The organism is Sulfitobacter undariae, assembly GCF_014196805.1.
Lineage (GTDB): Bacteria > Pseudomonadota > Alphaproteobacteria > Rhodobacterales > Rhodobacteraceae > Sulfitobacter > Sulfitobacter undariae.
This window is the reverse complement of sequence record NZ_JACIEI010000009.1, coordinates 1-57315: the sequence shown is the minus strand read 5'-3', so window position 1 is coordinate 57315 and position 57315 is coordinate 1. Positions and strand designations below refer to the sequence as shown.

At 53.9% G+C, this 57315-nt stretch carries 55 protein-coding genes (1 of these 55 only partly in view); 23 read left to right on the top strand and 32 right to left on the bottom strand.

All coding sequences use genetic code 11. The features are described from left to right. From GGR95_RS12655 to GGR95_RS12630, 6 genes are all read right to left on the bottom strand, one after another. Window positions 1–881: the 5' portion of an NAD(P)H-dependent flavin oxidoreductase gene (locus tag GGR95_RS12655; protein WP_184566388.1), read on the bottom strand. The gene continues 112 nt to the left of window position 1, outside the view; only the first 881 of its 993 coding nucleotides appear in the window; it begins with the start codon at window positions 879–881; its stop codon lies beyond the left edge, outside the window. A 73-nt stretch (window positions 882–954) separates the two neighbouring features. Next, window positions 955–2151 carry an acetyl-CoA C-acyltransferase gene (locus GGR95_RS12650; protein WP_184566387.1) on the bottom strand — a complete coding sequence of 399 codons (1197 nt, stop codon included), beginning with the start codon at window positions 2149–2151 and terminating at the stop codon, window positions 955–957. Window positions 2152–2165: 14 nt separating this feature from the next. Beyond that, window positions 2166–3095: an SDR family NAD(P)-dependent oxidoreductase gene (locus GGR95_RS12645; RefSeq protein WP_184566386.1), complete on the bottom strand. Its 930-nt coding sequence runs from the start codon at window positions 3093–3095 to the stop codon at window positions 2166–2168. Then, a complete protein-coding gene (locus GGR95_RS12640) occupies window positions 3095–3916 on the bottom strand; it encodes an SDR family NAD(P)-dependent oxidoreductase (protein WP_184566385.1) in 822 nt (273 codons plus the stop codon). Before GGR95_RS12640 ends, GGR95_RS12645 begins: the two co-directional genes overlap by 1 nt. 2 nt (window positions 3917–3918) lie before the next feature. Further along, window positions 3919–5034 (bottom strand): acyl-CoA dehydrogenase family protein, encoded by a 1116-nt coding sequence (locus GGR95_RS12635; protein ID WP_184566383.1) that lies wholly within the window; start codon window positions 5032–5034, stop codon window positions 3919–3921. Next, a complete protein-coding gene (locus GGR95_RS12630; protein ID WP_184566381.1) occupies window positions 5031–6200 on the bottom strand; it encodes an acyl-CoA dehydrogenase family protein in 1170 nt (389 codons plus the stop codon). The genes GGR95_RS12635 and GGR95_RS12630 overlap by 4 nt, the downstream gene beginning before the upstream one ends. Before the next feature lie 138 nt (window positions 6201–6338). Between GGR95_RS12630 and GGR95_RS12625 the strand changes: the two genes are divergently transcribed. After that, window positions 6339–7337: an NADPH:quinone oxidoreductase family protein gene (locus tag GGR95_RS12625; protein ID WP_184566379.1), complete on the top strand. Its 999-nt coding sequence runs from the start codon at window positions 6339–6341 to the stop codon at window positions 7335–7337. Between the two features lie 44 nt (window positions 7338–7381). Here the strand turns inward: GGR95_RS12625 and GGR95_RS12620 are convergent, their stop codons facing one another. Then, entirely contained in the window at window positions 7382–8035 is a 654-nt protein-coding gene (locus GGR95_RS12620; RefSeq protein WP_184566377.1) for a histidine phosphatase family protein, read from the bottom strand. Between the two features lie 43 nt (window positions 8036–8078). On the opposite strand from GGR95_RS12620, the gene GGR95_RS12615 reads away from it, so the two are divergent. Next, entirely contained in the window at window positions 8079–9083 is a 1005-nt protein-coding gene (locus GGR95_RS12615) for an NADP-dependent oxidoreductase (protein WP_184566375.1), read from the top strand. Window positions 9084–9094: 11 nt separating this feature from the next. Beyond that, window positions 9095–9565: a MaoC family dehydratase gene (locus GGR95_RS12610; RefSeq protein ID WP_184566373.1), complete on the top strand. Its 471-nt coding sequence runs from the start codon at window positions 9095–9097 to the stop codon at window positions 9563–9565. A gap of 47 nt (window positions 9566–9612) precedes the next feature. On the opposite strand, the gene GGR95_RS12605 is transcribed toward GGR95_RS12610, so the two are convergent. Both GGR95_RS12605 and GGR95_RS12600 read right to left on the bottom strand, forming a co-directional pair. Continuing rightward, entirely contained in the window at window positions 9613–10500 is an 888-nt protein-coding gene (locus GGR95_RS12605) for a CobW family GTP-binding protein (protein WP_184566370.1), read from the bottom strand. Beyond that, complete coding sequence (locus GGR95_RS12600) at window positions 10497–12134, bottom strand: amidohydrolase (RefSeq protein WP_184566368.1); 1638 nt, start codon at window positions 12132–12134, stop codon at window positions 10497–10499. Before GGR95_RS12600 ends, GGR95_RS12605 begins: the two co-directional genes overlap by 4 nt. Before the next feature lie 102 nt (window positions 12135–12236). On the opposite strand from GGR95_RS12600, the gene GGR95_RS12595 reads away from it, so the two are divergent. From GGR95_RS12595 to GGR95_RS12570, 6 genes are all read left to right on the top strand, one after another. Further along, window positions 12237–13166: a LysR family transcriptional regulator gene (locus GGR95_RS12595; RefSeq protein ID WP_184566366.1), complete on the top strand. Its 930-nt coding sequence runs from the start codon at window positions 12237–12239 to the stop codon at window positions 13164–13166. A 139-nt stretch (window positions 13167–13305) separates the two neighbouring features. Beyond that, window positions 13306–14883 carry an ABC transporter substrate-binding protein gene (locus GGR95_RS12590; RefSeq protein WP_343042258.1) on the top strand — a complete coding sequence of 526 codons (1578 nt, stop codon included), beginning with the start codon at window positions 13306–13308 and terminating at the stop codon, window positions 14881–14883. A gap of 71 nt (window positions 14884–14954) precedes the next feature. Next, on the top strand, window positions 14955–15920 hold the full coding sequence (locus GGR95_RS12585; RefSeq protein WP_246423370.1) for an ABC transporter permease: 966 nt from the start codon (window positions 14955–14957) through the stop codon (window positions 15918–15920). A gap of 20 nt (window positions 15921–15940) precedes the next feature. Then, on the top strand, window positions 15941–16813 hold the full coding sequence (locus tag GGR95_RS12580) for an ABC transporter permease (protein WP_184566362.1): 873 nt from the start codon (window positions 15941–15943) through the stop codon (window positions 16811–16813). Continuing rightward, window positions 16810–17796: an ABC transporter ATP-binding protein gene (locus tag GGR95_RS12575; RefSeq protein WP_184566360.1), complete on the top strand. Its 987-nt coding sequence runs from the start codon at window positions 16810–16812 to the stop codon at window positions 17794–17796. Before GGR95_RS12580 ends, GGR95_RS12575 begins: the two co-directional genes overlap by 4 nt. Further along, complete coding sequence (locus GGR95_RS12570; RefSeq protein ID WP_184566358.1) at window positions 17793–18749, top strand: ABC transporter ATP-binding protein; 957 nt, start codon at window positions 17793–17795, stop codon at window positions 18747–18749. The genes GGR95_RS12575 and GGR95_RS12570 overlap by 4 nt, the downstream gene beginning before the upstream one ends. A 69-nt stretch (window positions 18750–18818) precedes the next feature. Here the strand turns inward: GGR95_RS12570 and GGR95_RS19040 are convergent, their stop codons facing one another. The 8 genes from GGR95_RS19040 to GGR95_RS12535 form a co-directional block, all read right to left on the bottom strand. Further along, on the bottom strand, window positions 18819–18950 hold the full coding sequence (locus GGR95_RS19040) for a hypothetical protein (RefSeq protein WP_281395947.1): 132 nt from the start codon (window positions 18948–18950) through the stop codon (window positions 18819–18821). Window position 18951: 1 nt separating this feature from the next. Further along, window positions 18952–20139, bottom strand: a complete 1188-nt coding sequence (locus GGR95_RS12565; protein ID WP_184566356.1) for a formate dehydrogenase subunit gamma — start codon at window positions 20137–20139, stop codon at window positions 18952–18954. Between the two features lie 91 nt (window positions 20140–20230). Further along, window positions 20231–20824 (bottom strand): formate dehydrogenase FDH3 subunit beta, encoded by a 594-nt coding sequence (fdh3B, locus tag GGR95_RS12560; protein WP_184566354.1) that lies wholly within the window; start codon window positions 20822–20824, stop codon window positions 20231–20233. 13 nt (window positions 20825–20837) lie between these two features. Then, the gene (locus tag GGR95_RS12555) at window positions 20838–23840 is read right to left on the bottom strand and encodes a formate dehydrogenase subunit alpha (RefSeq protein ID WP_184566352.1); all 3003 of its coding nucleotides are present in this window, start codon (window positions 23838–23840) and stop codon (window positions 20838–20840) included. 85 nt (window positions 23841–23925) lie between these two features. Then, window positions 23926–24117, bottom strand: coding sequence for a twin-arginine translocation pathway signal protein (locus GGR95_RS12550; protein WP_184566350.1), 192 nt, complete (start codon window positions 24115–24117; stop codon window positions 23926–23928). A 68-nt stretch (window positions 24118–24185) separates the two neighbouring features. Next, entirely contained in the window at window positions 24186–24794 is a 609-nt protein-coding gene (locus GGR95_RS12545) for a TorD/DmsD family molecular chaperone (RefSeq protein ID WP_184566348.1), read from the bottom strand. After that, on the bottom strand, window positions 24791–25387 hold the full coding sequence (locus GGR95_RS12540) for a DUF3306 domain-containing protein (protein ID WP_184566346.1): 597 nt from the start codon (window positions 25385–25387) through the stop codon (window positions 24791–24793). Before GGR95_RS12540 ends, GGR95_RS12545 begins: the two co-directional genes overlap by 4 nt. After that, window positions 25384–25953: a DUF3305 domain-containing protein gene (locus GGR95_RS12535; RefSeq protein WP_221384896.1), complete on the bottom strand. Its 570-nt coding sequence runs from the start codon at window positions 25951–25953 to the stop codon at window positions 25384–25386. Before GGR95_RS12535 ends, GGR95_RS12540 begins: the two co-directional genes overlap by 4 nt. Before the next feature lie 198 nt (window positions 25954–26151). On the opposite strand from GGR95_RS12535, the gene GGR95_RS12530 reads away from it, so the two are divergent. From GGR95_RS12530 to GGR95_RS12495, 8 genes are all read left to right on the top strand, one after another. Further along, window positions 26152–28107, top strand: coding sequence for a 4Fe-4S binding protein (locus GGR95_RS12530; protein WP_184566344.1), 1956 nt, complete (start codon window positions 26152–26154; stop codon window positions 28105–28107). Window positions 28108–28132: 25 nt separating this feature from the next. Beyond that, the gene (locus GGR95_RS12525; RefSeq protein WP_184566342.1) at window positions 28133–28321 is read left to right on the top strand and encodes a DUF6494 family protein; all 189 of its coding nucleotides are present in this window, start codon (window positions 28133–28135) and stop codon (window positions 28319–28321) included. 7 nt (window positions 28322–28328) lie between these two features. Next, window positions 28329–29396 carry an Mrp/NBP35 family ATP-binding protein gene (locus GGR95_RS12520; protein WP_184566340.1) on the top strand — a complete coding sequence of 356 codons (1068 nt, stop codon included), beginning with the start codon at window positions 28329–28331 and terminating at the stop codon, window positions 29394–29396. After that, window positions 29393–30097: a biotin/lipoate--protein ligase family protein gene (locus GGR95_RS12515; RefSeq protein WP_184566338.1), complete on the top strand. Its 705-nt coding sequence runs from the start codon at window positions 29393–29395 to the stop codon at window positions 30095–30097. Before GGR95_RS12520 ends, GGR95_RS12515 begins: the two co-directional genes overlap by 4 nt. Then, a complete protein-coding gene (locus GGR95_RS12510; RefSeq protein WP_184566336.1) occupies window positions 30094–30585 on the top strand; it encodes a DUF6505 family protein in 492 nt (163 codons plus the stop codon). Before GGR95_RS12515 ends, GGR95_RS12510 begins: the two co-directional genes overlap by 4 nt. Window positions 30586–30840: 255 nt before the next feature. Further along, window positions 30841–31548 (top strand): ABC transporter permease, encoded by a 708-nt coding sequence (locus GGR95_RS12505; protein ID WP_184566334.1) that lies wholly within the window; start codon window positions 30841–30843, stop codon window positions 31546–31548. Then, the gene (locus GGR95_RS12500) at window positions 31541–32326 is read left to right on the top strand and encodes an ATP-binding cassette domain-containing protein (RefSeq protein WP_184566332.1); all 786 of its coding nucleotides are present in this window, start codon (window positions 31541–31543) and stop codon (window positions 32324–32326) included. The genes GGR95_RS12505 and GGR95_RS12500 overlap by 8 nt, the downstream gene beginning before the upstream one ends. A 13-nt stretch (window positions 32327–32339) precedes the next feature. Next, complete coding sequence (locus tag GGR95_RS12495; protein ID WP_184566330.1) at window positions 32340–33164, top strand: ABC transporter substrate-binding protein; 825 nt, start codon at window positions 32340–32342, stop codon at window positions 33162–33164. 59 nt (window positions 33165–33223) lie between these two features. Here GGR95_RS12495 and GGR95_RS12490 read toward each other — a convergent pair whose 3' ends face one another. Both GGR95_RS12490 and hemC read right to left on the bottom strand, forming a co-directional pair. Continuing rightward, window positions 33224–34102, bottom strand: a complete 879-nt coding sequence (locus tag GGR95_RS12490) for a helix-turn-helix transcriptional regulator (protein WP_184566328.1) — start codon at window positions 34100–34102, stop codon at window positions 33224–33226. A 103-nt stretch (window positions 34103–34205) separates the two neighbouring features. Beyond that, a complete protein-coding gene (gene hemC, locus GGR95_RS12485) occupies window positions 34206–35150 on the bottom strand; it encodes a hydroxymethylbilane synthase (protein WP_184566326.1) in 945 nt (314 codons plus the stop codon). Between the two features lie 101 nt (window positions 35151–35251). Between hemC and hemE the strand changes: the two genes are divergently transcribed. Beyond that, window positions 35252–36286, top strand: coding sequence for a uroporphyrinogen decarboxylase (hemE, locus tag GGR95_RS12480; protein ID WP_184566324.1), 1035 nt, complete (start codon window positions 35252–35254; stop codon window positions 36284–36286). Window positions 36287–36334: 48 nt separating this feature from the next. Here hemE and idi read toward each other — a convergent pair whose 3' ends face one another. After that, window positions 36335–36862, bottom strand: a complete 528-nt coding sequence (idi, locus tag GGR95_RS12475) for an isopentenyl-diphosphate Delta-isomerase (RefSeq protein WP_184566322.1) — start codon at window positions 36860–36862, stop codon at window positions 36335–36337. 245 nt (window positions 36863–37107) lie between these two features. On the opposite strand from idi, the gene GGR95_RS12470 reads away from it, so the two are divergent. Beyond that, on the top strand, window positions 37108–37545 hold the full coding sequence (locus GGR95_RS12470) for a c-type cytochrome (protein WP_184566320.1): 438 nt from the start codon (window positions 37108–37110) through the stop codon (window positions 37543–37545). Window positions 37546–37725: 180 nt separating this feature from the next. Here GGR95_RS12470 and GGR95_RS12465 read toward each other — a convergent pair whose 3' ends face one another. Together GGR95_RS12465 and GGR95_RS12460 are read right to left on the bottom strand one after the other, a co-directional pair. Continuing rightward, the gene (locus GGR95_RS12465; RefSeq protein WP_184566318.1) at window positions 37726–38280 is read right to left on the bottom strand and encodes a helix-turn-helix transcriptional regulator; all 555 of its coding nucleotides are present in this window, start codon (window positions 38278–38280) and stop codon (window positions 37726–37728) included. Window positions 38281–38400: 120 nt separating this feature from the next. Next, window positions 38401–38676: a tryptophan synthase subunit beta gene (locus GGR95_RS12460; RefSeq protein WP_184566316.1), complete on the bottom strand. Its 276-nt coding sequence runs from the start codon at window positions 38674–38676 to the stop codon at window positions 38401–38403. Window positions 38677–38988: 312 nt separating this feature from the next. Between GGR95_RS12460 and GGR95_RS12455 the strand changes: the two genes are divergently transcribed. Continuing rightward, window positions 38989–41268 carry a glycosyl hydrolase family 28-related protein gene (locus tag GGR95_RS12455; RefSeq protein ID WP_184566314.1) on the top strand — a complete coding sequence of 760 codons (2280 nt, stop codon included), beginning with the start codon at window positions 38989–38991 and terminating at the stop codon, window positions 41266–41268. 39 nt (window positions 41269–41307) lie between these two features. On the opposite strand, the gene GGR95_RS12450 is transcribed toward GGR95_RS12455, so the two are convergent. Continuing rightward, window positions 41308–41976, bottom strand: coding sequence for a hypothetical protein (locus GGR95_RS12450; RefSeq protein ID WP_184566312.1), 669 nt, complete (start codon window positions 41974–41976; stop codon window positions 41308–41310). Window positions 41977–42083: 107 nt separating this feature from the next. Continuing rightward, window positions 42084–42269 (bottom strand): PLD nuclease N-terminal domain-containing protein, encoded by a 186-nt coding sequence (locus GGR95_RS12445; protein ID WP_184566310.1) that lies wholly within the window; start codon window positions 42267–42269, stop codon window positions 42084–42086. A gap of 93 nt (window positions 42270–42362) precedes the next feature. Here GGR95_RS12445 and GGR95_RS12440 point away from each other — a divergent pair, with 93 nt between their 5' ends. Then, window positions 42363–42761: an NYN domain-containing protein gene (locus GGR95_RS12440; protein WP_246423374.1), complete on the top strand. Its 399-nt coding sequence runs from the start codon at window positions 42363–42365 to the stop codon at window positions 42759–42761. Window positions 42762–42764: 3 nt separating this feature from the next. Here the strand turns inward: GGR95_RS12440 and uvrB are convergent, their stop codons facing one another. Next, window positions 42765–44966 (bottom strand): excinuclease ABC subunit UvrB, encoded by a 2202-nt coding sequence (gene uvrB / locus GGR95_RS12435; RefSeq protein ID WP_184566486.1) that lies wholly within the window; start codon window positions 44964–44966, stop codon window positions 42765–42767. Window positions 44967–45153: 187 nt separating this feature from the next. Here uvrB and GGR95_RS12430 point away from each other — a divergent pair, with 187 nt between their 5' ends. Further along, entirely contained in the window at window positions 45154–45465 is a 312-nt protein-coding gene (locus GGR95_RS12430) for an ETC complex I subunit (RefSeq protein ID WP_184566306.1), read from the top strand. Between the two features lie 241 nt (window positions 45466–45706). Here GGR95_RS12430 and GGR95_RS12425 read toward each other — a convergent pair whose 3' ends face one another. The 5 genes from GGR95_RS12425 to GGR95_RS12405 form a co-directional block, all read right to left on the bottom strand. Next, the gene (locus GGR95_RS12425) at window positions 45707–46435 is read right to left on the bottom strand and encodes a M48 family metallopeptidase (protein ID WP_221384894.1); all 729 of its coding nucleotides are present in this window, start codon (window positions 46433–46435) and stop codon (window positions 45707–45709) included. Continuing rightward, complete coding sequence (locus GGR95_RS12420; protein WP_184566302.1) at window positions 46422–49520, bottom strand: type I restriction endonuclease subunit R; 3099 nt, start codon at window positions 49518–49520, stop codon at window positions 46422–46424. Before GGR95_RS12420 ends, GGR95_RS12425 begins: the two co-directional genes overlap by 14 nt. A 9-nt stretch (window positions 49521–49529) precedes the next feature. After that, window positions 49530–50747, bottom strand: coding sequence for a restriction endonuclease subunit S (locus GGR95_RS12415; RefSeq protein WP_184566300.1), 1218 nt, complete (start codon window positions 50745–50747; stop codon window positions 49530–49532). After that, on the bottom strand, window positions 50741–53197 hold the full coding sequence (locus tag GGR95_RS12410) for a type I restriction-modification system subunit M (protein ID WP_184566298.1): 2457 nt from the start codon (window positions 53195–53197) through the stop codon (window positions 50741–50743). The genes GGR95_RS12415 and GGR95_RS12410 overlap by 7 nt, the downstream gene beginning before the upstream one ends. Window positions 53198–53517: 320 nt before the next feature. Beyond that, window positions 53518–53757 (bottom strand): hypothetical protein, encoded by a 240-nt coding sequence (locus GGR95_RS12405; RefSeq protein ID WP_184566296.1) that lies wholly within the window; start codon window positions 53755–53757, stop codon window positions 53518–53520. A 260-nt stretch (window positions 53758–54017) separates the two neighbouring features. Here GGR95_RS12405 and GGR95_RS12400 point away from each other — a divergent pair, with 260 nt between their 5' ends. After that, the gene (locus tag GGR95_RS12400) at window positions 54018–54512 is read left to right on the top strand and encodes a transposase (protein WP_184566294.1); all 495 of its coding nucleotides are present in this window, start codon (window positions 54018–54020) and stop codon (window positions 54510–54512) included. A 276-nt stretch (window positions 54513–54788) separates the two neighbouring features. Here the strand turns inward: GGR95_RS12400 and GGR95_RS12395 are convergent, their stop codons facing one another. Next, window positions 54789–55706 carry an HNH endonuclease family protein gene (locus GGR95_RS12395; RefSeq protein WP_184566292.1) on the bottom strand — a complete coding sequence of 306 codons (918 nt, stop codon included), beginning with the start codon at window positions 55704–55706 and terminating at the stop codon, window positions 54789–54791. Beyond that, window positions 55703–57100 carry an AAA family ATPase gene (locus GGR95_RS12390; protein WP_184566290.1) on the bottom strand — a complete coding sequence of 466 codons (1398 nt, stop codon included), beginning with the start codon at window positions 57098–57100 and terminating at the stop codon, window positions 55703–55705. The genes GGR95_RS12395 and GGR95_RS12390 overlap by 4 nt, the downstream gene beginning before the upstream one ends. Window positions 57101–57315: the final 215 nt, after the last annotated feature.

Genomic DNA, 57315 nt, shown 5'->3' with positions numbered 1-57315 from the left:
GATCCCCAGATGGTTTTCCATGCTTTGGGCTTTTCACGATCGCTGCCAAAGTTCATTGAAGACGCGTCAGCCGTGGGCAGATTGTCGGGGTCCATACCCGCATTTTTGACCGACCCTTTCAGGTAGTTTCCCCAAACGCCTGTGAACAAAGACGAATAGACAATGTCTTCGGCGCTGCTGTCTACGATCATGTCCTTATAGGCTTGATCGGCATTCGCCTCATCTGTGGCAATAAACGGCGATCCAGCATAGCCAAAATCAGCGCCCATTGCGCGGGCACCCAGCAGGCTTTCACCTGTGGCGATCGAACCCGACAAAGCGACAGGGCCATCATACCATTCGCGGATTTCACGTACCAAGGCAAAAGGCGATTGCTGGCCCGCATGCCCACCCGCACCAGCGGCGACAGCGACAAGCCCATCAGCGCCTTTTTCAACGGCTTTCTTGGCAAATTTGTTGTTAATAACGTCATGCAAAACAACACCGCCACAGCTATGGGCGGCCTCGTTTACTTCTACACGGGCACCCAGCGATGTGATCCAAACCGGGACCTCGTGTTTCACACAAATCTCCAAATCACGGTCCAACCGTGTGTTTGAACGGTGCACAATCTGGTTCACCGCATAGGGTGCTGCAGGATTGTCGGGATTAGCTTGGTTATGGCGATCCAGCTCTTCTTTGATCTGCGTGAGCCAAGTGTCGAGCAATGGATGCTCTCCTTCGGCTTCGCGGGCGTTCAACGCAGGGAAAGAACCGATGATACCAGCCTTACATTGGGCGATCACCAATGCAGGGACAGAAATGATGAACAAAGGTGAGGCAATCAGCGGGATGCGCAAACCGCGCAAGGCCTGTGGCAAGTGGGAGTCGTCGCGGGGCATAATGCCTCCTGTATTCATATTGACAGTGAGGGGGCGACCAAAGCCGCCCCGCTTGTTTGCAAATTACAAAGGCTTACAGAACTTCGAACAAGCCCGCAGCGCCCATGCCGCCGCCAACACACATGGTGCAGACAACATATTTCGCACCACGGCGTTTGCCTTCGATCAGGGCGTGGCCAACCATACGCGCGCCAGACATACCATAGGGGTGACCGATGGAGATCGCGCCGCCGTTTACGTTCAGCAATTCGTCAGGGATGCCCAGCACGTCACGTGATTGGATAACCTGTACGGCGAAGGCTTCGTTCAGTTCCCACAGGCCGATGTCGTCCATTGTCAGACCGTGGGCTTTGAGCAGTGGCGGCACGGCATAGATTGGGCCGATACCCATCTCATCTGGCTCACAACCCGCTGCCATAACGCCCATGTAGCGACCCAGTGGCGCAAGGCCCATCTGTTCGGCTTTTTTGGCTTCCATAATCACTGTTGCAGAGGCACCATCGGACAGTTGCGAGGCGTTACCCGCAGTGATGAACTTGCCTTCTTTGATGGTCAGACCATCTTTGAAAACAGGGTTCAGGCCGGACAGCATTTCGGCGGATGTACCAGGGCGGTTGCCCTCATCCTTGCTCAAGGTCACCTCATGTTCGGTGATCTCTTTGGTCTCTTTGTTCTGCACCATCATTTTGGTGGTCATTGCGACGATCTCATCGTCGAATTTGCCTGCTTCTTGCGCAACATGTGTGTTGTGCTGGCTGCGTGCGGCATATTCGTCCTGACGCTCACGCGATACGTTGTAACGTGCGGCTACTGTCTCGGCTGTTTCCAGCATGGACATATAGATGTCGGGCTTGTGCTCTTTCAACCAAGCATCGGCCTTTACGCGCATTTCTGGTGTTTGCACCATGGAAATGCTCTCGACACCACCACCGATAACCACATCCATACCGTCTGTGATGACCTGCTTGGCTGCGGTGGCAATCGCCATCATGCCAGAGGCGCACTGACGGTCCAGCGACATGCCAGCGACAGTCACAGGAAGGCCCGCGCGAATTGCGGCCTGACGTGCGATGTTGCCACCGGAGTGGCCCTGCTGCAGGGCGGAACCCATGATGCAGTCTTGGATTTGGGCGGGGTCAACACCTGCGCGTTTTACCGCGTTTTCGATGGCATGGGCTGCCAGCGCCTGAGGTGTCGTGTTGTTGAATGCACCGCGATAGGCTTTGCCGATCGGGGTACGGGCCGTTGATACGATTACTGCGTCACGCATAGGTAGTCTCCTTATTAAGTCCAGTCGAGCTTCAGGCCTTGGGCCTTGGCTGCATTGAGGGCGTACTTCTTGGTCTGGCCGAAAGCATCGCCCAGTTGTTGTTGGTTTTCAGGATCGCGGATCTGGTCAAACTTGGCCGCAACCGTTTCGGGCGTGTTATCGTCGCCCATCAAGGTAATGCCTTGGGTCTCATAGACCCGCGTTTCCGCATAGCTGCCAGCACCTGCGCCAAGGATTACTTGGCTGGGGGCGTCTTCGCTTACCAGATAAAGCAATCCCGGGGTGATAGTTTCAGGCGCCAGCATTTCCTGCGCTTCGGGCGGCAGCAAATCCTCGGTCATCCGCGTGGCGGCTGTCGGGGCCAATGTGTTCACGCGGATATTGTCGCGTGCGCCTTCCATGTGAAGGACATTCATCAGACCCATCATTGCAGCCTTGGCAGCGCCATAGTTGGATTGACCAAAGTTACCATACAGGCCAGAGGCCGAAGACGTCAGTACCACACGGCCATATTTCTGCTCGCGCATGATGGGCCAGCAGGCATGGGCCACATTGGCCGAGCCGATCAGATGAACATCTACCACCTTGCGAAAGGCAGACATTTCCATTTTGGAAAAGGTCTTGTCCAGCAAGATACCCGCGTTGTTGACGCAGATATCAATGCGCCCCCAAAGGGCCATCGCTTGTGCGACCATATCTTTGACAGCAACTTCATCCGAGACATCAGCCCCATGTGCCATCGCCTCGCCGCCCATGGCTTTGATTTCTTCCACAACAGATAGTGCCGCCTCGGAAGAAGTGCCCGTACCGTCCCGCGACACGCCCAGATCATTCACGACAACCTTGGCGCCCCGCGCAGCCAGCCCCAGCGCGTGAGAGCGGCCAAGACCGACTCCCGCACCTGTTACAATCGCAACGCGGTTATCAAAACGGATATCAGCCATTAGTGCATCGCCTCTTCAAAGATGTTCGGGCCAGACATTACGTTAATGCCACCCGATACGGGGATCACAGCGCCCGTAACATAGGCACCGCCACGACCGCAGAGAAACAACATGCAACCGCCGATGTCTTCATCACGGCCAACACGTTTCAACGGCACATCGTCGCCAACGCGAGACCGCATGCCCTCGTCGTGAGTAGCAAACGCTGTCATGCGCGACACAAAAGGCCCCGGTGCCAGTGAATTCACAGTGATCGCTTCACCCGCCAATTCCTTGGCCAAAATTTTGCTCAGGTGCATCACGGCGGCTTTGGACGCGGAATAGCTGTAAGCACCGTCGCCCATCTCACGTTCGCCCATCACGGAACCAACGTTCACCACACGTGCAGGATCATCAACTGTACCACTGGCTTTGAGCATCGGCAGCAGCTTTTGCGTCAGGTCGAATACACCTGCCACATTGACGTCCATGACCTTGCCCCATGCTTTGAACGGGAACTCACCCAGTGGCGCGCCCCATGTGATGCCAGCGTTGTTCATCAGAATGTCGAGCTTATCTGTATGCGCCTGAACGGCAGCAACCAGCGCGTCAACACCTGCTTCGGTGCCCACATCGCCCGCAAAACCAATCGCTTTGCCACTGCCACCCAGCGCGTTCAATTCTTTTGCAACAGCTTCACATGCGTCACCTTTACGCGATGCGATGAGAACAGTGGCACCCGCACGCAACAGCGCTTCGGCAGCCATACGGCCAATGCCCGTAGCACCCCCTGTGACCAGCGCAACTTTACCGTCCAAGCCAAACAGTGTTTGAATGTCCATTCTTAAAATCCTCTCAGGGCTGCGACTTTTTCAGCGTGATAGCTAAAGTCACCCAACCATTCGGCGCCAACCCGCGCCCGTTTCATGTAAAAGCCCATGTCAAAAGCATCGGTCATCCCGATACCACCATGCATTTGCACACCTTCTTGAACGGCCAAAATCGCTGTCGAAGTGGCCTTGGCTTTGGCCAAAGAAACCGCCAGATCGGCATTTTCGGGATCATTATCCATCATGCGGCCTGCGTTCAGGATCGCGGATGCGGTGACTTCAGTTTCACACCACAAATGCGCCGCGCGGTGTTGTAGCGCTTGGAAGCGGCCGATTTCCGTGCCGAATTGCTTGCGTTCTTTCAGGTAGCCAACAGTCATGTCAAACGCGCCAGCGGTTAGGCCTGCCATTTCAGCAGCCAAAGCCGCTTGGCCAGCTTGCAAAGCAGGTTTAAGAACGCTCATCGCGTCATCCACTTGGCCCAAAACATCATCGCCAGTGGCTTCGACATTAGAAAAATCAATCTTGGCCGCGTCACGCGCATCAATCATGTTGGATTTTTCACGTGCAATGCCGGCACGGTCAGCGGGGATGTCAAACAAGGTCAGCCCGTTTTCCGTTTTGGCCAGCACCAACAAGCGGTCTGCCATGGCACCATCGACCACAAATGTCTTTTTACCAGACAGGCGGAAACCATTGCCATCTGCTTTGGCTTCCATTGTCGTGGCATCGGGATCATGTTTGATGCCCTCATCAATCGCCAGAGCGTAGGTTACATCCCCACTGGCGATCTTGGCCAATGCGTCTTTGGCGCGTGCGTCGCTGACTTGGCGCAATGCAGTTGCCGCCATGACAGCCGTGCTCAGGAACGGCGACATAACCAGCGTCTTACCCATTTCACCTGCCAAAACGTTAGCAGCGGCAAAACCCATATCCGATCCACCTGCGTCTTCAGGCACCAGTACACCGGCCCAGCCCATATCAGCCATTTCTTTCCACAACTTCGCGTCATGGGTTTCACCCGCATCGCGCAGTTTACGAAACGCGGTCACAGGCGCCGCGCCATCCAGAAATCCGCGGGCCATATCGGCCAGCATTGTTTCTTCTTCGGTCAATACAAGTTTGCTCATGCTGGCAGCCCCAATACACGGCGCGATACAATGCTCAGCATTACCTCGCTCGTGCCTCCCTCAATTGAATTCGCCTTTGTGCGCAGCCAGTCGCCCGCACGGTTGCCCACGTCGCCATCCCATTCCAACGCGGCAGACCCTCCCGCAGTCATCATGATCTCATGACGCTGTTTGTTCAACTCGGTTCCCATGTATTTCAACATAGCCGAGGCATCACCGGCGCCCTGCCCTGCTTCGGCTTGGTCTTTGTACCGTTCCAACGTTAGGCCAATTGCCAGTGCGTCGATCTCACAGCGCATGGCGTCAGCACGCAACGTCGCGTCAAGGGTGTCCAACGTGTCAGTCAGAACCGCCCCCAAAGAACGCCCGCCACCCGACAGGCCAGCACCGCCGCCAGAAATCATTTCACGCTCATGCGTCAGCAGATATTTGGCAACGTCCCAGCCACGATTTTCTGTACCAACGATATTCGCCTTTGGCACCTTCACATCGGTGAAAAACGTTTCGCAGAAGGGCGAAATGCCGGAAATCATCTTGATCGGGCGCGTTTCAACACCGGCATCTTCCATGTCGATCAACAAGAAGGAAATGCCCAGATGCTTCTTCGCTTCGCGGTCCGTGCGCACCAGTGCAAAAATCTGATCCGCCTGATCCGCATAAGACGTCCAGATTTTTTGACCATTGACCAACCAGTGATCACCCTTATCTGCGCCGTGGGTTTGAACATTAGCCAAATCCGATCCCGCACCCGGCTCGGAATACCCTTGGCACCAGCGCACCTCGCCGCGCGCGATGGGCGGCAGGTAATGTGTTTTTTGTTCTTGGGTGCCGAAATGCAGCAAAGCAGGTCCAAGCATCCAAATGCCAAAGCTCTCCAATGGAGAACGCGCATTGATGCGGCCCATTTCTTCGGTGAAAATCTTTTCTTGTTCGCGGTTCAATGCCGCACCGCCACAGTCTTTGGGCCATGTCGGGACAGTATATCCTTTGGCCGCGCAACGCTCTAACCATTGCTTCTGCGCCTCAGAGGTGAAAACCCAATTCTTACCGCCCCAGCAAATGCCATCTTCGGTCATACCACCGTCGCGCATTTCTTGTGGGCAATTTGCCTCTAACCAATCGCGCAACTCGGCGCGGAATTCTTCAGCCGTTTGTCCTTGAGACATCCCGTTTCCTCCCCATGTGTACAGTTGGCCAACTGCGGGCCACCATTCCGCCTAGCAGAATTGCATTTCGAAATTCGATTGACAAGTAAGAGTTGCACTGGCCCTTTAAAGGCGAATGAAGATGGAGGAGACACCACAATGAAAGCAATGTTGAGCCTTGAGCCCGGCGGCCCGGAAACCCTGAAGCTGACCGAGATGGAAGCGCCAGAGCCCGCAAAGAAGCAGGTGCGTATCCGCATCCGTGCAGCAGGTTTGAACTTCCCTGACACCCTGATTATCAAGGATATGTACCAGATGAAACCACCGCGCCCCTTTGCGCCGGGTGGTGAAATTGCGGGTGAAATTGACGCCATCGGTGAGGGTGTTGAAGGGTTTAAAATTGGCGACCGTGTACTGGGAATGTCAGGCTTTGGCGGCTTTGCGACTCACATGTGTATTGAGGCCGGACGTGTCATGAAGATCCCGGACGAGATGCCTTTTGACGAAGCGTCATGTTTGGTTTTAACCTATGGCACCTCCCATCACGCGCTGAAAAACCGCGCTGAAATCAAGGAAGGCGAATCGCTTTTGATTCTGGGTGCAGCAGGCGGAGTTGGTGCCGCTGCAATTGAGTTGGGCAAAGCCGCAGGCGCGCGTGTCATCGCCGCTGTTTCCTCGGAAGAGAAAGCACAATTTTGCCGTGATCTGGGTGCGGATGAGACAATCATCTATACACGCGACATGGACGACCGTGCCGCGCAAAAAGATTTTTCCAACAAGATCAAAGAGCTTGCAGGCGGTGATGGCGTAGACGTTGTCTATGACGCGGTCGGTGGTCCCTATGCGGAACCTGCCGTGCGTGCCATGGCTTGGAAAGGCCGTTTCCTTGTCGTGGGCTTCCCTGCTGGCATTCCCAAAATCCCGCTGAACCTGACGCTTTTGAAAGGCACGCAGATTGTAGGTGTTTTCTGGGGCGCGCACACCCTGCGTGAACCACAGATGCACGCCGAAAACATGGCGGAACTGTTCAGCATGTACAAAGAAGGCAAGATCAAGCCGCGCATCTCGGCGCGCTTCCCGCTTGAGAAAGCCGCCGATGCGTTGAACATGATGATGGAGCGCAAAGTCTTGGGTAAAGTCGTTCTGGACGTCGATTAAACCCGCAAATGACCTTGGTTCATTTGAAAAAACAGTGTCGCACCCTAAAGGTGCGACACATCGTTAAATCCGCGCAGGATCATCTGTTCGCCGTGGATCACCACGCGGCTGATCGATCCGTTGTCAGCGCCGTTAAAGCCAAAGTTGCGCGACCCCGTCGCCGCAGCCAGTGCCGCGCCGACCACACCGCCATGCACCACAACCGCAACCAGTTGATCAGGATGCGCCGCCGCTATGCGCCGCAAGCCGCGCACAACACGGGTTTGCAGCTCAACAAAAGTTTCAGCACCGGGCAATTCGCCCCAACATTCTTTTTCACGCGCACGGATGAATGCGGGATCATTCTCGGCGGCACGGAATCTGAATTCACCGCCGTCCCAATCGCCCAGAAAAACCTCCCGCAGATCAGCCTCAACAAGGGGCGTGATACCCAAAGCAGCCGCCAGAGGGGCCGCCGTCTGGCGCGTGCGCTGCATCGTTGTCACGTAAATCGCGTCAATGGGTTCACTGCGCAGACGCTCACCAACGGCAACGGCCTGCGCTTCACCTTCAGGGCGCAGGGCGGGGTTGCCCTGCCCGTCAATCATGGGAAACATCTCGCCTCGTTTCGCCGCCTGCGTTTCACCGTGACGGATCAGCAGAATGTCACAGGCCCCTTTCGCGGGAGCAAACCTGTGTTGCCGTGCCTCATTGCTCATATCTCACCCTTTCAAAATCATTTCGCCAAGTAAGGACTAAAACATGACAAACCGCCAGATCATCGTCGCAGAATTACCAACAGGAGAGCTGACCCCCGCCAATTTTGCGCAATCCGAAGCCCCCATGCCCGTTCCTGCCGAGGGCGAAGTTTTGCTGCGGGTGATCCTGATGTCCATCGACGCGGCTAACCGCTCATGGATGCAAGGCGCGACTTACCGCGCTGCTGTGAATGCGGGTGATGCCATGCCCACATATGCGATTTGCGAAGTCATGCAGAGCAATTCACCCCGCCTTGCCGTGGGTGATGTTGTCGCCGCCGAAGCGACATGGTCAGATTATGTGACCCTGCCCGCGCACAAAGCCGAAAAACTGCCCAAGGTCCCCACATTGTCAAACTTGATGTCCGTGTTCGGCATTGCGGGCAAAACGGCGTATCACGGGTTGATGTCCGTCGGACAACCGCAACCGGGCGAAACAGTGCTGGTTTCCGCAGCGGCGGGATCCGTTGGCGGTTATGTGGGCCAGATTGCCAAAAGCCTTGGTTGCCGCGTGGTGGGCATCGCGGGGGGCCAAGAAAAATGCGATTGGGTGATGGAGCAATTCGGCTTTGACGCCTGTATCGATTACCGCGCTGACGGGTTGTTCAAGGCGCTCCGCGCCGCCTGCCCCGAAGGTGTGGATGTGTACTTTGACAACGTCGGCGGCACCATTCTGGAAACTGCGCTGAACCTGATGAATGAACGTGGCCGCGTTGTTTGCTGTGGCGCGATCAGCCAATACCAAAGCACCGCGCCCACTGGCCCGCGCAACTTGCCGGGTGCCATTGTGGTGAAACGTCTGCGCATGGAAGGTTTCATCGTGATGGACTGGGCGCATAACGACGCCAAAGCCATCCGCGCCATGCAAGGTATGATGGAACGTGGCCAACTGAAAGTAACAGAAGACATCGTTGACGGGTTGGAGAATGCGCCACAAGCGCTGATCGGCCTGCTCAACGGCGACAATAAGGGCAAGCGCATGGTGCGCGTGTCCGCTGATCCTAGTTGAGGAGAAACTCTATGTCTGCACGCGATACAGCGCTCGCCGCGAGCGAGAAACTGATTGGCACCGAAGTCGGTGTATCCAACTGGATCACAGTTGATCAAAAGATGATCGACGAATTTGCCAAGACCACACATGACGAACAGTGGATTCACATTGACCCTGAACGCGCCGCTGCCGAGACACCTTTTGGCGGGTCGATTGCACATGGTTTTCTGACGCTCTCACTGGCCAGCCGTTTTGCCTATGATTGCTTCAACATGCTGCCCGGTCAAACCATGGGCATCAACTATGGCATGAACAAACTGCGGTTTTTGAAACCTGTTCTTGCAGGTAGCCGTTTGCGCGGGCGCTTCACCTTGCAAAAAGTATACGGCAAAGGCCCCGTGAACATGGTGCGCGAGAACCTTTTGACGATCGAGATCGAGGGCGAAGAAACCCCCGCATTGATAGCTGAATGGTTGGGACTGGCTGTTTTCCAGGACTAATCTGGGCATGAGTATCCGGCCCTTCATCAGGGGCCGGATTTTACACCTTATGCGTTTTCCGGCTGCCGGATCGGCGTCGCATCCAAGCTGATGATCACAACGCCCACTTGCGCATCGCGAGGGGGATCACGGACCTCCCATTGCTCGGCCACAACTTGTATCGTGCGCACCCCTTGCGGGGTCTGCACATGACCTTTTGCGCGGATCACCTCAGGGCGTTGGGCCAGTGCACGCGCATAGGTTTCGGCATCAACAGGGCCTTCAGGCGTTTCGACCCGAGTATTCAGCCCCTTGCCACTGCCATGCGGCGATCCCGCCTCATAAACAGCCAACCGTTGAGGATGCAAAACCAGATCAAGCGCCAGTTGCCCCTGCGCTGCCTCCAGTATCAGAGCATCGCCACAGTGCTTCGCCACAGCTTTGCCCGCTCGCAGCACTTGCGATGGCCCTGCAATGTCAGTTTTGGTCAGCACCACCAAATCCGCCGCGCCAAGCTGCCGTGCCACCGTATCCCCGATGTAGTCATTCGCCAGTTGCCCTTCGATCAGGCCAACATCAGCGAGCACAACAACACCAGCCGTTTTGATCCCCGGCATCAAACCCAAACTGGACGCGATTGCCGCAGGTAAGGCAACTCCGCTGGCCTCTAGGATAATATGATCTGGCGGCGGTTGCATGGCTGCCATTTGCCCCAATGCGGCGATCAAATCATCCCCATAACTGCAACAGACACACCCCCCCGCAAGCGCGATCAGGTCATCTCCTTCGGCTTCGATCAAGTCGGCATCAATGGGCAAATCGCCGAACTCATTGACCATAATCGCCAAGCGTTTGCCATTCGCCTGTCGCAGCATCTGGTTAACCAACGTTGTTTTGCCAGCCCCCAGATAGCCGCTCAATACCGTGACAAGCAGGCCCGTATCAGACAGCGTCATAGATCGGCCACCGGGAAGATACGGCCCCCTTGAACAGTGCCCCAAACGGCGACATCTTTCAGGGCATCGCCGCCAATTTCCTCTGGATCATTCTCTAATACGGCGAAATCTGCGCGTTTTCCGGCCTCAATCGAGCCGATTTCCTGATCCATATGTAGCGTGTAAGCCGCGCCCAGAGTGATCGCGTGAAGCGCCTCTGCCACGCTGATTTTATCCGCCTCACCCAAAGTACGGCCCGATGCCGTCAAACGGTTCACCGCACACCATCCGGTGAATAATGGCCCCAAAGGGGTGATCGGCGCATCTGAATGTATCGCCAATGGCACACCTTCGCGCAGCGCAGTGCCTGCGGCATTCATCCGCTCGGCCCGCTCTGGCCCGACTGTCAGTTTGTAATGTTCATCACCCCAATAGAAATGGTGGTTGGCAAAGAGGTTCACACACAGACCCAGCTTGGCGATTTTGCGGAACTGCGCAGCATCTGCCAATTGGCAATGTTGCAAGACAAAGCGGTGATCGGGGCTTGGGTGTTTTAACAAGGCCGCGGTCATCGTCTCGATCACCAGTTGCGTCGCTTGATCGCCGTTGGTATGGGTGTTGACGTGGATGCCTTTGGCCAGCGCATTCTCTAGGATATAGGCCAGATGTTCAGGCGAGATATACCAAAGCCCGTTCGGTGCACCGTTGAAATACCCCGGCTCGCGCAGACGCGCTGAAAACCCTTGGATAGAGCCATCAACAACCACTTTGATCTTACCCAATCGCAACATATCGGTACTTTTGGTTTTCAATTCCTCTGCGTGGGCGATCAGGTCTTCGGGGCTGATCCCGTGGTGATAGCGCAACGACACAATACGCGTCGGATAATTGGCGCGGCTTGTCACATCGGCGAATAGGTTCACGACCTCGTCAGGCAGTTTTGAGGCCAAATCAGTGGCCGTCGTTACACCTGCGCGCACGCAAAGCTTACCAAACCGCTGCATGCCGGTTTCGTCACAGGCCAGCATATCACGATCAAAACCCACATGCGGAGAGACGGGTGTCATCACATCGGGGCCTTTCAGCTCTCCCAATGGCATGCCATCTGCGCCCAATGGCACGCCGTCATGGTTCACCCCCGTGCGCAGCAGGCCCGCAAGTTCAAGTGCCTTGCTATTCACATTCATAATATGGCCAGAAGCATGCATGATCCCGATGGGACGGGTCGAAGACACCTGATCCAGATCATGGCGCGTGACACGCACGTTATCAAAATAAATGGGGTCCAATGACCACGCAGGCATGGCTTCGTCTGGGTCTTCGATCTTGGCTTCGGCTTCTTTCAGCTTGGCCAAGACATCCGCCAAATTCTTACAGCCCTTTTGCATGTCGCCTTCGGGGGACATGCGGTCAAAATACCCGACATAGGTATAGGCCCAAAGGGACCCTTCCATCAGATGGCTATGTGCTTCGATCAAACCCGGCATCAGCACTTTATCGGCAAACTGCTCATCCAGCGTATAGTCACCCCAGCCCGCTAGATCCTCCAACAAGCCTGTGCCTAAAATTCGACCATCGCGCACAGCGACATGTGTCGTATGAGCATGCGCTGGGTTCATCGTAATGATCTTGCGGGCCTTGAATATGGTGATCATCTGTCGCTCCTGAATATATCCTTGGCTTGACGCTAATAAATTTACTTCCCCGCACAAACTGGTTTTAATCATCCAAGTAACCACATTCTATAGGGGATTCAGATGAGCAGCCTTACAATCAAACAACTGCGTTATGTTGAGGCCGCAGGGCGCACCGGGTCGATCTCGGCCGCCGCTGCGCTTAGCAATATCTCCCAAAGCTCAATCACTGCTGCCATAGATGCATTAGAAGCCGAGACCGGGTTTGACCTGTTCTCCCGTGTGCCAGCCAAGGGATTGATTATCACTTCCGCAGGCCAGCAATGCATGACCTTGATCACAGATTTTCTAGGCAGCTTTCGGGCCTTCGAAAATGAGTTGAGCGCCATCGGCGGAACATCTACGGGCGTGATAAGGCTGGCCTGTTTTGCAGCCGCTGCGGTGACATTTTTACCAAGTGCGATTGCGAGTTTTCAGCGCGATCATCCGGGCATCCGCTTTGAGATGGTTGAAGGAAATATGGATACTGTCACCGGATATCTGGAGGAAGGCCGCGCCGATATCGCCTTTACCTACAGTGAAGCTGTCAAAGACGGGCAAATTTTTCATCCTTTGGTCGAGCTACCCCATTTCGCGCTTTTATGCGCTGATGACCCATTGGCCGCACAAGCCAGCGTTAGTCTGGAAGACCTATCCAGCAAGCCTATGATCGAACTCAATCTGGTCCGCACCAACGCCTATTATTCGGGATTGCTCAAAGCCGCAGGTTTAGACGTAGACGTCGTGCACAGTTCATCCTCGGTTGCGATGATCCGCACGATGGTTGCCGCAAATTTAGGCTTTACCATTTTGAACGCAAAACCGCTGGCTGTCGTTGACGCACGTGGCGGGTTTTGTGCGGTGCCTTTGAGTGATGAAATTAAGGCTCGTCCGTTTGGCTTGGTGATGCAAGCACGGGTGCGACAGCCCCGCGCAGTTGCCGAGTTTCATGCACATTGCGAGGTGTTACGAAAACATGGGGAGTTTGAAAAAATGGCCATTCGCTTAAAATAGCAGCGGCGATGCCCACTAATGCAGACCCTTGCGTATAAATACATAGAATGCATTAAATCTACACAGAAAAACTGTTTTGTGTGGGTAAGAAGATCACGCTAGCATTTATGAAATAATCAAAAAATGGGGAGCACGACACGTGACAAAACACTTTAAATCCTTGCTGGCAGCAACAGCCGTTAGCACAATTATGGCCTTTAGCGCACAAGCCGAAGAACCTGTTCGAGGCGGGACGTTGATCCATACGTTGTATGACACACCTCGCCACCTGAACCCTGCTGTCCAATCCGGCATCGCCACAGGCGCTCCGGGTGCGCAGCTGTTTGCGGCACCGCTGCGCTATGACGAGAATTGGACACCCCAGCCCTATCTCGCCAAAAGCTGGGAATGGTCCAATAACGGGCTTACAATGACGCTCAAGCTGGTTGAGGGTGCTACTTTCCATGACGGCGCGCCGATCACCTCGGAAGATGTCGCTTTCTCCATTAAGACGGTTCAGGAAAATCACCCGTTCAAAACGATGTTCGCACCTGTGACATCCGTTGATACCCCCGATCCCCTCACCGCTGTGATCAACCTGAGCCAACCACACCCCGCCTTGCTGCTGGCGATGTCCTCACACCTGCTGCCGATCATCCCCAAACATGTGTACGGCGACGGCCAAGACATCAAAACACACCCGCAAAACAGCGAAAACGTTGTCGGCTCTGGTCCCTTTAAACTGGTAGAATTCAATCGCGACCAGAACATCGTTCTGGAGCGTTATGACGACTTCTTCATGGAAGGCCGCCCTTATCTGGACCGCGTTGTGTACCGGATCATCAAAGATGCATCTGCGCGCACAATCAGCTTGGAAAATGGCGAAGTGCACATGAGCACTTTTGAGCTGACCACGCGCAACATTCAGCGGATGAAAAAGAACCCGAACCTGACAGTAACAGCTGATGGATATGCCGCTGTGGGTGCGCTTGAATGGTTGGCTTTCAACACGGGTAGCGAAGGCCCCGTTTCCGACAAACGCGTACGTCAGGCAATTGCTTATGCCATAGACAAAAACTTTATCCTCAAGGCGCTGTACCAAGGTCTCGCTACCGAAGCAAAAACCGGCATTCACCCTGGCTCCCCCTTCTATGATGACAGTGTGAACGCCTATGAAATCGACCTCGATAAAGCAAACGCTTTGTTAGACGAAGCGGGTTATGCCAAAGGTGCCGATGGCACTCGTTTTGACCTGACCATTGATTACGGCAGCGTTGCCGCCAAACCTCAGGCCGAGTTCATCAAAGCATCGCTGTCAAAGGTTGGTATCAAGGTCAGCGTAAACAGCTTTGTAGACTTCCCAACATGGGCACAAAAAATATCCAACTATAACTTTGATATGACCATGGATAGCGTCTTTAACTGGGGTGATCCTGTTATCGGTGTTCACCGTACATATGACTCGAACAACATCAAAAAAGGTGTGATCTGGTCCAACACCCAACAGTACTCAAACCCGCGAGTGGATGAACTGTTGAACGAAGCGGGTAAGGAAATCGACCCCGAGAAGCGCAAAGCGCTTTATGCAGAGTTCCAAGAGATTGTTGCCGAAGACATCCCTAACTACTTCCTCAACACCAGCCCCTATCACACGGTTTACAACAGCAAGGTCGGAAATCCGCCATTGGGTATCTGGGCATCTGGCTCTCCCTATGACCGCGTTTACCTCAAAGAGTAATCTTTCCCGTCTGTTCCGCAGCCGCGGGACAGACACACCCTTTGCTAGGTTAGGCCCCCATGCACATCGTAATGACACTCCTTAAACGGCTGATCTACGCAGCCATTCTCCTCACCGCTGTTCTTGTCTTGAACTTTAGCATGATGCATTTCGCACCCGGTGACGTAGCAGATACAATCGCCGCCTCAATGGGCGGTGCAGATGCCGAAACTATGGCACAAATCCGTGTCGAATATGGGCTGGATCAACCATTTTTTGTACAGCTGTTCGCCTATATCGGTCGCGTGCTGAGCTTTGATCTAGGTTATTCCTACTTCTACAACACACCTGTGACAGAGCTGATATTCGAGAGGCTCCCCGCGACTTTGCTGCTGGCGATTACCGCGCAAGTGCTTGCTGTTGTCGTCGGTGTTCTCCTAGGCGTCTTCTCCGCCCGTCACCCCAACGGTATTGCCAATTACTTCGTCACGATATTTGCACTCTTCGGCTATGCTGCGCCTGTGTTCTGGACAGGCATCTTGCTGCTCATCGGATTTTCACTCAAAATCCCGTTATTCCCGGTCGCAGGGATGAGCGACGTTACCGTGCAAGGCGGGTTCTTTGTCAAAGCTCTGGATATTGCACATCACATGGTGCTGCCTGTGCTCACCCTCAGTTCTATCTTTCTTGCACTTTATTCGCGACTGTCACGCGCAGCGATGCTTGAGGTGCTTGGCTCGGACTACATCCGTACCGCCAAGGCCAAAGGCCTGAGCAACCGTGAAGTGACTTTGAAACATGCGCTTAAAAACGCACTCCCCCCTGTTGTCACACTGGCGGGTTTACAGTTTTCCGCAGTCATTTCTGGTGCTGTTTTGGTTGAATCGGTCTTCTCATGGCCCGGTTTGGGGCAGCTAGCCCTGACATCTATTCTGGCGCGTGACACGCCTACCATTCTGGGCATCCTGTTTTTCTCTGCACTGGTTGTGATCATCGGAAACTTGGTGACTGATTTGGTGATGCGTTTGATAGACCCACGTGTGCGGGGCCACGCGTGAACGCGCGGAAAGGAAATAGCATGACACAAATAGACGACACCCCCGCAAAAGCCCGATCGCCGTTTTCCGAGGCCTTCGAGATGTTCCGCCGCAACCATGCCGCAGTGATCGGATTGGTCATTCTATTGACCATCATCATCATCGCACTGATTGGCCCGATGCTCTATCCGGGTGATCCCTTCGATATGGTTTGGGTGCCCCTAAGCCCCCCCGGTGAGGAAGGCTATCTTTTTGGCACCGATTACCTAGGGCGCGATATGCTGTCCTTATTGATCCATGGGGCCAAAGTATCACTGACCGTTGGTGTATCTGCTGCCTTTGTAACGGTGATCATCGGCATTACTGTAGGCGCGCTGGCTGGATTCTATCGCGGCTGGGTCGAAGAAGCGCTGATGCGCCTGACGGAATTCTTTCAGGTTTTGCCGACACTGCTGTTCTCAATGGTGATCGTCTCGCTGTTCGGCGCCTCGCTGCCAATGATTACACTAGCCATCGGATTGGTCAGTTGGCCAGCCGTGGCGCGGATCACCCGTGCGGAATTTATGCGCATCCGCGAATTGGAATATGTGACAGCCGCACGCGCAGGCGGCGTGAAAAACAACAAACTTATCTTTAGCGTCATTTTGCCAAACGCCCTGCCCCCGATCATTGTACAGGCCGCGCTCATGGTCGGCTCTGCGATCTTGTTCGAAGCGGGGTTATCTTTCCTTGGCCTCACCGACCCCAATGTCGCAAGCTGGGGCCAGATTATCGGCAGCAACCGCGAATACATCCTTGATGCCAGCTTTGCGGTCACCGTGCCGGGCGTGGCAATTTTTATCACAGTGATGGCGATCTCACTGGTCGGCGACGGCCTGAATGATGCGCTTAACCCGAAACTGAGGCAGCGATGACCGAACCTTTATTGAAAATCGAAAACCTGCGGATCGAGTTGGCTTTGCGCAGCGGCCAAGCCCCTGTGATCGACGATTTGTCACTGGAGCTGAACGCAGGCGAAACCCTTAGCTTTGTGGGCGAAAGCGGCTGTGGCAAATCCATGACCGCACTGGCCATCATGGGTCTGCTGCCTGAAAAAGTAGGCTCTATTGCCAGTGGCCGTATCCTCTTTGACGGGCGCGATATGGCGCAAATGAATGACACGGAATTGCGTGCCATTCGCGGCAATGAAATATCGATGATCTTTCAAGAACCGATGACATCGCTGAACCCCGTTTATACAGTGGGCGAACAAATCGCCGAGGTTTTGCGCCGTCACAAAGGCATGAACAAACGCGATGCATGGGCGCGTGCCATTGAATTGCTGGATGCGGTGCGTATTCCCAACGCCAAATCCCGCGTCAGCGCCTATCCCCATCAGATGTCAGGGGGCCAACGCCAACGTGTGATGATTGCAATCGCACTGGCATGTGAGCCTAAAATCCTCATCGCGGATGAACCGACAACAGCTTTGGACGTGACCGTGCAAGCCCAGATTTTCGATCTACTGCGCGATCTGGGACGTGACACAGGCACTGCGGTGATCCTGATTACCCATGACATGGGCGCGGTTGCCGAAATGGCCGACCGTATGGTTGTCATGTACGCAGGCCGCAAGGCCGAGTATGGTCCCGTGTCCCCTGTTATCAACCACCCACGTCATCCCTATACCAAGGGCTTGATCTCTTGCGTGCCGCATTTATTGGCAGAGTTAACGGAAGAGCGCCCCGACCTCACCGAAGTTCCGGGGATTGTGCCTGCATTGGCCAGTTTCGGTACGGATGCCTGCCTTTTTGCATCGCGGTGTGACTTGGCCGATGACAAATGCCGGAGCCAACGCCCCCCTGAAGTTGCCTTTGGCGACCAACATTCTGCTTGCTGGAAGGCTGACCAGATATGAGTGCACTTTTAGACGTCGAAAACCTCTCTATCCGTTTCCCTATCAAACGCGGCTGGGGCAAGACAAGCTGGCTTTACGCAGTTGACGATGTGTCGTTTCAGGTTAACCGCGGTGAAACACTGTCTATCGTTGGCGAAAGTGGCTCTGGCAAAACAACAGCGGCCCTAGGTGTGGCCCGCCTAGTGCCAAATTCAGGCGGTAAAGTTGATCTGGCAGGTGAAGACTTTCTCGCCTTGGAGGCCGAAGACCTGCGCAAGGCGCGCGCCAAAGTTCAAGTGATCTTCCAAGACCCTTACTCCTCCCTCAATCCGCGCCTGCGGGCCGAAGCCATCGTGCGCGAACCAATGGACAGTATCGGGACCTTACCTGTCGCGGAACGCGCAGGACGGGTGGCCGAACTATTTGAACAAGTCGGCCTGCGCCCGGAACAGATGAAACTGTTCCCGCATCAATTTTCAGGCGGCCAGCGCCAGCGCATCGGCATCGCCCGCGCCTTGGCGACCAACCCTGAATTGATCATCTGCGACGAAGCCGTCAGCGCGTTGGACGTGGCTGTTCAAGCGCAAATTTTGAATCTTTTACGACGTTTGCAAAGGGATTTGGGCCTGACTTACTTGTTCATCAGCCATGATTTAGGTGTGGTGCAACATATGAGCGATCACATCGCAGTTATGTATATGGGTAAGATTGTTGAATACGCAGACCGCCTGTCGCTCTTCAATGACCCACGCCATCCCTACACCAAAGCGCTGCTCTCGGCTGTGCCATCAGTTGACCAATCGCGCAACGTAGACCGTCTGCTGATCCCTGGTGATCCGCCCGATCCCTTGAACCCGCCGGAAGGGTGCCGCTTTGCATCGCGCTGCCCATTTGTGGAAGATGCCTGCCGTGTTGATCAGCCACAGCTTAATGCTGTGACTGATCAACACAAGGTCGCTTGTATCAAGGCTTAGCAATCCAGGAATTCATGCTGGGCCATTACCTGCCCGGCATGAATATCTTTGTAGCCGTGATTGTATATCTTAATCGTCGAGCCTGACGTTGGCTTTGGATTCTGAAACGTCCGCAGAAGAAAACGGCAGTTGATCTAGGACCAAGTTGGCCCCGACTGTAATCACAACCAAACCAACCATCGCACATAAAAACGCTTTCATCTTACGTCTCCTTGCTTTGTTGTTTGGCTTTGGCGTTTTCGATTTCTTCAACCCAAAGGCTATGGTGTTCACGCGCCCATGTTTCTTCTACTTCACCTGTACCCATCGCATCAAATGCGCCTTCCATCCCGACAGTGCCGAGATAGATATGGGCAAAGATGATTGCCGTCAGAACCAAACTGATGACAGCATGCCAAAGCTGCGCAAACTGCATCTCTTCTTGTGGGGCCAATGGATAGGGCAACGGATCAAGCCCAACCCAACCCATCACGCCAAAATCGTTTAGCGTGGCGAAGGTGTGGCCAAAGATATTGAACTCAAACGGGAACAACAAAGACAGGCCCGACACTGAGATAGATGTACCCAGTACAATCACTGCCCAAAACACGATCTTTTGGCCCGCATTGAATTTGGTCGCAGGTGGATGCCCCCCGCCAAAGATACCGCCACCGCGCATGAGCCAAACCAGATCTTTGCGGTTGGGAATGTTGTGAATAACCCAGAAGACAAACACGATAATCAGCGCCAGCATAAAAGCCCACGAGATGTTGTTGTGAATCCATTTGGTGACAACGGCCAGCGCCGAAAACGCATCATGTCCGAACACAGGGATCAATACCTTGCGGCCAAACAGAGAAATCAGCCCTGTAATGCCAAGCACCAGAAAAGAACCCGCCAGCAACCAGTGGCCAAATCGTTCAATATCACTGAACCGGGTGAAGGTACGACCCGTCTTTTCGCCCTCAATTTCAATACGGCCACGAAACGCATAGAATATGGCCAGCAGCAGTAAAGTACCGCCCAGCAAGGCCGCCCCGTAAATCAGAAGCGGACCTTCGCGAAACTTGAGCCACCACATGCCACCGTCTTGGATGAGTGTCGTTGCAGCAGGGCCCCGTTGCTGGGACCGAATATCGGCGCTGTCAAACCGCACCCCGCGCCACATTTCAGCATCAGATTGACCACCCCGTGTTCCCAGCGGCGCGTCAGTCGGCGCACCGGCATCTGGATCACCTGTGGCATTACGGCGAAATTCATCGTCAACACGTTGATTGTCCTGACGTTTCAGGATGTCATCCAGCGTCTGTGCTCCACCGGTTTGCGCCCGTGAAATACCGTTGTCATCTTGCGCATAAGCAGGGGCCATCATGCCAATAACAAGCGCAAAAACGGCCAATAAACGGAGCATCAGAGCGATCCTTTAGTTAGTTTAGATATATTGTAGGGAAAGGCGGCCAATAATTTGGCCGCCCATTTGAACAATCGCGCAAGGCGGGCCGTTACTGGCCTTTTTGATCGTAGGCTGTACCCCAGCCCCATGCGCCAGCACCAAAGCCACGGGCAACGATCCGCTCGCGGTAAATTTCGGACACGGTATCCCCGTCCCCTGCCAATAGCGCTTTGGTCGAACACATCTCGGCGCAGAGGGGCAATTTACCTTCTGCAATGCGGTTGCGGCCATATTTCGCAAATTCAGCGGCCGAGTGGTTTTCTTCTGGGCCACCTGCACAGAAGGTACATTTGTCCATTTTACCGCGTGAGCCAAAGTTGCCCGCTTGTGGATACTGCGGCGCACCGAACGGGCACGCGTAGAAGCAATAGCCACAACCGATGCACAGATCTTTGGAGTGCAGAACAATGCCGTCTTCGGTTTGATAGAAGCAATCGACAGGACAAACCGCCATACAAGGCGCGTCAGAGCAATGCATACAAGCAACCGAGATCGAGCGTTCACCCGGTTTACCGTCATTAATGGTCACAACCTTGCGGCGGTTGATGCCCCAAGGGACTTCGTGTTCGTTTTTACAGGCTGTTACACAGGCGTTGCATTCGATGCAGCGTTCAGCGTCGCAGAGAAACTTTGCTCTTGCCATGATCTATCTCCTCTTAAGCCGACCAGATTTTGCAAAGAGTCGCTTTGGTCTCTTGCATCTGGGTTACGCTGTCATATCCGTAGGTCTGTGCGATGTTTGTGGATTCACCCAACACATAAGGGTCTGCACCTTCGGGGTAATTCTCCCGCAAGTCTCTGCCTTCAAACTGGCCCCCAAAGTGGAACGGCATAAACGCCACGCCTGTGCCAACACGTTCTGTCACCAGCGCCATCACTTTGACCTTACCGCCCTCTGGGCCCTCGACCCAGACCTGTTCGCCGTCACGCACACCAAGGTTGTTGGCGTCACGTGTGTTGATTTCAACAAACATGTCTTGCTGAAGCTCGGCCAACCATGGGTTGGAGCGGGTTTCATCGCCGCCGCCTTCATACTCAACCAAGCGGCCCGATGTCAGAATGATCGGGTAATCGTTGGAGAAGTCTTTTTGCTGGATCGAGCTGTACATCGTGGGCACGCGCCAGAATTTCTTATCCTCATAGGTTGGATAATCAGCCACCAGATCGCGGCGGTTGGAATACAGCGGTTCGCGGTGCACAGGCACTGGATCAGGGAAGGTCCAGACCACGGCGCGTGCTTTGGCGTTGCCGAAAGGTGCACAGCCATGTGCAATCGCAACACGCTGAATGCCGCCAGACAGGTCGGTTTTCCAGTTCACGCCGCCAGTTGCGACTTCGAAGTCGGATGGGATGTCACCCTGCTGGGATGTTTCACCGACTTCTTCATTTGCATTTGCGCCGCCATCTTCTGCTGGCGCCGTGGTCAATGGAGCGCCTTCGGGGAAGCCTGCCACGCTGTTGATGCTTGCGCGTTCTTCAGCGGTCAGATCACTTTCCCAGCCCAGATCACGCAACATCTGAACGGTGAATTCGGGGTAACCATCTTTGATCTCGGAGCCTTTGGAATACACACCATCAGCCAGAATGCTCTCGCCGTTACGCTCCACACCGAAGCGCGCGCGGAAAGTAAGGCCGCCTTCGGCCACAGGAATGGACATGTCATAGAGCAGCGCAGTGCCGGGGTGTTTCATCTCGGCGGTGCCCCAGCACGGCCACGGCATGCCGTAAAAATCACCATCCGCTGGTCCGCCAATGGCGCGCAAGGTTGTGCGGTCAAAGGTGTGCTGGTTTGCCATGTGCGTTTTCATGCGCTCGGGGCTTTGGCCAGTATAGCCGATTGTCCACATGCCTTTGTTGAATTCACGGGTTGTGTCTTCGACATTCGGCGCGCCATCTTCGTCAATCGCGATGTTGCGGAACATCCGGTCATGGAACCCGAATTTTTCGGCAAGCTTCGCCATGATCGTGTGATCGGGCAAAGATTCAAACAAAGGCTGAACCACCTGTTCACGCCATTGCAGCGAGCGGTTGGAGGCAGTGACCGAACCACGGTTCTCAAACTGAGTACACGCAGGCAACAAATACACACCATCTTCGCGGTCTTGCATAACAGCTGATACTGTCGGGAAAGGATCAACCACAACCAGCATATCCAACCGCTCCATCGCGGTTTTCATTTCTTTCATGCGGGTTTGCGAGTTGGGCGCGTGGCCCCATAAAACCATACAGCGGGTGTTATCAGGTTGATCGAGGTTGGCTTTTTCTTCCAACACGCCGTCAATCCAGCGGCTGACAGGAATACCTGTCAGGTTCATCATTTTGGTATCCCCAACAGTGGCGTCCGAGAAACGGCCCTTGAGGTAATCCATGTCTTCGCCCCAGACACGTGCCCAATGGGCCCATGCGCCATCTGTCAGGCCATAGTAGCCGGGCAGTGTATCGGCCAAAACGCCCAGATCGGTTGCGCCTTGCACGTTGTCGTGACCACGGAAGATGTTTGTGCCGCCGCCTGCAACGCCCATGTTTCCAAGAGCAAGCTGCAAGATGCAATACGCACGGGTGTTGTTGTTACCGTTGCTGTGCTGCGTACCACCCATACACCAGATTACGGTGCCGGGACGGTTGTTTGCCAACGTGCGTGCAACCCGCTCTAGCTGCTCACCGGGGGCGCCGGTGACGCGCTCAACCTCTTCGGGAGTCCATTGTGCAACTTCTTCACGGATTTGATCCATGCCCCAAACACGGGTGCGGATAAATTCGGCATCTTCCCATTTGTTCTGGAAGATATGCCACAAGATACCCCAAACAAGCGCCACGTCCGAACCCGGGCGAAAGCGCACATATTCATCCGCGTGGGCGGCCGTGCGGGTAAAACGCGGATCGCAAACGATCATCGGCGCGTTGTTTTGTTCTTTGGCTTTCAGCAAATGCAGCAAGGACACCGGATGCGCCTCGGCAGGGTTTGCACCGATCAGAAAGATTGCCTTGGAGTTGTGGATGTCGTTGTAGCTGTTTGTCATGGCGCCGTAGCCCCATGTGTTTGCCACACCCGCAACCGTGGTTGAGTGGCAAATACGCGCTTGGTGGTCGACGTTATTTGTCCCCCAATAAGCGGCGAATTTGCGGAACAAGTACGCTTGTTCGTTCGAGTGTTTGGCCGAGCCCAGCCAATAAACCGAATCCGGTCCGCTTTCTTCACGGATTTTCATCATGCCATCGCCGATTTCGTTGATGGCTTGCTCCCAGCTTAGGCGGACCCATTCACCGTTTTCTTTTTTCATCGGGTATTTCAGGCGGCGTTCACCATGTGCATGTTCACGCACCGATGCACCTTTGGCACAATGCGAGCCAAGGTTAAACGGGCTGTCAAAGCCGGGTTCCTGCCCTGTCCAGACGCCATTGTCGACCTCGGCAATCACCGTACAGCCAACCGAACAATGCGTACAAATTGTTTTCTTGATCTCGACAGCGCGGGCCGCAGCCGTCTGTGCGGTGGCTTGGGATACCGTGCCGCCCGTTGCAGCAACAGCGGCTAATCCGCCGATAGCCAAGCCCGACCCGCGCAGAAATGTACGGCGATCAACGGTGCCGGATGCACCCTGCCCTGCCGATGCTCTTGCCGGACGGCGTGCGGTGCCATTTGTTTTTTTCTTCAGCATGGTATCTCTCCCTACTTCTGCGCTGCCGCAGTCTTGGTGGTAACCTGTGTGTCGCCCTCCCCAAAGTTGGGAAGGTAATGCAGCCTTAGAAGCGTGTGCTTTCAAGGTAGGTTCGTGTGTGTTCTGTGTCCTGCATCACTTGGGATGTCAGATCAACCTGCGCGGGTGCGGCTTGTGCTGCCGTGCTGCCAGAAGCAACCGCAACAACACCAGGCACTGCCGTGCTAGCGATCTTCAGGAAACTGCGGCGGGTTGTGCCGTCTTTTGTATCTGCCATTTGAATGCTCCGTCTGCGTTCAGTTCAGTTTCTATAGCGGTATAAGTCACCGATTAACATACAGTAATTTATGCTGTCATCATACGAAATGCTTCTTGCTCGATATTCAGGAACTCTGCCCCGACAGCCCCCAATGACGCATACAGCACCGATGCTTTGGCCCCTTGCAGATCTGTAAAGAAATGCGTGGCCCATGGGGCGATGTGTTTGTTGAAAAACTCTTTCTGACGCTCCAGTGGCACGGCGCCCCCGAAACGGCCAACAATCATGCCACCCATCATCTCCATCAAAGACGCGATATTATCTTCTGGCTCAAACACTGTTTCCGACCGCGTAATCCGCAGCGCAGCCATATCTGCGCGCAGATTAGCAAGCGGCTTCTCGTTCAAAAAACCCGTCATATAGTAGCTGGCATAAGGCAGTAATTCCCCCCGCCCGAGACCGATAAACAACGCGTTATATTCGGTGCGCACAGGTTTCGGCTTGCTCACTTTTGCGACCCGCGCCAATCCACCAATCGCCTTCCCCAATGGCGTATCATCACCACTGAGACCAGCGGTCTGCGCCAGCAACAACTCGTCAGGCGGGCCTGCCAACATCACACCCAGATAATTATACAGGTCCGCGCGCAGGCGATCTTCTTCATCGATCTGGATTGTCATTTGTGCATTTGTCATGCGGTATTCCCATCGAAATGAAATGTCATTCTGCGTGGTCGCGGAAGGTCGTCGTCTTCCACCTGCTCCGCTGCGATATCAGGCGCGATGACAGGCTCTTCGGCTTGCGCCGCCTCTTCGACGCTTTCTTCAGTCTCAGACAATTTTTCCATTTTGTCGAGCGGCATCGCGTCTTCCGCGTCTGCTTCGGCTTGCCGTGCAACCTCTAGCACATGGGCCAACAGCCCCTCGCCCACGCGGTAACTTGTCTGGATCGGCGCATTGCCAAAACTACCCGTCAGATAGTCATCGTCATAATCATTCAAACCGTCCACACAGGCCAGCACAGGATTGCTGCGCCACAGCTTGCGCAGGGCACGTTTGCGCAGATGCTCTGGCACGGCTTTGGTCATGAAGGCCGTAAAGTCATCGCCCTGCTTCATCGTGTCGGGATCAGGCAAGCCCAATTCCTCCAACACTTCTGCATCAGGCCTTTCAGCCAGCGCTTGCTGTTCTTCCGCCTCTGCCGCTTCCTGAAGGGCGGCGGCATCGCTTTGCGCTTCGGCCTGAACAGCAGCGCGGCGACGGTCCCAGAATGAGGTCCCTCGCGTCACTTCAGCACCTCTTTGTTGCGGCGCGGCGAACGGTAGACGTCACTCGTCTGCGAAATGCGCGGATCACCGATGCCGTCTTCCACATCGTCCACGCGCATGTTTTTGCGTTTGCGCTTCACAAACGCCTCTTCCTCATGATGGCGAGATATATAATCACCGATCCACGCCTTCATACCTTCTGGCATGGCAATCCGCTCTACCATCACCTCATCTGAATCGCAGTAATCCTGCCCCTCATAAGGGGACGCAGTAACCAGTGTCACTTTCCACGGGAATTCCCGTGAAGATACATCGGGGCTTAGCACAATATAAAGTGAAGGATCGCGTGTTTGCAGCTCATGCACGTAGGCTTCGGTATCCGAGACATAGAGCTCCAGCGGCAAGGTTCCCGCGTGGTAGTCTGTCACGTCACCCTCTTGACGTAAAACAGTCCACTGCGCATCAGGCGCGCCCGCAAGCACATCCACCACACGCCATGCCCATTCAGCCCATCGGGTGACACCCGGTGATTTCCGAATCACAACCCCTACGGGAATGGCTTGGGAATTGGGAAAAACGAACGACAAACTGGCACCTGCTGGTTTTCACGTCATGGGACGGTGTAATTGGAGTTCTATCTTACCGATTTTACAGAATAATTAAAGGTGCTAGTTATGCAGTAACACTGATTTGAACCATTCCGCCGCTCATGACCCATGAAGTTGTCGGGATCACCTTTCATCCGCTGACGTTCCGCCTTACCTAGGGCGCACCAAGGAGACGGAATGACCAAAACACTTCTGATATGTGATTGCCTCGGCACTCAGACGATAGACGCCCCTGCGCTAGAGGCCGCGACGGGCTTTGCCTGTTCTCGCTTGCACACAGCCTTATGCCAATCGCAAACCGATCTGGCCGCCAAAGCCATAGAGGCAGGCAATCTTGCAATCGCCTGCCAGCAAGAAGCGCCGCGTTTCACCGATCTGGCCGAAGATCTTGGCGCCGAGATTCCCGACTTTATTGATATTCGGGACCGTGCAGGCTGGACGCAAGACACGGCCGATACCACCCCCAAAATGGCCAGCCTGATTGCGGACGCTGCCTTGGCCACGCCCGCACCTAAAACGCTGGATGTTATCTCCGAGGGCATCTGCCTGATCATCGGCACAGCCGAAGTAGCTGGCGCCGCCGCAGATAAACTGGCCGATATCCTAACCGTGACTGTTCTGACCCTCGAGGCTGCCGATCTGATACCCTCCAGCCGATATGACCTCTGTGTTGGGCGTTTGCACAGCGCGCGTGGGTCATTGGGCCAATTCAAGATCGCCATTGACGCATTCCAACAGGTCCTGCCAGCGGGGCGCGGTGCAGCCCAGCTGACCGAAGCGCGCGATGGCGCGCGCTCCGAATGTGATCTGATCCTTGATCTATCCGGCGGCCTGCCGCTGTTCCCAGCACATGAAAAACGCGACGGCTATCTGCGTGCCGATCCCGCCAGCCTGCCCGCGGTCGCCGATGCCATTCTAACCGCCAGCCAGATGACAGGCACTTTTGAAAAGCCGCTGCACATCAGGTTGGAAACATCGCTTTGCGCCCATTCGCGCGCCGAGAAGCCTGCCTGTTCAAACTGCCTCAACGTTTGCCCGACAGGTGCGATCTTGTCTGCGGGCGAACATGTGACAATTGATCCGCTGATCTGCGCTGGTTGTGGTGCCTGCTCAGCCGTTTGTCCGTCAGGCGCCATCAGCTATGATGCACCGCCCGTGGATCACATTTTCCGCCGCATTGGCGCGCTGGCCTCTGCCTACCGCAAGGCGGGCGGCATGGATGGTGCGCTTTTGGTACACGACAGCCACGGTGCCGAAATGATCCGCCTTGGTGCCCGATTTGGCAAAGGCCTGCCTGCGCATGTGATCCCGCTAGAGATCGACGCGCTGGCGATGTTTGGCCATGCGGAGATGCTGGCGGCGCTTGCCAGCGGCTTTGCTACCGTTGACGTCCTGCTAGGCCCCAAAAGCGACCGCGATGTGCTGCAATCACAGACTGAACTGGCTGCGGCCATGGGGGGTAGCGGTGCTGTTGGACTGTTGGATTTCGCCGACCCGGATGCGCTGTGCGATCACCTTTTTGACCGTGAAATCACACCTATGGCTGTGCAAAACCCGATCCTCCCCATGGGGTCGCGCCGCCAGATCACCCGTCTTGCGGCCAAAGCCATGATGCCCGACACTGATATTGCCCCCCTACCCGACGCCGCACCATATGGGGCCGTTTTGGTGGACACCAATGCCTGCACTTTGTGTCTGGCCTGTGTATCGCTCTGCCCGTCAGGGGCGTTGGTGGACAACCCCGACATGCCGCAACTGCGCTTCCAAGAAGACGCTTGCCTACAATGCGGCTTGTGCAGCAATATCTGCCCCGAGCAGGCAATCACCTTGCAACCGCAGCTTAACCTGACCGATGCGGCCCTCTCCCAAGTGGTTCTGAACGAAGAAGAACCCTTTGCCTGCGTCGAATGCGGCAGTCTGTTTGGCGTAAAATCCACAGTCGAAAAAATCATGGCGAAGCTGGCGGGCAATCATACAATGTTCGCCAATCCTGCCACCGCACGCATGATCCAGATGTGCGACAACTGCCGCGTACAGGCCCAGTTCCACAATGAGAACAATCCGTTCACAGGCGCCAAACGCCCTGCGGTGCGCACCTCTGATGACTATTTCTCAAAGCGAAAAGACCACTAACACCCCCCTTCGAAAGGATGATAAAATGAGCGATGAACTCAACATGTCGATGCGCAAGTTCCTGAAACAGGTCGGCGTGACCTCACAACAAGCGATTGAAGAAGCCTTTCGCAAGGCTGAAGGCACCGAAGGCCAGCCCTTTGAGGCGCGTATGGTTTTGACAATTGACGGCGTGGATCTAGAGCACGTTGTAACCGGCACGATTAAAGGTTGATCTGAACATGACGCTTGCCCGCGAAGACGTATTGGCCGTTCTGAAAACCCTGACTGATCCAATCAGCGGCACATCCGTGGTGGATGCCGGTCTGGTCAAAGCGCTGACTGTTCAGGAGGGCGCAGTGCGCTTTGTGCTGGAAGTTAGCGGCAGCCATGCGGCGGCCTATGGCAAGCTCAAAGACGAGATTGAAGCCAAGATCAACGCGCTTGATGGTGTCGAAAAACTATCGGTGGTGATGACCGCCCATAGCGCACCCGCCCCCGCGCCTGATCTGAACCTCAAACGCCCCTCCGAGCCTAAAGGACCGCAGAAAATCCCGGGAATTGAGCACATCATCGCTGTTGCCTCTGGCAAAGGCGGTGTGGGGAAATCCACGATTTCCGCAAACCTTGCCTGTGCGCTGGCCGCCGAGGGCAAACGCGTGGGCCTGTTGGATGCGGATGTCTATGGCCCGTCACAACCACGTATGCTGGGGGTGTCAGGGCGACCTTCTTCGCCCGACGGCAAGACGATCCTGCCGATGCGGAATTTTGGCGTCACGATGATGTCGCTGGGCCTGATGGCGAATGATGATCAGGCGGTTGTCTGGCGCGGGCCCATGTTGATGGGCGCGTTGCAACAGATGCTGACCCAAGTCCAATGGGGCGCGCTGGATGTGTTGATTGTTGATTTGCCACCGGGCACGGGTGACGTGCAAATGACATTGGCCCAGAAGGCGCATCTGGACGGGGCGATTATCGTCTCTACCCCGCAAGACATCGCGCTGCTGGATGCCCGCAAGGGGATCGACATGTTCAACCAACTTGGCACGCCGATCATTGGCATGATCGAAAACATGTCCACGCATATTTGCTCAAACTGTGGCCATGAAGAACATATGTTCGGTCATGGCGGTGTCGCCGCCGAAGCCGCAAAACTGGGTGTCCCGTTGCTGGCCGAAGTCCCGCTTCATCTTGATATTCGCGTGGCCGCTGACGGTGGGGCGCCGATTGTGGTGTCCAAGCCCGACAGTCCACAAGCCGCCAGCTTTCGTGCCATAGCACAGCAACTGATTGCCCTTGGTCACGCATGACGCAGCCGTCATTTCCTCCGCTGTTTACCAGCCTTTCAGCAAACGGGTCTGACCCTTTTGCGCTGGCCTGTGCGCAGGCGCAGGCGGTGTGCGACGCGGGGCTGGTTGTCTATGACATCACCCATGCCCAGTTGCGGGCCGCGATTGTTTTTGCGCCCGAAGTCCCCCTGCGCGATGCAGCATCTATGTTGCCGCTCTGCGGTGTCGGTTTCCAGAACGCTTTAGGTGCCTTGGCACCGCCGGAAGTGGGTGTGCATCTGGGTTGGGGCGGTCGCCTTTATCTGAATGGCGGTCATTGCGGCGCATTGCAAATCGCGGCCTCGGAGCAAGACCCCGACACAATCCCTGACTGGCTCGTGATCGGGCTGACACTGGATCTGTGGCCCCCTTCGGATGACACGGGTCTGACGCCAGATGATACCGCGCTTTATGCCGAAGGCTGCGGCGAGGTTGATCCCGTTTTGCTGTTGGAAGCATGGGTACGCCATAGTTTGGTTGAGCTGAACAGCTGGGTCGATGATGGTCCTGCCCGCCTGCACCGTAACTGGAGCGGGCTGGCCCATGGTCTGGACGCAGAAATCACTGTTGCAGGCCAAACTGGCATTTTTATCGGCCTTGATGAAAGCCTTGGACTGCTGTTGAAAACCCCTACCGAAACCCGCCTGATCCCCCTGACCGCCCTATTGACGGAGCCCTCATGAAACTTGCCCGTGCGATCCATTTCGATGAAAGCGACACCCGCGTCTTCCACAATCCCGCGCGTACAGGGGAATGGTGCATTTCTGGCGGGTTCGAGTTTTCTAACTGGTCCGAAGCAGACCTGAGCGGCAAGGCGCGGCAAGCCTTTTCAAACGGCTGGATGGGCTGCGAGACATTTGGCCGCGTGACCTTTGTGGCCGTTACCCAGATCGAGCAATCCGAGATGGATGCCCTAGCCGATCTGCTGGCGCAGCATTTCGTCGACATTTATGGCGCGCCTTCGCTGGAGGCTGCCCGCAACGTGGCGCAGGAGGAACTGTCGCAGATGGCTGACCTTTGCGATGAACATGATGCAAACACGCTGCTGACCGTAGCGCGTGAATTGTCTGATGTGGGTGTGCGTGAAACTTACCGCACGATCGAAGCGCAGGCCGCAGGGCTTGAGCAATTCGCCATTCATGGCGACATCGAAGACCCACATCAGCACTGAAACTTTCGTCACATCACTGATGCGGGCATACCACGGCCCAACGCGCTGTTGGCCGAAGAATCAATTACGCGTGGCAGCTGTTGCTTGCGTTTCTATTTGACGGGGTACGCCACTCTATTCCGTATCTCGTTTACGGCCCTCATCCCCTGCTAACAGCGTAAAAAATCAAAACTATTTTCAGCTTTCCAGCCAATTCATATGGATTCCACCGCGTGAGTATGCGAAATTTCCCGAAGCTTGGGAGATTTTGCATAGATGGACAGCTTTTCGGGAATTCTAATGGAAGCGATAGAGCTTATCCTATCGTGGGATTCCGACGTCATCGAAATCATCATGTTGTCCTTGCGAGTAACTCTGTGTGCCGTGCTACTGGCCTGCGTGATCGGTCTACCGCTGGGGGCCATTGTCGGGGCGTTTCGTTTCCCTATGCGCACGGGCGTGGTTGTTGTAATGAACACGTTGATGGGTCTGCCGCCTGTGGTGGTAGGTCTGCTGGTTTATCTGATGCTTTCTGCTTCGGGGCCGATGGGTGTACTGGGCCTGCTCTATACCCCTACGGCGATGATCATCGCGCAAACCATTCTGGTCACCCCCATCGTCGCCGCGCTGACACGGCAAGTCATCGAAGACTTAAATCTGGAATATAGCGAACAATTCGCCTCGCTGGGTGTGCGGCCGATTGAACGCATCTTCGCGCTTCTCTGGGATGCGCGCTATAGCTTGCTGACCGTCGCATTGGCGGGGTTCGGGCGTGCGGTGGCCGAAGTCGGTGCGGTGATTATCGTGGGGGGCAATATCAATCACGTCACCCGCGTCATGACGACGACAATTGCGCTGGAAACCTCCAAAGGGAACCTGCAGCTTGCTCTTGCGCTGGGGTTAATCTTGCTACTGATCGCGGTGGTTGTGAACATCCTACTGATGGCCATTCGCGGCACGGCAGCAAGGGCGGCCTATGTCTGAGGCACTCATCGACATCACGAACCACAAGCCAGCGGCGCGCGAAACCTTGCTTTCAGCGCAAGGGCTATGCTTTGACGCTCGCGGCCAGCGCCTGATTGATAGTGTCAATCTGGAGGTGGCCACAGGGCGCTGCACAGTCATCATGGGGGCTAATGGCAGCGGCAAAAGCCTACTTCTGCGGCTGCTGCACGGACTTATCACCCCCAGCGCAGGAACCATAAACTGGCGCGGAGGGTCGCTGGATCATGTCGCCCGCCTGCAACAGGCGATGGTATTTCAACGCCCTGTGATGCTGCGCCGTTCAGTTGCGGCCAATCTGCGCTTTGCCCTCAAGGTGCGCGGCGTGCATGGGGCAGAGCGGAAAACCCGCGAGGCAGAGGCCCTTGCGCTGGCAAAACTGGAAAACCTCAAAGACAAACCCGCCCGCGTTCTATCAGGCGGCGAGCAGCAGCGCCTTGCCATGGCACGCGCCTTGATCAGTACGCCCGCCTTGCTGTTCCTTGATGAACCCACAGCCAGCCTTGACCCCGCCTCCAGCCTTGCGATTGAGCGGCTGATTGAAACGGCGCGCGAAAATGGCACCACGATTGTTCTGGTCACCCATGATGCGGGCCAAGCCCGCAGGCTGGGCGATGATCTGTTGTTTTTGCACAACGGACAAATCGCCGAAGCTGGCCCCGTAACCCGTATATTAGAAGCGCCCCAATCCGAAGCCGCCCAAGCGTGGCTGGGAGGGCGCATTTTTGTTCCCGACAATCCGAAATCTGAAACCATCTAAATGGAGTACCATCATGTTCAGACGTAATTTCATCGCCCTGGCAACTGCGGGCCTTTTTGCCCTTGGTGTCGCTGGGCCTGCCGCCGCACAAGATGATTTCATCATCGTGCAATCTACCACCTCGACCCAAAACTCGGGTTTGTTTGATTACATGCTGCCGATGTTTCAGAAAGAAACAGGCATCGAAGTCCGTGTTGTTGCCGTTGGCACCGGCCAAGCCATCAAAAATGCTGCAAACGGCGATGGTGATGTTTTATTCGTGCACGCCAAAGCCTCGGAAGAGCAGTTTGTCGCCGATGGTGACGGGGTTGAGCGCAGCGATGTGATGTATAACGATTTTGTCATCGTTGGCCCGCCCTCTGATCCCGCTGGCGTTGCTGGCATGTCCGATGTGGCAGCCGCGATGGTGAAAATCTCAGACGCGGGAGCGGCATTTGCTTCGCGTGGCGATGACAGTGGCACCCACAAAGCCGAACTGCGCTTGTGGAAAGACGCTGGCGTTGATGTTGCTGCGGCCTCTGGTGGTTGGTACCGTGAAACCGGATCGGGCATGGGCGGGACCCTGAATACAGGGACAGGTATGGACGCTTATATCATGACTGACCGCGCAACATGGATCAGCTTTGGCAACAAAGGCGATTACCAGATCGCAGTTGAAGGCGATGCCAAGATGTTCAACCAATACGGCATCATCCTTGTGAATCCTGAAAAGCACAGCAATGTGAAAGCCGAACAAGGCCAGAAATTCATCGATTGGGTTCTGTCCGAAGCAGGCCAAGCCGTGATCGCCGATTATAAGATCGACGGCCAGCAGCTGTTCTTCCCCAACGCGAAGTAAAATCAACAAAAGGCGCGTCTTAACTGACGCGTCTTTTCACTTGGGTTAAGCTAGGTTTATCAATCCGACAACCAGCGTACTTGACCCATTTGCGCCAAATCATATCCACCCATCGACGCAGCCTTATCATGGCATGCAGTGCTGCGTGAAAAGGCCAGCAATTTCTGCACAGGCTTGGTGAAATAGGCGTGTCGGTCTATAATCAGATCAAAATGCTCCCACGCTAAGGGGACAAAGCCCAGATCAAACTGTCTGGCCATGGTTTCTATACCAATCGCAGCATCCGCCTGCCCTGCCGCGACAACCGCCGCCGCATCAAATTCCGTATGGGCAATGCCATCAACCGCGATGAGATCAGACGCATCCAAGCTTTCGCGTCGCATCATCCAATCAAAGAAAATGGCGCCGCCCGCGCCGGGCTGACGCTGAACAACGCGTTTGCCTTTGAGATCGTTGAACTGGGTAATTGAATCCTGCATGTCTTTCGCCACAACAAGCCCGCGCGCACGCTGTGCCCATCCGATAAGTACCGCATTTTTCAGCCCACGCGCAGCTGTTGTTTCGATATTCCAACCTGTTGCTTCGGGGATGTGCACACCAGCCAGCGCCGCCCGCCCTCTTTCAAAACCTGCCAGCCCGTCTCCGCTTCCGTTGAACAAAGTCGCCAGACCTGACCCGCTTTCACGTACCGCCCAATCCAGCAACGGATCGTGTGATCCCGTCAAAACAGAAGGACGCCTTGTCGCGACAGGCGAACGATCAGCCTCAATCCAATTGCGCAGTTCCACTTCGGGGAAAAGTAGTTTTCCAGTGATGCGCCGGTGCGGAATTTTACCTGCTGCTGCAAGGTCATACACCTTGCGTTCCTTCACGCGTAACAGTTCGGCCACCTCTTTGGTGGTCAGATAGTATGCCGCAGGGGCCAGTTCATGGGGCATCTATTAACTCACCTTCCAGCTGGGCTGCCACATATGGCCCACAGCCATCTCATAATTTAAACAGTTTGCAACCTATGCCAACCGACTTGTACCGCCGCCCAGACTAACGCCAGTCAAAGAAATCTTTGCCTGCTTGGGAGAGTAGCTTTTGCGCCATCTCTTTACCCGCTTTGACACCATCTTCAATCGGGCAGGTGATTGCATCATTGATGGCTTCTGATCCATCAAGCCGCAACACTTCGCCGCGCAGATAAAGCGTGCCGCCGTCCAGTTCAGCCAGCCCCGCAATGGGTGTCTCGCACGAGCCATCAAGCTCCAGCAAGAATGACCGCTCAGCCGCGAGGCGTTGGCCCGTTGGTGTGTCATGGATCGCTGCCAGCATATTCGCGACGTTGCTATCCTCTACACGGCGCTCAATGCCAATTGCGCCTTGGGCAACCGCAGGCAGCATCACATCTGTTTCAATCGCCGTGGCAGGGACTTCGGCCATTCCAAGACGGTTTAATCCCGCCATCGCAAGGAATGTCGCCGCAGCGACACCTTGTTCCAGTTTCATCAACCGCGTTTGCAAGTTGCCGCGAAACTCGACCACTTCCAAATCAGGGCGTTTCAGCATCAACTGCGCACGGCGGCGCAGGCTGGACGTGCCGACCACTGTCCCCGCAGGCAAATCCGCCAAGCTGCGCGACGTCGGGGAGATAAACGCATCACGCACATCTTCGCGCGGCAAATAGGTATCAAGGATCAGCCCTTCGGGCTGAAGCGTTGGCATGTCCTTCATGGAATGCACGGCGATGTCGATGTCACCAGACAGTAAATCCGCCTCGATCTCACGCGTGAACAGGCCCTTGCCGCCAATTTCTTTCAGCGGACGGTCGATAATTTTATCACCCGTGGTTTTGATCACAACAATCGTGAACGCCTCAAACGGGAGATCAAAGGCTGTGGCCAGCCGTTCGCGGGTTTCATGCGCCTGAGCCAAAGCCAAAAGCGATCCACGGGTGCCGATTTTCAGCGGTTGAGCGGGGGTGGGCAAATTCAATGTCATGGCTATTCTCTAGCGGGGCATTCCCGCCCTGACAACTCTTGTATCTCCCCTGCCCTTTCCTGCATGATAGCCGCGACCTATTCCAAAGATTGAGACAGCATATGAGCCCCCAGAAAACCGTCCTCCGCGCCCTTGCCGGAGAAACCCTGCCCACACCCCCCATCTGGATGATGCGGCAGGCTGGCCGCTATTTGCCAGAATACCGCGCCACCCGTGCGCAGGCCGGTGATTTTCTGAAACTATGCTACAATCCAGAACTGGCTGCCGAAGTCACCCTGCAACCCATCCGCCGCTACGGGTTTGATGCCGCGATCCTTTTTGCCGACATTTTGCTGGTGCCCCAAGCCTTGGGCGCTGATCTGTGGTTTGCAACTGGCGAAGGACCGCGCCTATCGACCATCACCACACAGGCCGAGTTGGACAAACTGATCCCAGCCGATGCCATTCATGACCATCTCAATCCTATCTATGAAACCGTCAAACTGCTGTCTGCCGAACTGCCAGCCGAAACGACATTGATCGGTTTTGCGGGTGCCCCTTGGACCGTTGCGACGTATATGATCGCAGGCCAAGGCACGCCGGACCAAGGGCCAGCGCATAAGCTCAAAACTGAAAACCGTGCTGTGTTTGACGCCTTGATGGACCGTATCACCGAGGCGACAATTCACTACCTTTCCAAACAAATCGAAGCGGGTGCCGAGGTGGTTAAGCTGTTCGATAGTTGGGCTGGATCGCTACAAGGCGACGATTTTATGGATTATTCCATCAAACCAATGGCGCGGATCACCGCCGCATTGAAAGACAAACACCCCACCACCCCCATCATCGCCTTCCCGCGTGGGGCTGGCGAACGGTACAAAGGCGCACATGCGGCTATTGGTGCAGATTGTGTTGCCGTGGATGATGGCGTTACGGCAGAGTGGGCTGCGGCAAATGTGCAAACTGGCGGCTGTGTTCAGGGCAATCTGAAATCCACACATATGGTCACCGGCGGTGATGCACTGGTCTCTGAGACGCGCCGTATCGTTGATGCATTTTCAAACGGACCACATATTTTCAATCTGGGTCATGGCATCACGCCCGATGCTGATCCCGAAAATGTGCAATTGATGATTGATACTGTCCGCAACGGATAAGGCATGCCCCCTCCCCTTTTGGCCCTATTGCCAAGAGGGGATATCCTTTTAGATGTCTTGCCCAAAGATCAGCGGAGCATGTTCTGTCATGTAAATCCGCAGCCAAGGTGTGAAAATGTCAGGCGTCTGTGCAATTTCGGCGCGTAAGGCCTCTAAAGCCACCCAACGCGTTTCCATTACTTCTTCTGCATTGAGAGCCAGTGGCAGATCAATCGCGGCATCCGCGACGAACACTTCAACCTGTTCATGCTCAACCAAGCCGTTTCCAACGTCTGCGCGGTACTCTACGCCACCGCGATGGATCACTTGCACGCCCCGAATACCCAGCTCTTCTGACAATCGGCGCTGTACACAGGTGGTATCTGGTTCATCCCAGTGCGGATGGGTGCAGCATGTGTTGGCCCATAGGCCCGGCGTATGATATTTTCCCAACGCACGGCGCTGCAGCAGCAGTTTATCGCCTGACATCACAAACACAGAAACGGCTTTGTGTCTTAGACCTCGCTGGTGGACTTCGAGCTTTTCAACAGGATGTAGTTTGCCATCGACCCAAGCCGGAATCATAATTTCTGACATTGTTTCTCCGTCATCCTAGTGGCACCGCCACAGCCCATTAAATGCGAGAGCACACTTAGCTGCGAAAACCCTTGCCGCCAATAGCCAGCAAGAATTTGCCGCAATACGAACATATGCCAGTGCCAAAATGCCGCGACCCGACGTATTGGTGTTGAACCCGTTCTGTGCAAAGTACTCTTATACCTGTGCAGTAGCGCCAGACGTGAAATGAAACGGGTGTATTAGAATTGCTTAGGAGGACGACAATGAAATTACTCGCAGTCACGGCACTCGGCTTGGCACTGATGAATGCGCCTGTATTCGCTGCCGGCGACGTCGCCGCAGGGGAAACAGGGTTTCGCAAGTGCAAAGCCTGTCACGCCATCACCGATGCTGAAGGCACTAAAATTGTCAAAGGTGGCCGGACTGGCCCTGATCTCTATGGCATTTACAAACGTGTCGCAGGTTCGACCGATTTCAAATACGGCGACTCGATGATTCAAGCAGGTGAAGCCGGTTTGATCTGGGAAGAAGACGCCTTTGTTTCCTATGTGTCCGATCCAAAGAAATTTCTTGTTGAACACAACGATGACAAACGTGCCAAATCCAAAATGTCATTCAAACTGAAAAAGCCCGAAGACGCTGCAAATATCTGGGCCTATCTGGTTTCTGTTGGCCCTGAAGCACCTGCCGAAGCGAACTAAACCAAACGACCGACAAATTTGTATAAATAAAAATGTAGTGGCATCCCAATGGGGTGCCACTACTTATTTAAACCTATCGCGCTAAGACTTGAATTTTTTGCCCCCTGATTGGAGGCTACTTTTAGAGCGCTGATGAAGAACCACCGCTATCACCCGGACATCGAGCAGCTGCCGAACAACCTAACATGCAACCGGTTCAAGTGTGGTGGGTACGTCTTTTGGTTCTTTGGTTTTGGCGGTTGGGATCAATGCGTCATCCATCAAATCCTCAATAAAGATGCTTAGCAATTGCGACCGGCCAGCCACCCCCGCCTTGCGGTAAATGGCGTTTGTCTGTGCTTTGATTGTTCCCTCAGAGGTGCCACGCATGTCTGCAATCTCGCGGGTACTCACACCCTTCACCAGAAACAGGGCCACATCGTGCTCAGCCGGCGTAAGGCCCCAGCGAGTGAAATGCTCTTGAATCAATTGGAAGAAGCCCGTTGTACAATGGCGTAACTTTTCTTCCGCAATGGCGGTGCGCTTGATGCTCATTCTAAGGGCTGTCCAGCCAAGCCCTGCGCCAAGTGTAAGACCGATTGCTGTCATGATGCGTTGCTGTTCGCGGCCTTCCGGCATCAAGTATCTTGGTTCAATCCCCCAAACCTCAAATATAATGTCGCAAGCGAAATAGAAGACAGCGTAAAACTGCATGGCTGCGATAGCCCATAGGATGATTTTTTTGTGCGTTTGCATCGTGCGTAAACCTCTTTGATACGCACGACCTAATGCCTGTTGACCAAACGGCAAGGCGTGTTTGGCAGACAAAAAGATATAGGCGCCTGCCCAAAGGGGCAGACGCGTTGTTATGTTGACTTAGCGGGAAAAAGGGCCGTCCTTCAAGTTTTCGCGAGGTGTAGCGTAAACAGTGACTGTGCTCTCGCTCAGGTCTTCTGCACGCAGGTTACCGTTATCTTTAGAAGCGTCGTATTTCTCAACGGTAACAACAGATGCAGTGCCGTTGCCTGCGTTTATTGCTACTGATGTGGCCGCATCATGATAGCCTATACGTTGACCTTCCATGCCCTGCGCAAAAGAAGCAGTACCAGCAAGAGCAAGGATAAGTGCGGAAGCGGTGAGTTGCAGTTTCATGTCGTATTCCTTTTCAGTTTCAATCCCATAATTTGTTTGATGGGCGATGATGAAGTTTCATCGTCGGGATGAGTTGAATAAGGGAACGCGGCAGGGGTTTTACACTCAACAAAAGTTTAATTTCGTCCTGATAAACCTCTGTAAGATCGCAATAAACTTCAGTTTATGCAGATTAGGTATGGGGTGGCGTCAGAGAAGCGTGGCGCAATGCGCAACAGCACCGTCACGGTGACATAGAGTCCCGTTAAGCCGGTATTGGTATTTCCCTAGCTGTGTCCGGCAGTTGCGCCGGAGAAGCGCGAAAGGGATATTATGACATTGGCTACATTTACGCCCGCTCCGTATGCAGCGGGGCTGACAGCATATTCAAATGGGGACGGCACATCGGGATCATCCAGCTATGCCACCTCGGGCAATGGGGTGTTTGTGCCTGCAGATCAGGATTTTGGCGGGGCATTGGAAATACTGAAAACCGATGCGACCCAGCAACTTCGGTATAAAGGTCAAACGCCGATTATTCCGGGCAGTTACTTGCAGGTTAAAGCACGGGTGAAGGCGCTGAGCGGCAACTTACCTTCGGTGCGTATCGCCGCCTATGCGGCGACATCCGGCGGCGGCGCAGTTTCGGGGGTAGTGACCCAAGGCACTCTTGTGCCGCTCACCTCATATGGAGAGGTGGTTGAAGTAAGTGCGATCATCGGCATCGGGAACCGCGATGGCGTTGACATGATCTGGGGGGCAACTGCGGCTTACGGGCATTTTGGCATTGATCTAGTCGGCCAAAACGGCGGCGTTGTGCGTGTAGATGACATTGAGATTAACGACGCCTCCCATTTGTTTCTAGGAGATATGGTCGCCACAGTGGATGTGCGCGATTATGGCGCGTTGGGCGACGGCGTAGCCGACGATACCGCCGCATTTGAAGCGGCAAACATGGCGGCCAACGGGCGCACGGTGCTAATCCCACAGGGTGTTTTCAGGCTCAACGGCGATGTAACCTTTGACACGCCCACTAAATTCGAAGGCACTGTCACGATGCCAACCGAAGCAATTTTGTTGCTGCGACGAAATTTCGACTTTCCCAATTATATGGAGGCCTTTGGAAACGAAGAACTGGCATTCAAGAAAGCATTTCAGGCATTATTGAACAATTCCGACCACGAGTCTCTCGACTTGGGCGGGCGCAAAATCGCCTTGACCGCGCCAATAGATTTACAAGCAGCGGTGCCCAACCGTACGCGGTATGAAACACGCCGCGCTATTCATAACGGCCAGTTGATTGCCCTTGCAGGGGGCGATTGGGACACCACAACAATAACGGCTCAGGCGACCTATAGCAGCAGTGACTCACGTACATTGAAGAACGTGGCGAATATTGCGAATATTGAGATCGGTAGCCACGTAAGTGGTACCGGCGTGGGGCGCGAGATTTATGTCCGCGACAAAAATGTTGCGCGCGGCGAACTTACGTTGAACGGGCCCCTCTATGACGCGGAAGGCACCCAGAATTTCACCTTCAGGCGTTACAAATACATGCTGGATTTCAGTGGCTTTGACGTCATCGCCAAATTTGTCCTGCATAATATTGAGTTTCAGTGCCAGGAGTATTGCAGTGGCATTATGTTGGCCGGTGCCGGGACGATATTTACAGTGCGCGATTGCTTTATCACCACGCCAAAAGACCGCGGCATCACGTCCATGGGTGGCGGCTGTCAGGGTATGTTTGTTGAGCGGTGCCAGTTCTTGTCATCTGAAAATGATCTGCCGGTATCACAACGTACATCGATTGCGTTGAACGTTAACGCAAACGACGTAAAGCTGCGCAATTGCTGCTCTGAGCGTTTTAGGCATTTTGCAGTGCTGTCCGGGCAAAACCACTTAATTTTCGGCAATCATTTCTTCCAAGGCGATTCAGTAAATGGTGGCATTCGGTCAGCAGGTGTCGTCTTGGCCGAAGCCTATGCATCGTGTGTATTCACCAATAACTATGTGGATAATGCTACTTTTGAATGGACGAACGAAAGGGACCCAAACCCTGCTTTCAACGGCGGATTCTCGTTCAGTTCAATGGATATAACCAGTAACATTTTTCTGTCTGGAGAAGTCGCCACAAGTTTCAGCTATATCCTGATCAAGCCCTACGGCGCGGGCCATTTCATAAACGGTCTCAACGTGGCAGGTAATAGGTTCCGTAGTATCAACGGGTATGTGGATCGCGTGGAACGCGTTGACACCAGCTTTGCTGATCTGAACTTTACCCGTATGCGAAACATACGTTTTACGGGAAATTCTTTCCATGGGGTGAGCAAGCCTGTGACCAACCCCTATATTCTTGAAACCGAGCAAAATTCCAACGAACAAACCTGGGTGATAGAAACTGGCGCGGGGCTTCCCTTTGAAGGGCGTAGTTTAAGTGTGGATGCGGTTATTGTGCGGGGCGGCGTGCGTAATGCGGGAAATGCATTGAACTATGACAATCCGTTTGTCCGTGCACAACAAGGGCCTAACGCCGATCAGGTTCATGTCGTCTGGTCCGAACCAGTGCGAGGCAAAATTGCTGTTACCACGCGTATGGATAACGACGTGGTGTAAATTTAATGGCTTCGACATAACAACGTGTCGAAGCCTATTTTAGAATGTTCGCATCACCCCGAGTTTGATTGCGGTGTTGTCTTTGTCGCCCAACGGGCTTTCTAAACCGATCTGGATGTCAAATTTTGTGAATTCAGGCTTGAGGATGATCGACGGCGCGAATGTGCCATAGATTTCGCCCCCTACGTGAGACGTGTAGAATTGCAGCATGCCAGAAGTAACATCGGTAAAGTTTAAACCCAACGTCGCATCGATTTTCTTAATATGAAGCGCGTAAGTCAAATCCCAGATGACAGCGCCCTCCACCGTAGCCCAACCAGACGTCCCGCCCCAGTTTATACCGCGCCCCCAGCTCAACGCAGTGCGCAGATGGGGTAAGTTTTCTGTGTTTGTCCAAGCGGTTCCAATGCCCACCTCGTAGGCCCATTTTGATTTGGCATCCTCTGGCACCAATGCGCGGCGGATGGAGAATGTCGCTTTGCCGGAGTTCAGATAACCATACTGACGTGTCATGCTAACGTCAGCAACAACAGTGGACTTTGCTGATAAACCATATTCCACATAAGTTTGGCTGGTAATCGCTAGGAAATAGGTGCCGGTTACAGAAGTTGCTGAAAAAGTGGCTCCTTTTTCACGCAACCACGGACCTGCCTCAACGCCAAAAGGCATGATCAATAATACGGTGATGCAAAATAGGCGATACAGCACAGGAAGCCTCCTGATCTGATCTTGGATAACTATGGTTAATAAACAGTTAGCAAAACAATGGCCCAGTAAAATACCGGGCCATTTATGTTCTCAGTTATCAAGTTTGGTCAGATACGGACTGAGTTGCCGCGCGGGCCCATAAGCAGCCAGACGACAAAACCGACAACTGGGAAGATGACGATGCCAAGGGTCCAAAGAATTTTGCGAAGACCAGAGGTATTCGACGAGAAAACCTGATAAATCGCGTAGATATCTGCAATCAGGATCAGAAGTCCGAGTAGGCCATATTCCATTGTAATGCTCCATTCGTTACTATCAGCGTTGTTACCTGATTAACGCGGTTGCGCGACATTAGTTCCCAAAATGAAAACAGAGCGGCGATCGTGATGAAACCAAATTTGCTGATCGACGGGTCCAACGTCTTATTCTGGGTTGGGAATAAGCCGCAGGCTGATATTCCTGCGCTGGTCACACGCGCCTTAGTCGCACGGCGTTTCATTCCCGCTGTCTATTTTGACAACAGCATCTTTTTGCACATGCAACAGGATCTGATTGATCAGCTGGCGACACTTGCCCATGTAGTGATTGCCCCTGCTGGCACGCCTGCAGATGCGCTGCTGCTAGAGGCCAGCGGGCAAGGGCGACGACAGATAGTGAGCAATGACCGCTTTCGCGCATGGCGCACTCAGCACCCCGCGTTGCAGGCCAAATGGCTGGTGACAGGTCGTATAGAAAAGGGCGGGCGGGCGAGCTTTTCCAAAAAACTCAAACCCGCACTGCTATAGCACTTAACGGCTCCGCCGCTTTACCCCGCCACGCATACCACCACGGCCCATTGTGCTACGGCCTGATTTAACGCGGGCCTCGCCCACCGCTTTTTCAACCGCATATTGCCGCGCCATTGGATCATCCGCGATTGCAAGGTCAACGGATTCAAGCCGCTTCACTTCATCACGCAGGCGTGCGGCCTCTTCAAATTCAAGGTTTTCGGCTGCTTTGCGCATGTCTGTGCGCAGCCCTTCCAGAACAGATTGCAGGTTGCCACCCGCCAGCGGATTATCGATCTTGGCTGTGACGCGCGATTGATCTGTGTCGCCTTTGTAAAGACCAGCCAAAATATCCTCGACGTTCTTTTTCACAGTCATCGGAGTGATGCCGTGTTCTTCATTATAGGCAAGCTGCTTGACGCGGCGGCGCTCTGTCTCGCCCATGGCGCGCTCCATGCTGCCAGTAATGCGATCCGCATACATGATCACGCGACCCTCAGAATTACGCGCAGCACGGCCAATGGTCTGGATCAGTGATGTTTCAGAGCGCAAAAACCCCTCTTTGTCGGCATCAAGGATCGCGACAAGCCCACATTCTGGAATGTCCAAACCTTCGCGCAGCAGGTTAATCCCGATCAGCACATCAAAAGCACCCAGCCGCAAATCGCGCAGAATTTCGATCCGTTCAATCGTGTCGATGTCACTGTGCATATAGCGCACACGAATACCTTGTTCGTGCATGTATTCCGTCAAATCCTCGGCCATGCGTTTGGTCAGCGTGGTGCATAACGTCCGCATCCCTTCGGCGGCCACTTTGCGCACTTCATCCAACAGGTCATCCACTTGCATCTCTACAGGGCGGATTTCGATGACCGGATCAATCAGACCTGTGGGGCGAATGATCTGCTCGGTGAACACACCGCCCGTTTGCTCCATCTCCCAATTGGCGGGGGTGGCAGATACAAACACAGATTGCGGCCGCATGGCGTCCCATTCCTCAAACTTGAGAGGCCGGTTATCCATACATGACGGCAAGCGGAAGCCGTGTTCAGCAAGTGTCATTTTTCGCCTAAAGTCACCTTTGTACATGCCACCAATCTGGGGCACGCTGACGTGGGATTCATCCGCAAAAACAATTGCATTGTCGGGGATAAATTCAAACAATGTCGGGGGTGGCTCTCCGGGCGCACGGCCCGTCAGATAACGCGAATAGTTCTCGATCCCGTTGCACACGCCGGTGGCCTCCAGCATCTCCAGATCAAAGTTACAGCGCTGTTCCAGCCGCTGCGCCTCTAGCAATTTGCCCTCACCTACCAGTTGATCCAACCGCATGCGCAGCTCTTTTTTAATGCCGATCACCGCTTGGTTCATCGTGGGCTTGGGCGTCACATAGTGCGAATTCGCATAGATGCGCACTTGGTCCATGTTGCCTGTCTTTTCACCCGTAAGCGGATCAAACTCTGTAATGCTTTCCAGTTCCTCGCCAAAGAAAGACAATTTCCAAGCGCGATCATCAAGGTGGGCAGGGAAAATTTCTAGGCTGTCGCCGCGCACGCGGAACGCACCACGCTGGAAAGAGGCATCGTTGCGTTTGTAGGCCTGCGCAACAAGATCGGCAATCACCTGCCGCTGGTCATAGCTATTGCCAACGGTCAAATCCTGCGTCATCGCGCCGTAAGTCTCAACCGAGCCGATACCATAGATACACGATACCGACGCCACGATGATCACATCATCCCGCTCCAACAAGGCCCGCGTGGCCGAGTGGCGCATCCGGTCAATCTGTTCGTTGATTTGGCTCTCTTTCTCAATGAAAGTATCCGAGCGGGCAACATAAGCTTCGGGTTGATAATAGTCGTAGTAACTCACGAAATATTCGACCGCATTATCAGGAAAGAACCCCTTAAACTCACCATACAACTGTGCCGCGAGCGTCTTATTCGGTGCAAGGATGATCGCGGGTCGTTGCGTTTCTTCGATCATCTTGGCCATGGTAAAGGTCTTGCCTGTGCCCGTGGCCCCCAACAGCACCTGATTGCGCTCACCGTTACGGATACCCTCGGAGAGTTCCTTGATGGCCGTCGGTTGATCGCCTGCGGGTTCGAATTCGGTTTTAAGCACAAATGTCTTACCGCCCTCAAGCTTGGGACGGGTGCGTACGTCAGGCGCTGGATTAGCGAGAATGGGTGTCGCTTCGCTTTTGTCGGTTTGCGCATAGGGCATTCGGGCGGTCTCCAGTTTGACGTCTCCTATAAGTGACATCTTTTGTCACAGGTTCAAGGCCGCAAGGCCAACCCTACTGACACGAAGTGACACCAGAACACGATCTCGGCACAGAATACCCACAGGAGCCTTGATCCGCCACCGTCGCCATGCCATATCCAAAGGCGTCTATAGACGGAGAGTCCCGATGCGCGCCAGAATCTATCAACCTGCCCGTACTGCCATGTCCTCGGGCACGGCCAAGACCCATCTTTGGGTACTTGAATTTGCGTCCACACAGGCACGCGAAGTTGATCCACTCATGGGCTGGACCTCATCCGCCGATACGCAAACTCAGGTAAAACTGCAGTTTGCCTCCAAAGAAGAAGCGCTTGCATATGCCAGCGAGCATGGCATCGAGGCGCAGGTTCAAGAACCCAACCGCCGCAAACCCAATATCCGCCCCGGCGGCTACGGCGAAAACTTTGCAACCGCCCGCCGCGGCGTGTGGACACACTAGGTTTTTGAAAATCGGGGCAAAGTTGTCTCGAAATCGGGCCAAAGATCCCGCGAAAGTTGTCGTCAATCTACATGAAGTGCGCCCCATGAGGCTATGTCTATATGTTGATTTTTCATCTTTTTAATCATTTGCAAGATACTTGTGGCGACGAAAACCCGTGAGGCCGGCAAGGTAGTCCTTTTATCGGGCTCTGCGCTTATGTTTTGGCAGATCAATGAACATTCTGATGGTCGACCTAAATTCAGTAAGTCCACTCGTCATACGCAAGAGGTAAGGAATTAAGGATATCCTTGTGATATCGCCAATCTGGCATAACAGTTTCAAGCAACGCAATAAACTCTGAGCTGTGGTGACGCACTCGAAGATGAACCAATTCATGCGCAATGATGTATTCAACGCATCGAAGTGGCTTCTTCGCCAATTCTAAATTGATCATGATACGGTTGCTCTTGGGATTACAACTTCCCCACTTCGTCCGCATTCTTTGGACCCGGATTTCAGGTAGGTCCACGTTTAGCGCCTTACACCATTTGGGCAGATTGCGTCGAAGGAACTCGTTGAGATGCTGACGATAAAAAGCATCGAACGCTTTTTGTTTGGCAGAATAGGGTGCATCGTCGGAACAATGGAGCTCAATTCGACCGTTACCTGCTATCGTGACTTTTGCCGACCGCTGTGCCTTCACGATCGAAAGTAGATACCTGTGGCCATCAAAATAATGACTTTCACCGTCAACATATTTGCGGACGGTTTCTCTTTTTTGATCAAGGTATTCCTTTTGCTTTTTCTTGATCCAGCTCCAGCGGGTCACTATCGCCAGTCGTGCATTGTCGTCAGTCATGTTGTGGGGGGCAGAGAGTCGGACACGGCCGTCAGGAGGTAAAACTGACAGATGAACATTTTTGATGTCTTTCCTGACCAGTTCAACTGATAGATCTGAAATTGTAAGAGTTGTCCTACTGGAATTCATTCTGGACCATCACGATGTCTAAGACGTCTTGTGGGTCAATGGTATCACCGACGGCATCATATATTGCCTTCAAGACAGCTCGCTTCGGTTGCGGCATTGGCGACGAAACCCATCCGGCTGTTTTGTTTTGCGCTATGGCCTTGACCACAGCTAAGACCCAATCGACACTTTGGCCAAAGTTATCGAAAAGAGCCCTTTTACCGGGTGTATTCATTTCATTAGGATACGAAGCTTGGTTGCTGCTTGCTGTGCCCGAAAATTGCTGAGCAAGCGCTTTCACAGCTTCAAGAAAGCTCTTGTAATCGATTGCCCCTTGTCGCCTTTCTTCAATTAATCTTATGAGGACCTCTGACATTTTGTCGAAATATGCTGGGTTGACCTGGCGCTCATCAATAATTCTACGGCTCACATTTGTTGCGATCGCCTCAGCCATTGCTTCTTCGGTTTCGAAAGGCGTGTTCTTTGGATTCAACAACGAATCCAAGTCAGATTTCACAACAAGCTCGATTAAGCCCATATCTTCGAAGTCGGTCAGCTTTTCACTTTCCTCCGCGCGCACATACATATCCAAAAGTTGGCGCATTGCGGGTTCGAACTTCTTCATGTCAACATAGTCACCACTTGCGAGCTTAATTTGTCCGCTCAAGTGACTGTAAAAGTAAACCTCGTCCTTGATGAGCTTTTCTTCTTGCGTTGAATAGCCTGCGGCTGTCATCTCAGTGGCCAGATTTGCGAACGCCCGCGTATATGAGGCGGTGCATTTATAAAGTGCAATTCGCCTTGTCTCGTTTAAAGCGACCTCAGCTTGATCAAGAGAGCTGCCTACAAAAAACTTCTTAAAGTCATCGTATTCTTTTGGTTGGGCCACTGGCTCACAGAGAGCTTTGATGGCCTCCCTAGCCTCGTCGAGTTTCTCTTTTCCTCGCTCAAGCCTGTCTGCTAGAATGCCGCCAATGTCGCGCTCTTCGTAGCCCGAAAATGCCTCACTCGTGTAGTCTACAATTGCTTTGCCTAGTGAATTGAACAGATCCTTGTAATCGACGATGTGGCCTTTGTCCTTATCTTCGCCATCAAGCCGGTTCACACGGCAAATCGCTTGAAATAACCCGTGGTTTTCCATCTTCTTATCTATGTAAAGGTAAGTTGCCGAAGGCGCATCGAAGCCGGTAAGAAGCTTGTCGACCACAATTAACAATCGCATCTGCGCAGGTTCATTGAGGAAACGGCGCTTTACTTGCGCCTCAAATTCCTCGGTTTTGCTCATGGCTTGGTCTTCGGTCTCCTCAAAGAAGCTGGCCAGCATCTTCCTGTAGGTATTGTATTTATAGATGGCCTCAGTGTCGCCATGACCAGTATGTTCGTTCGCAATATCGCGTGCCTGTGGAGCATAGCTGGTGATGACAGCACAACGTCCCTTCAGTTCGACCGAATTTTGCGCCAACTCATATACTTTGCATGCGTCATAAATGCTGGAGCACACCAACATAGCATTCCCGCTGCCACTCATTAGCCGTGGCTTTTGGATCATATCCATCGTGATGTCTTGCACGATCTTTGCCAGCCTGTCCTGACTGGACAGAAGCTTTTGCATTGTGGCCCACTTTAGCATGACCTGAGCCTTGGCAGATGGCGTCAGTGCCGAGGTATGCGCATCGAACCAGCTATCAACTTTACTCTGCGAAGACAGCGTTTGATCGATATCGCGCGGGTCATAATGCAGGTCGAGAACGACCTTGTCCTCAATCGCCTCATCAAACCGATACTCGTCAATAAACGTGCCAAATACTTCCATTGTTGTCTGCTTGTCCGTGTGCAGCAACGGCGTGCCAGTGAAACCGATAAAGCTCGCATTTGGCAAGATCGCTTTCATAGCTTCGTGCAGTTTCCCCGACTGGGTGCGGTGGCATTCGTCTACGAAAACAAAGATCTCGCCCTTGGCCTTGAAGTCCGACGGCAGCGCCTTCTTTAGATCAGCAAGGTATGTCTCCATCGCCTTCTCGTCGCCAGCATCCCCCTGCCGCCCGAATTTGTGGACCAGTGAACCGATTAGCCACTCCTCTTTACTATTCAGTGCCGAGATCAGGTCATCGCCACTGCTCGTGCGATAGATGTGCTCGTCTACCCCCTTAAAGACCTTCTCGATCTGATCATCCAGCTCGGTGCGATCCGTAATCACCAGAACCCGTCCGCCATGCACGTTCTCGCGGATCCACTTGGCCAGCCAGACCATCGTCAAGCTTTTACCCGACCCTTGGGTGTGCCAGATAATCCCATTACGACGGTCGCGAATATAGGCATGCGCCTTTGTCACTCCGCGATGCTGATTATGACGGGCCAGCTTTTTAATACCCTTATCAAACACTACGAAGTCGTGGATCAGCTCCAGCAGCCGCGCCTTGCCACACATCAGGCTCAGGCCGTAGTCCAGCGGATTGTCATAGGTGTTTTCGACGGCTTCCTTCCACTCGTAATAGTGGTTCTCGGGCGTGCCGATCGTGCCATAGCGCAGGCCCTCGGTATCATTCCCCGCGAAACAGAACTGCATTGTCGCAAAGAAATCACGGATGAACTGGCCGTCTTGGTTGGAAATGTTCTGGCGGATGCCTTCGCTGATCGATTTACTTGATCGCTTCAATTCAACCACACCAAGCGCAAGGCCGTTGATGTAAATTACAATATCAGGGCGCTTGGTGTTCTCACCCGTGATCGATACCTCTTCGGCGATGGCAAAGTGGTTTTGGTCTACCGCGTCCCACTTGATCAACCAGACCGTCTGGTTTTGATCTTCACCATCGTCTTTCACCTTTACGCCGTAGCGTAGCAGCGAATAAAGCGCCTTATTGGCATCATATAGGTTCTTACCACCACCAATCACACAAGCGATGTCAATCTCGCGCAGTACGCGGGCGATGACGGTCGGACTATGACCTTGGGTGGTGAGCCATGTGGTCAGAAGGGTGCGCTCGACAGGACTGTTGCCCGCACGGTCGTGCCAATCCCCAAGGTAGTCATACCCCAGATCTTTCTGAAAAAGCTGCACAACGCGGTTCTGCGTTTTGCGCTCCAGCTCACCGATGCCAACCATATTAATTCCTTAAATCAAACGCGTGCGCCCTGTGAGCAGTTCTTGCATCATGCCTTGCTTGAGGGCTTTGGTTTTTGAAAGCTTCGATGCCAGAGCGGTAATCAGAACATCAAAATCCGCCAGCGTTTCAGCAATCGCCACCTGCTCATTTTTGTCTTTTGGCCCGAAGAGAGAATATTTCTTTACCTGTGGAGCAGTGAGTTGCGGAACACCTGTGCTTTCAATGGTAAACTCTACGCCCTCATTGATGGCGTAAGTCGAAAACTTTGCATCGAGACCACCGCAAGGTTCCAATACCAACAAGCGAACGATCGGGAAGAACGGAGCGATGCGATATTCTGCGTGACCCAAAAAACCGCGTGCGGTTATCGTGACGGCATCGCCTTCAGAACGTTTTTCAGCCGTATATCCGTAAATACCTTCGTGCTGAATCGCATTTGCAAAAATCGGATGTGGGTGCTTTTCTGAACGGATTTGAGATACAGAATGCTTCGGCACATCTCCACCAGCGAATATGATGAAGTGGTCGCCGAAATTAAATACTTCCCAATCCTCAGGAATCTCCCCAAGCTCGGTCTGCTTCATCCCGACGCCCTCACCGAACCCCGGCAACCGCGTTTTGCCTGTGAGGAGCTGCTGCATCGTGGCGGTCTTGAGGCTGCGCTTCTTCGCAATTAACGCCTCCAACCCCGCAATCAACCCATCCACATCCGACAAAGCCCCCGCGATGGCTTTTTGTTCGTTGATAGTGGGAACAGATACTTTTGTTTTACCAAATTCACTTTTATTGATCATTGGTAATGCTTGTTCCGACGCACCCAAGGTTATCGTGGGGGCGCGATAAGTCAGCATTTGATAAGTGAATTCTGATACCAGTGCATTCGATGGAAACACCGCATTGATCTGTTGGTTTGACGTGAGCTCAACCTTTGCCAACCCAGTCTTACCAATGGTCGATCCTATACAAACAAAAAGGGTTGAACCTTCGGGAAATCTGCGGGAACTTCGAAAACCCTTTGAAGAAAGCATCTTTAGCGAAGTCGTAACATTTTTAACTCTACCGAGATCAGTCGGACTTACGAACAGGTGTTCATCTCCATACAGAGTTCGATCATGCGTCGGCGGCGTGCTCCCTGTGGCAATATTGGCAATTCCATTAAGCGTAAGGACATCCCAATCCTCTGGGATCACCCCAACCTCGGTCTGCTTATACCCCGCCTTCACCATGACAGCCCCATCTTACGCAGATGCGCCTCAACCTTGGCGCTATAGTCGGTCACGGCCTCCTCCAGCGCGGGCAAAGGCTTGGCATAACGCTCTTCCAATTCCTTCACACGGTTCGCGAGGGTTTGCGTGACCCGTTCAATCTCATCACCGATCCGGGTTTCAATTGTCGCCAGCCATTTATCACAGACTGCCAACGCCTTGGCCTCGGCTTCCGTCAGTGTAGGAATTTTGGCAAAGACCATTTGGGTCAGCTTTTCGCTCAACACCTTTTCCGCCGCCTTCGCCGCCGTCTCGGCTTCCTGCAACTTCAGCAGCTTTTTCAGCGCCGCAACCTCCTGCGTATCACCGCCCTCTTTGATCTGCCGCTTCACCTCGGCCTTAGCGTATTTCCCATTATCGCCCTGCGCCCGCTCGATCAGGCTATCCTCACCGCTGTGATCCTCGATAAAGGCCTCCAGCGCCGCAATGGCATCATCCTTGGCCTGCGTCGCCGCATCCAGCGCCGCTTTTTCAGCCGTAAAGAACTTTGCCACCACGAGATCAGGCCGAATAATATCAGAACGGAATTTCTTCTTGGCCTTGCCCGCGCCAACCTCAAAATCCGCATCTTCACGGAATTTGCTGTTCCCGCTTTTATCCTTGTAAGGCACCAGTTGCCGCACAGTGCTGGCGACTGACCAGCCATCTTGCACCAGCATATAAACATCGTCCTGCATCACATCTTCCCAATAGGTCATCAGGATTTGATAAACGTCATATTGATCCAACAGATCAGCCCCATGGAAGCTGGAAAGCAAATCCTCAGATATCTCACGGATCAGGGCCTTGGGTTTATCCCCCTGAGTGATGCTCTCCAGAATTGGCTTCTGCCGATCCTTCCAACCTTCAAAGCGCGACATTAACGCCGTCTTGAACGCTTGGAACTGTGAATGTTCAGAAATGGTCCGCTTTACCTCGCGGGGTTCCACAAGAGCCGTCGAATACCCATCACGCGGACTGTCGCCAAACAACGTTGGGCGTAGATCTGTCATCACATCCCAGAAGGGTTTCAACGCATCAATGTCCACATTCGGAATGCCACCCTGAAGGTGCGCACTCAAATCATGAATGTCCTCTGGCGCGCTGGCATCAATGTAGCGGGGAATATTGAGGTTAAAATCGTTCTTGGTTGCAATCTCATCAAATGGCACCAACCGCGAAAACCTGTCGATCTCTGTCCGCGTCGTAAAGGTGTCCACGATGCGGTGAATATCCTGCGCCCGCAGGCGGTTCTTGTTGCCGTCCTTTATGAACCCTTTGGAGGCGTCGATCATGAAGATCGGATTTTGGTGTCCACTTGCACCTTTGTCGATCACGATAATGCAAGCCGGAATGCCGGTCCCATAAAAGAGGTTGGCAGGCAGTCCGACAATCCCTTTGATGTAGCCCTGCTTGATCAACTCACGCCGAATATCCGCTTCCGCATTGCCACGGAACAAGACGCCGTGAGGCAAAATAACTGCACCACGCCCTTGGGATTTGAGCGATTTGATGATGTGAAGCAGAAAGGCGTAATCGCCGTTTTTGTCTGGCGGCTGGCCGTAATCTTCAAAACGGTCGAACTCATCTTCTTCAACCTTAATACCATTGCTCCAAGACTTCAGCGAAAAAGGCGGGTTGGCGACTGCAAAGTCAAATGTTTCAAGTGATCCATTCGCCTTTTTCCAATGGGGGTCAGAAATCGTGTCATCCTGCCAAATCTCGGAGGACGGCGCGTTGTGCAGCACCATGTTCATCTTTGCGAGAGCAGAAGTCGCTTGCTCCTTCTCTTGCCCCCTCAGAGACAACCCATGCGGTGCTTCTGCGTTCACCTTCAGCAGCAAGGACCCAGAACCGCATGTTGGATCGTAAGCGGTGGTGTCGCGGGATGCGTCGTCAGGAATAGACAGAACCTTTGCAAGGATCGTTGATACCTCGGAAGGCGTGTAAAACTGCCCTTTACTTTTACCAGATTCAGTCGCGAAATGACGCATGAGGTATTCGTAGGCATCCCCCATCAAGTCGTCGCCGTCAGCGCGATTTCGGCCAAGATCAAGACCGTCAAAAATGCGGACAAGCTTTGACAACTTGTCGACCATGGCTTTGCCTTTGCCCAAGCGATCTTCGTTGTTGAAGTCGTTGTCTGGACTCTGAAGCCAACCCATACCGTTTGCTGTAGCAAGTGCCCCAACGACGACGTTCAACCGCTCGCCAATATTGGACTGGCCATCAGCAGCAACCATATCCGCGAAAGACCCCCCTGCGGGAATTTCAATTTCAGCATAGCGCTCGCCCGCGTATTTATCCGAAACGTATTTTACGAACAGAAGGGTAAGGATGTAATTTTTATACTGGGAGGCATCCATACCACCGCGAAGCTCGTCGCAGCTGGCCCAAAGTGTCGTATAAAGTTCTGTCTTTTTAATAGCCACGGTAGTGATGCCCCATCATTTCATCTGGAACCGTTACCGTATAACGCTCACGATAATCTTCCAATGTTTAATGCACACATACACAATTTTTCGCAGCTAAATTAACGCTTTAAACTGAATGGTTTGTAGCCTTTTCTTAAAAGGACTGCGACCGTGAGGATTTTCGGCCAGATCCGATCGCTTTGGCTTCTGCCGCCAAGTCAGCCTTGCTTAGCCACACGTCTATCACGACCATCCAACAATACCGAAAAAATTTGGAGGTGGTAACCGACAACTGTCTCAACAGAAAATCGGCACTCAATCCGGTGTCTTGGCAAACCCTATAAATCAACTAAGAAAAGGCGTGCGCCCATACCCATCGAAGGCATACCCTCAACTGTCCCCGAGCGGTTTCCCATATCTATGCCATATAGGGACATCGCGTTTTGTCGGCTTAGATAGTTGGTATCGGAATGAAAGGATGCTGTCGCAGCTTCCAACGTGATCTGCTCCGCGCAGACAGGTGACGTTTGTTCCGGTAGCCACGCCATGACATCAATATTTCCTGTGAAATGTGACATGGCGTTTCGGGCCTAAAGTGGCCGCGCAACGTCTAATTTTCATTAATTTTATATACTTACCATTTTTTTAGTTACTGTTTTGAGGCTCAACCTATTGATGTGACTGGACTTCATTATGCGGCCGCTCAATTTTTTGGAGGAAATGAGGCACTAGAATTTCTTGCGCGATTGCCTTTAAAGCAGCATCACTGGCCGGAAGTGGAGGAGCGCCAGCCCTGGTTTTAGGGAGCCAAGGCAGATCGCAGAATTAAGGATGCTGAGTGGACCCAGGCGACATTAATAAATTCGATGGGTATTTTTGGCAGGCGCTTGCTCTGAGCTTGCCCGAAGAAGGTGTTGCCCATTGCTTCCCGGACGAACCTTCGAGGTTGGAGCGGCTTATTGAAGTGCGTTGGCCACATGGCCCTAAATGTAGCAATTGCGGAAATGAAGGCGGCAGTTGGATCAAGACGCGTCGCCTCTTCCAGTGTGAGCAATGCCGCCATCAGTTTTCCGCAACGTCGGGCACGGCACTGCATCGATCGCGGCTGTCATTGGGGGTTTGGTTTGGGGCGGCAGAAGCAATCATTCAGTATCGGACCAGATACTTCATTGGGGAAGACATGCCAGCGCATGCTTTGGCGCAGAAGTTCGATATTCACTATGTGTCCGCTCGCAGGGTGCGGAAAATAATAAATGCTGAAATTGCGAAAGGCGACGCGGGTATTTTGCTTTCGGCAATATGCGTCAGGCCACAGGAGCATGCCAATTTTTAATAGGCCATTTGGCAGCCGCTTTGGTGACCACCAGATAAACACCTCGTAGTTTTGGAAGTTTTTGCGCCTTGTGTTGATCGACACCAAAAGCGGAAAGATGCCATTGGCCGCGTCCTAGAAGAAGCGGGAGCTGGCGACAGACTCTCCACCTAGGGAAAAACGCAAGAAGCGCCCTTTGCAAATTCAAAGCGACCAAGCATATAAGTGGAGCGAGGCTGGGCTTTGAGAGGGATTCGCGATGGTCAGCTCCCAGCTCAGACCACCATGCGTTGACGGTCAGGCCTCCACGACGGCCGTTCTCATTGCGATGTATTCGCGCAATTCGTCGGCGAAGTCATCCACAAAGGCCTGGGCCATAGCCGAGAATGGCTGGTCAGGCTCAGCATGAAGCTTTAAACTATCTACACCCTTCATCGCGTATTGAAGGTGGAGATCCAAAATCGCGGGGTCGCTGCTTGTAACTAATCCGGTTTCGAGGTCTTGCAGGATGCGCTCGCGAGTAGCCTTGAGAAAGGATAGTTTAGCAGTTCGAGCTTGGACGAGTTCGATACGGTTGAGAGCAAGACAGCGGATTGTTTCTGAACCACGCATGCTAGGACCGCCATTTCCTACTGAAGGTTCCAGAACGCTGTATGTGGCATCATTTCTCCAATGCAATTCCAGGCATGGGTCCATTCGCGTTGGATCAATTATGAAGGGAATCTCGGCGTCGTGGTTGTCGTCATTCGCCAAGAGCCGAGGGCCGCCCACTGGAAACTGCACTGCCTTTCCATGAACTGTTGTCGGTGCTGCCGCCTGTATCCCCTCGACTTCACTGACGGACATCTCAGCGGTTACGATGTGTTGCCGGAGTCCTTTGTTGCAGCCTGGGCAGGTCGGAAGCAGGTTGTTCCATTTGAGAGCTAGCCACCAGTATCCGGGATACGGATCGCCGAGCGCCGCCGACTTCGGCCGATAATGCTCGACTTCAAAGAAGCCCTTCTCCAGCTTTTTCTCGCAATAGGCACACTTTTGGTGGAAGGTTCGTTTGAGTTCGACCTTGATGTCATTTTGCTTGTAGCGGTCAAAGCCTCCGAAACCGGCATCGCCTGGTGACCAAGTCGCATAATAATTTGCCGCCCGCTGCTGCTGTTGGACCGTCGCTGCGGAAGATAGAGAATCCGGCTCCTCTGCGCTTCGCCTCACGAAAATCATGATCCCCCAGCCTTTCCGTCGGAAACAGGTCTGTTGCTTTCCAGCGCGTCGATAACAGCTTGGACGGCTTTTAACCTTACGTTTGGTCGCAATTCGCCCTTTGGCCTTTCTCGTTCGCTAAGGAACCGCAATAGCGCGGTCTGGACGACCTGCTCGAGTGCGCCATCACCCAAAGCAAGTTGCCGGACGAGCCTGTCGGCCTCCTCTACCCTGTCTGAAGGGAGATCCCCTATTCGACGCACGTAGTGTGCCACGCTAAGCTCAGTCTCTGGATCAACCGTGCTCGACAGACCGAAATAATCTGAAGTAAGGAGCTGGTCCGCACGCATCCCTTTAATGCTTGGAAGATCATCGAGTCGGACAATTTGCCCCTCTTCGTCCCGTTGGAGGACTACTACTTCGCCATCGTCCATTCCCCGGAGGCAGAGAGGATCATGGGTCGTGACGATGAACTGAACACCTGGCAGTGCCCGTCGAAGTGAAGACATAACTCGCATCTTCCATCTCGGATGCAGGTGAGTATCGATCTCGTCGATGAGGACAACGGCCTCTGCGTCTTCGAGCGACCGGAAGTCGCGGAGCAATTCGCGGGCCACGTCGGCAACGAGCGCGAAAACCGAGCGATAACCTTCACTGAGCCGTTCGATCGGGATCATTTCACCACTCAGCGAAACGCAGATGCGATCGTCTAGGTCTCGGACAACCTCGTCCTCGTCTCCTAGGGACAGGACTATCCGCATCATCTTTGCAACCTCGTTGAACTGTCTATCATCGAGTTGATCCAGCCACGCTCCCGCATACGGAAGGGCTGCAGTGGGATCAAAAAGCGTGCGCACCCTGACGTGGTCGGAGCTTGGACGGGTGGTCCGGCGTGGATCGAAGTATCGACGAGGACCATATCCTAGGACCACGCAGGCGGAGTTTGGCGGTCCGTAGATCCGTTTTGCGCTCGCATCGAGGTGAAACTGAGCCTCTCCGCCAAAGCGGAGGTCTGCCCCTACTGTCGCATCGATGGGATTTAACTGGTCCCAGCGCCCCCCGACTTCGGCACGGAGAAAATCCGACTGATCGCGCACGAGCTTCTTGGCATGGCGAGCGCCGATTAAAGCCAAAGCGATTGCCTGCAAGACACTTGTCTTGCCTACGGCGTTCTCACCGAGCAACATAAGACAGGGCGTGCTCTTCGACCGTTTTCTCGAGCGGCGCAGGCCGATATGCAGCTGGTGGATGCCCTTGAAGTTACTGATACGAATTTGCTCCACGCCTCCAGTGCGGCGGGGTTCTGGGCGATATTCGGGCAATGTTTGGGACACCAGATCGACCGGCATGCGCCCCCCTGATTCGTCCGATTGATCCGAACGTCTTGCCTGATCCTCTTCGACCAGGGTGTCCATGCGACGTAGAAGTCTGGTCCGATTAGTTTGGTCGGCTTCAGCAAGAGCTAAAACAAGCTGTTGGACGAAGCTCGCCGAACGGCTTTGAATACGCCTTCCACCAATTTCCATACTATCGAACTGGACCTGTCACGCTTTAGTGCCGCCCCAAGTGCTCGTTTAAGCCACCTTTCGTTCGAAGGCGACAGGGCTTTTCCAGCCCAGTGCTGAGTGGC

Excerpts from the sequence above, each read along its gene's own strand:
- GGR95_RS12425 (WP_221384894.1), bottom strand. The coding sequence starts at position 46,435 with ATGAATTCCAGTAGGACAACTCTTACAATTTCAGATCTATCAGTTGAA.
- GGR95_RS12565 (WP_184566356.1), bottom strand. The coding sequence starts at position 20,139 with ATGCTCCGTTTATTGGCCGTTTTTGCGCTTGTTATTGGCATGATGGCC.
- GGR95_RS12530 (WP_184566344.1), top strand. The coding sequence starts at position 26,152 with ATGACCAAAACACTTCTGATATGTGATTGCCTCGGCACTCAGACGATA.
- GGR95_RS12615 (WP_184566375.1), top strand. The coding sequence starts at position 8,079 with ATGACAAACCGCCAGATCATCGTCGCAGAATTACCAACAGGAGAGCTG.
- GGR95_RS12430 (WP_184566306.1), top strand. The coding sequence starts at position 45,154 with ATGCGCGCCAGAATCTATCAACCTGCCCGTACTGCCATGTCCTCGGGC.
- GGR95_RS12420 (WP_184566302.1), bottom strand. The coding sequence starts at position 49,520 with ATGGTTGGCATCGGTGAGCTGGAGCGCAAAACGCAGAACCGCGTTGTG.
- idi (WP_184566322.1), bottom strand. The coding sequence starts at position 36,862 with ATGTCAGAAATTATGATTCCGGCTTGGGTCGATGGCAAACTACATCCT.
- hemC (WP_184566326.1), bottom strand. The coding sequence starts at position 35,150 with ATGACATTGAATTTGCCCACCCCCGCTCAACCGCTGAAAATCGGCACC.
- fdh3B (WP_184566354.1), bottom strand. The coding sequence starts at position 20,824 with ATGGCAAGAGCAAAGTTTCTCTGCGACGCTGAACGCTGCATCGAATGC.
- GGR95_RS12455 (WP_184566314.1), top strand. The coding sequence starts at position 38,989 with ATGACATTGGCTACATTTACGCCCGCTCCGTATGCAGCGGGGCTGACA.
- GGR95_RS12605 (WP_184566370.1), bottom strand. The coding sequence starts at position 10,500 with ATGACGCTGTCTGATACGGGCCTGCTTGTCACGGTATTGAGCGGCTAT.
- GGR95_RS12445 (WP_184566310.1), bottom strand. The coding sequence starts at position 42,269 with ATGGAATATGGCCTACTCGGACTTCTGATCCTGATTGCAGATATCTAC.
- GGR95_RS12550 (WP_184566350.1), bottom strand. The coding sequence starts at position 24,117 with ATGGCAGATACAAAAGACGGCACAACCCGCCGCAGTTTCCTGAAGATC.
- GGR95_RS12415 (WP_184566300.1), bottom strand. The coding sequence starts at position 50,747 with ATGGTGAAGGCGGGGTATAAGCAGACCGAGGTTGGGGTGATCCCAGAG.
- GGR95_RS12570 (WP_184566358.1), top strand. The coding sequence starts at position 17,793 with ATGAGTGCACTTTTAGACGTCGAAAACCTCTCTATCCGTTTCCCTATC.
- GGR95_RS12465 (WP_184566318.1), bottom strand. The coding sequence starts at position 38,280 with ATGCAAACGCACAAAAAAATCATCCTATGGGCTATCGCAGCCATGCAG.
- GGR95_RS12610 (WP_184566373.1), top strand. The coding sequence starts at position 9,095 with ATGTCTGCACGCGATACAGCGCTCGCCGCGAGCGAGAAACTGATTGGC.
- GGR95_RS12440 (WP_246423374.1), top strand. The coding sequence starts at position 42,363 with ATGAAACCAAATTTGCTGATCGACGGGTCCAACGTCTTATTCTGGGTT.
- GGR95_RS12555 (WP_184566352.1), bottom strand. The coding sequence starts at position 23,840 with ATGCTGAAGAAAAAAACAAATGGCACCGCACGCCGTCCGGCAAGAGCA.
- GGR95_RS12650 (WP_184566387.1), bottom strand. The coding sequence starts at position 2,151 with ATGCGTGACGCAGTAATCGTATCAACGGCCCGTACCCCGATCGGCAAA.
- GGR95_RS12510 (WP_184566336.1), top strand. The coding sequence starts at position 30,094 with ATGAAACTTGCCCGTGCGATCCATTTCGATGAAAGCGACACCCGCGTC.
- GGR95_RS12630 (WP_184566381.1), bottom strand. The coding sequence starts at position 6,200 with ATGTCTCAAGGACAAACGGCTGAAGAATTCCGCGCCGAGTTGCGCGAT.
- GGR95_RS12585 (WP_246423370.1), top strand. The coding sequence starts at position 14,955 with ATGACACTCCTTAAACGGCTGATCTACGCAGCCATTCTCCTCACCGCT.
- GGR95_RS12460 (WP_184566316.1), bottom strand. The coding sequence starts at position 38,676 with ATGAAACTGCAACTCACCGCTTCCGCACTTATCCTTGCTCTTGCTGGT.
- GGR95_RS12600 (WP_184566368.1), bottom strand. The coding sequence starts at position 12,134 with ATGATCACCATATTCAAGGCCCGCAAGATCATTACGATGAACCCAGCG.
- GGR95_RS12500 (WP_184566332.1), top strand. The coding sequence starts at position 31,541 with ATGTCTGAGGCACTCATCGACATCACGAACCACAAGCCAGCGGCGCGC.
- GGR95_RS12390 (WP_184566290.1), bottom strand. The coding sequence starts at position 57,100 with ATGGACACCCTGGTCGAAGAGGATCAGGCAAGACGTTCGGATCAATCG.
- GGR95_RS12515 (WP_184566338.1), top strand. The coding sequence starts at position 29,393 with ATGACGCAGCCGTCATTTCCTCCGCTGTTTACCAGCCTTTCAGCAAAC.
- GGR95_RS12490 (WP_184566328.1), bottom strand. The coding sequence starts at position 34,102 with ATGCCCCATGAACTGGCCCCTGCGGCATACTATCTGACCACCAAAGAG.
- uvrB (WP_184566486.1), bottom strand. The coding sequence starts at position 44,966 with ATGCCCTATGCGCAAACCGACAAAAGCGAAGCGACACCCATTCTCGCT.
- GGR95_RS12635 (WP_184566383.1), bottom strand. The coding sequence starts at position 5,034 with ATGAGCAAACTTGTATTGACCGAAGAAGAAACAATGCTGGCCGATATG.
- GGR95_RS19040 (WP_281395947.1), bottom strand. The coding sequence starts at position 18,950 with ATGAAAGCGTTTTTATGTGCGATGGTTGGTTTGGTTGTGATTACAGTC.
- GGR95_RS12470 (WP_184566320.1), top strand. The coding sequence starts at position 37,108 with ATGAAATTACTCGCAGTCACGGCACTCGGCTTGGCACTGATGAATGCG.
- GGR95_RS12405 (WP_184566296.1), bottom strand. The coding sequence starts at position 53,757 with ATGTCACATTTCACAGGAAATATTGATGTCATGGCGTGGCTACCGGAA.
- GGR95_RS12625 (WP_184566379.1), top strand. The coding sequence starts at position 6,339 with ATGAAAGCAATGTTGAGCCTTGAGCCCGGCGGCCCGGAAACCCTGAAG.
- GGR95_RS12505 (WP_184566334.1), top strand. The coding sequence starts at position 30,841 with ATGGACAGCTTTTCGGGAATTCTAATGGAAGCGATAGAGCTTATCCTA.
- hemE (WP_184566324.1), top strand. The coding sequence starts at position 35,252 with ATGAGCCCCCAGAAAACCGTCCTCCGCGCCCTTGCCGGAGAAACCCTG.
- GGR95_RS12645 (WP_184566386.1), bottom strand. The coding sequence starts at position 3,095 with ATGGCTGATATCCGTTTTGATAACCGCGTTGCGATTGTAACAGGTGCG.
- GGR95_RS12575 (WP_184566360.1), top strand. The coding sequence starts at position 16,810 with ATGACCGAACCTTTATTGAAAATCGAAAACCTGCGGATCGAGTTGGCT.
- GGR95_RS12545 (WP_184566348.1), bottom strand. The coding sequence starts at position 24,794 with ATGACAAATGCACAAATGACAATCCAGATCGATGAAGAAGATCGCCTG.
- GGR95_RS12620 (WP_184566377.1), bottom strand. The coding sequence starts at position 8,035 with ATGAGCAATGAGGCACGGCAACACAGGTTTGCTCCCGCGAAAGGGGCC.
- GGR95_RS12580 (WP_184566362.1), top strand. The coding sequence starts at position 15,941 with ATGACACAAATAGACGACACCCCCGCAAAAGCCCGATCGCCGTTTTCC.
- GGR95_RS12495 (WP_184566330.1), top strand. The coding sequence starts at position 32,340 with ATGTTCAGACGTAATTTCATCGCCCTGGCAACTGCGGGCCTTTTTGCC.
- GGR95_RS12525 (WP_184566342.1), top strand. The coding sequence starts at position 28,133 with ATGAGCGATGAACTCAACATGTCGATGCGCAAGTTCCTGAAACAGGTC.
- GGR95_RS12395 (WP_184566292.1), bottom strand. The coding sequence starts at position 55,706 with ATGATTTTCGTGAGGCGAAGCGCAGAGGAGCCGGATTCTCTATCTTCC.
- GGR95_RS12520 (WP_184566340.1), top strand. The coding sequence starts at position 28,329 with ATGACGCTTGCCCGCGAAGACGTATTGGCCGTTCTGAAAACCCTGACT.
- GGR95_RS12595 (WP_184566366.1), top strand. The coding sequence starts at position 12,237 with ATGAGCAGCCTTACAATCAAACAACTGCGTTATGTTGAGGCCGCAGGG.
- GGR95_RS12640 (WP_184566385.1), bottom strand. The coding sequence starts at position 3,916 with ATGGACATTCAAACACTGTTTGGCTTGGACGGTAAAGTTGCGCTGGTC.